47 protein-coding genes, 1 tRNA gene and 5 pseudogenes (1 of these 53 running past the window's edge) are annotated in these 57671 nt (G+C 70.7%); 21 read left to right on the top strand and 32 right to left on the bottom strand.

Annotated features, from left to right (window positions below; all coding sequences use genetic code 11):
* From prmC to OH735_RS25835, 11 genes are all read right to left on the bottom strand, one after another.
* Positions 1 to 122: the beginning of a peptide chain release factor N(5)-glutamine methyltransferase gene (prmC, locus tag OH735_RS25885; RefSeq protein ID WP_406383963.1), read on the bottom strand. The gene continues 724 nt to the left of window position 1, outside the view; only the first 122 of its 846 coding nucleotides appear in the window; the start codon lies at positions 120 to 122; its stop codon lies beyond the left edge, outside the window.
* A 40-nt stretch (positions 123 to 162) separates the two neighbouring features.
* Positions 163 to 1239 carry a peptide chain release factor 1 gene (gene prfA / locus OH735_RS25880; protein ID WP_406383961.1) on the bottom strand — a complete coding sequence of 359 codons (1077 nt, stop codon included), beginning with the start codon at positions 1237 to 1239 and terminating at the stop codon, positions 163 to 165.
* Between the two features lie 154 nt (positions 1240 to 1393).
* On the bottom strand, positions 1394 to 1618 hold the full coding sequence (gene rpmE, locus OH735_RS25875) for a 50S ribosomal protein L31 (RefSeq protein ID WP_351204959.1): 225 nt from the start codon (positions 1616 to 1618) through the stop codon (positions 1394 to 1396).
* 187 nt (positions 1619 to 1805) lie between these two features.
* Positions 1806 to 2909: an LCP family protein gene (locus OH735_RS25870; protein ID WP_406383959.1), complete on the bottom strand. Its 1104-nt coding sequence runs from the start codon at positions 2907 to 2909 to the stop codon at positions 1806 to 1808.
* Between the two features lie 417 nt (positions 2910 to 3326).
* Positions 3327 to 5375 (bottom strand): transcription termination factor Rho, encoded by a 2049-nt coding sequence (gene rho, locus OH735_RS25865; RefSeq protein ID WP_406383957.1) that lies wholly within the window; start codon positions 5373 to 5375, stop codon positions 3327 to 3329.
* A gap of 387 nt (positions 5376 to 5762) precedes the next feature.
* Positions 5763 to 6680: a homoserine kinase gene (thrB, locus tag OH735_RS25860; RefSeq protein ID WP_384448643.1), complete on the bottom strand. Its 918-nt coding sequence runs from the start codon at positions 6678 to 6680 to the stop codon at positions 5763 to 5765.
* Positions 6681 to 7083: 403 nt separating this feature from the next.
* On the bottom strand, positions 7084 to 8154 hold the full coding sequence (gene thrC / locus OH735_RS25855; RefSeq protein WP_406383954.1) for a threonine synthase: 1071 nt from the start codon (positions 8152 to 8154) through the stop codon (positions 7084 to 7086).
* A 6-nt stretch (positions 8155 to 8160) separates the two neighbouring features.
* A complete protein-coding gene (locus tag OH735_RS25850) occupies positions 8161 to 9510 on the bottom strand; it encodes a homoserine dehydrogenase (protein WP_406383952.1) in 1350 nt (449 codons plus the stop codon).
* Positions 9511 to 9636: 126 nt separating this feature from the next.
* A complete protein-coding gene (gene lysA / locus OH735_RS25845; protein ID WP_406383950.1) occupies positions 9637 to 11028 on the bottom strand; it encodes a diaminopimelate decarboxylase in 1392 nt (463 codons plus the stop codon).
* 26 nt (positions 11029 to 11054) lie between these two features.
* Complete coding sequence (nrtL, locus tag OH735_RS25840; protein ID WP_406383948.1) at positions 11055 to 12050, bottom strand: ArgS-related anticodon-binding protein NrtL; 996 nt, start codon at positions 12048 to 12050, stop codon at positions 11055 to 11057.
* A 55-nt stretch (positions 12051 to 12105) separates the two neighbouring features.
* Positions 12106 to 12588 (bottom strand): response regulator, encoded by a 483-nt coding sequence (locus OH735_RS25835; RefSeq protein WP_406383946.1) that lies wholly within the window; start codon positions 12586 to 12588, stop codon positions 12106 to 12108.
* Between the two features lie 173 nt (positions 12589 to 12761).
* Between OH735_RS25835 and OH735_RS25830 the strand changes: the two genes are divergently transcribed.
* A tRNA-Arg gene (locus OH735_RS25830) sits at positions 12762 to 12833 on the top strand.
* A gap of 199 nt (positions 12834 to 13032) precedes the next feature.
* Here the strand turns inward: OH735_RS25830 and OH735_RS25825 are convergent.
* From OH735_RS25825 to OH735_RS25815, 3 genes are read right to left on the bottom strand one after another with little or no spacing between them, the layout of a single operon-like run.
* Positions 13033 to 14106, bottom strand: coding sequence for an ABC transporter ATP-binding protein (locus OH735_RS25825; protein ID WP_406383944.1), 1074 nt, complete (start codon positions 14104 to 14106; stop codon positions 13033 to 13035).
* Positions 14103 to 15713: an ABC transporter permease gene (locus OH735_RS25820; protein ID WP_406383943.1), complete on the bottom strand. Its 1611-nt coding sequence runs from the start codon at positions 15711 to 15713 to the stop codon at positions 14103 to 14105. Before OH735_RS25820 ends, OH735_RS25825 begins: the two co-directional genes overlap by 4 nt.
* 5 nt (positions 15714 to 15718) lie before the next feature.
* On the bottom strand, positions 15719 to 16780 hold the full coding sequence (locus OH735_RS25815; RefSeq protein WP_406383941.1) for an iron ABC transporter substrate-binding protein: 1062 nt from the start codon (positions 16778 to 16780) through the stop codon (positions 15719 to 15721).
* Between the two features lie 207 nt (positions 16781 to 16987).
* On the opposite strand from OH735_RS25815, the pseudogene OH735_RS25810 reads away from it, so the two are divergent.
* Positions 16988 to 17185: pseudogene (locus tag OH735_RS25810) on the top strand (DNA-binding protein); the annotation flags it as partial.
* Positions 17186 to 17474: 289 nt separating this feature from the next.
* Here the strand turns inward: OH735_RS25810 and OH735_RS25805 are convergent.
* From OH735_RS25805 to OH735_RS25790, 4 genes and pseudogenes are all read right to left on the bottom strand, one after another.
* Positions 17475 to 17960 (bottom strand): phospholipase, encoded by a 486-nt coding sequence (locus tag OH735_RS25805; RefSeq protein WP_406383939.1) that lies wholly within the window; start codon positions 17958 to 17960, stop codon positions 17475 to 17477.
* Positions 17961 to 18138: 178 nt separating this feature from the next.
* Positions 18139 to 18288, bottom strand: a pseudogene (locus tag OH735_RS25800) (LuxR C-terminal-related transcriptional regulator); the annotation flags it as partial.
* Between the two features lie 255 nt (positions 18289 to 18543).
* Positions 18544 to 19905, bottom strand: a complete 1362-nt coding sequence (locus OH735_RS25795) for an MFS transporter (protein ID WP_406383937.1) — start codon at positions 19903 to 19905, stop codon at positions 18544 to 18546.
* Positions 19902 to 20546, bottom strand: a complete 645-nt coding sequence (locus OH735_RS25790) for a helix-turn-helix domain-containing protein (protein ID WP_406383935.1) — start codon at positions 20544 to 20546, stop codon at positions 19902 to 19904. Before OH735_RS25790 ends, OH735_RS25795 begins: the two co-directional genes overlap by 4 nt.
* A 79-nt stretch (positions 20547 to 20625) precedes the next feature.
* On the opposite strand from OH735_RS25790, the pseudogene OH735_RS25785 reads away from it, so the two are divergent.
* Both OH735_RS25785 and OH735_RS25780 read left to right on the top strand, forming a co-directional pair.
* Positions 20626 to 20769 (top strand): annotated as a pseudogene (locus tag OH735_RS25785) (CopG family transcriptional regulator); the annotation flags it as partial.
* Positions 20766 to 20918 (top strand): hypothetical protein, encoded by a 153-nt coding sequence (locus OH735_RS25780; RefSeq protein ID WP_406383934.1) that lies wholly within the window; start codon positions 20766 to 20768, stop codon positions 20916 to 20918. The pseudogene OH735_RS25785 and the gene OH735_RS25780, both read left to right, overlap by 4 nt.
* Positions 20919 to 20968: 50 nt before the next feature.
* Here OH735_RS25780 and OH735_RS25775 read toward each other — a convergent pair whose 3' ends face one another.
* Positions 20969 to 21346: a hypothetical protein gene (locus OH735_RS25775; RefSeq protein ID WP_406383932.1), complete on the bottom strand. Its 378-nt coding sequence runs from the start codon at positions 21344 to 21346 to the stop codon at positions 20969 to 20971.
* A 348-nt stretch (positions 21347 to 21694) separates the two neighbouring features.
* Here OH735_RS25775 and OH735_RS25770 point away from each other — a divergent pair, with 348 nt between their 5' ends.
* From OH735_RS25770 to OH735_RS25760, 3 genes and pseudogenes are all read left to right on the top strand, one after another.
* Positions 21695 to 21823: a DUF397 domain-containing protein gene (locus OH735_RS25770; RefSeq protein WP_406383930.1), complete on the top strand. Its 129-nt coding sequence runs from the start codon at positions 21695 to 21697 to the stop codon at positions 21821 to 21823.
* A 366-nt stretch (positions 21824 to 22189) separates the two neighbouring features.
* Positions 22190 to 22387: pseudogene (locus tag OH735_RS25765) on the top strand (IS200/IS605 family accessory protein TnpB-related protein); the annotation flags it as partial.
* Positions 22387 to 22893, top strand: a pseudogene (locus OH735_RS25760) (protease pro-enzyme activation domain-containing protein); the annotation flags it as partial. The pseudogenes OH735_RS25765 and OH735_RS25760, both read left to right, overlap by 1 nt.
* Positions 22894 to 23220: 327 nt before the next feature.
* On the opposite strand, the gene OH735_RS25755 reads toward OH735_RS25760, so the two are convergent.
* Together OH735_RS25755 and OH735_RS25750 are read right to left on the bottom strand one after the other, a co-directional pair.
* Complete coding sequence (locus tag OH735_RS25755) at positions 23221 to 23583, bottom strand: peptidase inhibitor family I36 protein (RefSeq protein ID WP_406383928.1); 363 nt, start codon at positions 23581 to 23583, stop codon at positions 23221 to 23223.
* A 195-nt stretch (positions 23584 to 23778) separates the two neighbouring features.
* Positions 23779 to 24951 carry a Ku protein gene (locus tag OH735_RS25750; protein WP_406383927.1) on the bottom strand — a complete coding sequence of 391 codons (1173 nt, stop codon included), beginning with the start codon at positions 24949 to 24951 and terminating at the stop codon, positions 23779 to 23781.
* Positions 24952 to 25012: 61 nt separating this feature from the next.
* Between OH735_RS25750 and ligD the strand changes: the two genes are divergently transcribed.
* From ligD to OH735_RS25705, 9 genes are all read left to right on the top strand, one after another.
* On the top strand, positions 25013 to 25909 hold the full coding sequence (gene ligD / locus OH735_RS25745) for a non-homologous end-joining DNA ligase (RefSeq protein WP_406383925.1): 897 nt from the start codon (positions 25013 to 25015) through the stop codon (positions 25907 to 25909).
* 490 nt (positions 25910 to 26399) lie between these two features.
* Positions 26400 to 28592 (top strand): HEAT repeat domain-containing protein, encoded by a 2193-nt coding sequence (locus tag OH735_RS25740; RefSeq protein WP_406383923.1) that lies wholly within the window; start codon positions 26400 to 26402, stop codon positions 28590 to 28592.
* Positions 28589 to 28936: a zinc-ribbon domain-containing protein gene (locus tag OH735_RS25735; RefSeq protein WP_406383922.1), complete on the top strand. Its 348-nt coding sequence runs from the start codon at positions 28589 to 28591 to the stop codon at positions 28934 to 28936. Before OH735_RS25740 ends, OH735_RS25735 begins: the two co-directional genes overlap by 4 nt.
* 230 nt (positions 28937 to 29166) lie before the next feature.
* A complete protein-coding gene (locus OH735_RS25730) occupies positions 29167 to 30477 on the top strand; it encodes an ATP-binding protein (RefSeq protein ID WP_406383921.1) in 1311 nt (436 codons plus the stop codon).
* Between the two features lie 243 nt (positions 30478 to 30720).
* The gene (locus OH735_RS25725) at positions 30721 to 32100 is read left to right on the top strand and encodes an FtsW/RodA/SpoVE family cell cycle protein (RefSeq protein ID WP_406383920.1); all 1380 of its coding nucleotides are present in this window, start codon (positions 30721 to 30723) and stop codon (positions 32098 to 32100) included.
* Positions 32097 to 32285 (top strand): hypothetical protein, encoded by a 189-nt coding sequence (locus OH735_RS25720; RefSeq protein WP_406383919.1) that lies wholly within the window; start codon positions 32097 to 32099, stop codon positions 32283 to 32285. Before OH735_RS25725 ends, OH735_RS25720 begins: the two co-directional genes overlap by 4 nt.
* A complete protein-coding gene (locus tag OH735_RS25715; protein WP_406383918.1) occupies positions 32282 to 33739 on the top strand; it encodes a peptidoglycan D,D-transpeptidase FtsI family protein in 1458 nt (485 codons plus the stop codon). The genes OH735_RS25720 and OH735_RS25715 overlap by 4 nt, the downstream gene beginning before the upstream one ends.
* Before the next feature lie 4 nt (positions 33740 to 33743).
* Positions 33744 to 34916 carry an amidase family protein gene (locus tag OH735_RS25710; RefSeq protein WP_406383917.1) on the top strand — a complete coding sequence of 391 codons (1173 nt, stop codon included), beginning with the start codon at positions 33744 to 33746 and terminating at the stop codon, positions 34914 to 34916.
* 126 nt (positions 34917 to 35042) lie between these two features.
* Positions 35043 to 35939, top strand: coding sequence for an alpha/beta fold hydrolase (locus OH735_RS25705; protein WP_406383915.1), 897 nt, complete (start codon positions 35043 to 35045; stop codon positions 35937 to 35939).
* A gap of 153 nt (positions 35940 to 36092) precedes the next feature.
* On the opposite strand, the gene OH735_RS25700 is transcribed toward OH735_RS25705, so the two are convergent.
* Positions 36093 to 37211, bottom strand: a complete 1119-nt coding sequence (locus OH735_RS25700) for a ferritin-like domain-containing protein (RefSeq protein WP_406383913.1) — start codon at positions 37209 to 37211, stop codon at positions 36093 to 36095.
* 180 nt (positions 37212 to 37391) lie between these two features.
* On the opposite strand from OH735_RS25700, the gene OH735_RS25695 reads away from it, so the two are divergent.
* The 4 genes from OH735_RS25695 (at position 37392) to OH735_RS25680 (ending at position 42080) form a co-directional block, all read left to right on the top strand.
* The gene (locus OH735_RS25695) at positions 37392 to 38327 is read left to right on the top strand and encodes a diiron oxygenase (protein WP_406383912.1); all 936 of its coding nucleotides are present in this window, start codon (positions 37392 to 37394) and stop codon (positions 38325 to 38327) included.
* 45 nt (positions 38328 to 38372) lie between these two features.
* Entirely contained in the window at positions 38373 to 39140 is a 768-nt protein-coding gene (locus tag OH735_RS25690) for a TetR/AcrR family transcriptional regulator (protein WP_406383911.1), read from the top strand.
* Positions 39141 to 39157: 17 nt separating this feature from the next.
* Complete coding sequence (locus tag OH735_RS25685; RefSeq protein ID WP_406383910.1) at positions 39158 to 39424, top strand: hypothetical protein; 267 nt, start codon at positions 39158 to 39160, stop codon at positions 39422 to 39424.
* A gap of 100 nt (positions 39425 to 39524) precedes the next feature.
* Positions 39525 to 42080: a PQQ-binding-like beta-propeller repeat protein gene (locus OH735_RS25680; protein WP_406383909.1), complete on the top strand. Its 2556-nt coding sequence runs from the start codon at positions 39525 to 39527 to the stop codon at positions 42078 to 42080.
* A gap of 825 nt (positions 42081 to 42905) precedes the next feature.
* Here the strand turns inward: OH735_RS25680 and kdpC are convergent.
* From kdpC to OH735_RS25655, 5 genes are all read right to left on the bottom strand, one after another.
* Entirely contained in the window at positions 42906 to 43535 is a 630-nt protein-coding gene (gene kdpC, locus OH735_RS25675; protein WP_406383907.1) for a potassium-transporting ATPase subunit KdpC, read from the bottom strand.
* Positions 43536 to 43570: 35 nt separating this feature from the next.
* Positions 43571 to 45700 (bottom strand): potassium-transporting ATPase subunit KdpB, encoded by a 2130-nt coding sequence (gene kdpB / locus OH735_RS25670; RefSeq protein ID WP_406383905.1) that lies wholly within the window; start codon positions 45698 to 45700, stop codon positions 43571 to 43573.
* Positions 45700 to 47364 (bottom strand): potassium-transporting ATPase subunit KdpA, encoded by a 1665-nt coding sequence (kdpA, locus tag OH735_RS25665; protein WP_406383903.1) that lies wholly within the window; start codon positions 47362 to 47364, stop codon positions 45700 to 45702. The genes kdpB and kdpA overlap by 1 nt, the downstream gene beginning before the upstream one ends.
* Positions 47365 to 47377: 13 nt before the next feature.
* Entirely contained in the window at positions 47378 to 47467 is a 90-nt protein-coding gene (gene kdpF, locus OH735_RS25660; RefSeq protein WP_406383901.1) for a K(+)-transporting ATPase subunit F, read from the bottom strand.
* 230 nt (positions 47468 to 47697) lie between these two features.
* Positions 47698 to 50220: a DUF4118 domain-containing protein gene (locus OH735_RS25655; protein ID WP_406383899.1), complete on the bottom strand. Its 2523-nt coding sequence runs from the start codon at positions 50218 to 50220 to the stop codon at positions 47698 to 47700.
* A 362-nt stretch (positions 50221 to 50582) separates the two neighbouring features.
* On the opposite strand from OH735_RS25655, the gene OH735_RS25650 reads away from it, so the two are divergent.
* Positions 50583 to 51782, top strand: coding sequence for an NlpC/P60 family protein (locus OH735_RS25650; protein WP_406383897.1), 1200 nt, complete (start codon positions 50583 to 50585; stop codon positions 51780 to 51782).
* 84 nt (positions 51783 to 51866) lie between these two features.
* Here the strand turns inward: OH735_RS25650 and OH735_RS25645 are convergent, their stop codons facing one another.
* From OH735_RS25645 to OH735_RS25625, 5 genes are all read right to left on the bottom strand, one after another.
* A complete protein-coding gene (locus tag OH735_RS25645) occupies positions 51867 to 53114 on the bottom strand; it encodes a styrene monooxygenase/indole monooxygenase family protein (protein ID WP_406383895.1) in 1248 nt (415 codons plus the stop codon).
* 79 nt (positions 53115 to 53193) lie between these two features.
* Positions 53194 to 53844 carry a GTP-binding protein gene (locus tag OH735_RS25640; RefSeq protein WP_406383894.1) on the bottom strand — a complete coding sequence of 217 codons (651 nt, stop codon included), beginning with the start codon at positions 53842 to 53844 and terminating at the stop codon, positions 53194 to 53196.
* A complete protein-coding gene (locus OH735_RS25635) occupies positions 53825 to 54238 on the bottom strand; it encodes a DUF742 domain-containing protein (protein ID WP_406383893.1) in 414 nt (137 codons plus the stop codon). The genes OH735_RS25640 and OH735_RS25635 overlap by 20 nt, the downstream gene beginning before the upstream one ends.
* Positions 54235 to 54717, bottom strand: coding sequence for a roadblock/LC7 domain-containing protein (locus OH735_RS25630; RefSeq protein WP_406383892.1), 483 nt, complete (start codon positions 54715 to 54717; stop codon positions 54235 to 54237). Before OH735_RS25630 ends, OH735_RS25635 begins: the two co-directional genes overlap by 4 nt.
* On the bottom strand, positions 54714 to 57629 hold the full coding sequence (locus OH735_RS25625) for a nitrate- and nitrite sensing domain-containing protein (RefSeq protein WP_406383891.1): 2916 nt from the start codon (positions 57627 to 57629) through the stop codon (positions 54714 to 54716). Before OH735_RS25625 ends, OH735_RS25630 begins: the two co-directional genes overlap by 4 nt.
* Positions 57630 to 57671: the final 42 nt, after the last annotated feature.

The following is a 57671-nucleotide window of genomic DNA, read 5'->3' as shown; positions in this document are numbered from 1 at the left end:
TCGCCCCGCTTGACGCCGTGCACGAACGCGGCGAGTTCCTCCGCGTCGAATCGCGGGGAGGGCACACCGGCGTCGGCCAGCCGCTGAGTGGCCTGGGCCACCTCGGCGAGCAGCAGGTTCATCGCGGTTCTCCGTACGGGTTACGGGCGGGGCGGGCTTTGCTTATGCGGCGGCGAGCTTGGCGGCGGAGTCGGCGTCGACACATGCCTGGATCACCGTGTCCAGGTCGCCGTCGAGCACCTGGTCCAAGTTGTACGCCTTGAAGCCGACGCGGTGGTCCGAGATCCGGTTTTCCGGGAAGTTGTATGTCCGGATCTTCTCGGATCGGTCGACCGTACGCACCTGACTGCGTCGTACGTCCGAGGCTTCCTGCTCCGCGGCCTCCTGGGCGGCGGCGAGCAGCCGCGAGCGCAGGATGCGCATGGCCTGCTCCTTGTTCTGGAGCTGGCTCTTCTCGTTCTGGCAGGAGGCGACGACGCCGGTCGGCAGGTGGGTGATGCGGACCGCCGAGTCCGTGGTGTTGACGGACTGGCCGCCGGGGCCCGAGGAGCGGTAGACATCGATACGGAGATCGTTGGCGTGGATCTCGACGTCGACCTCCTCGGCCTCGGGCGTGACGAGCACGCCGGCGGCGGAGGTGTGGATGCGGCCCTGGGACTCGGTGGACGGCACGCGCTGCACGCGGTGCACCCCGCCCTCGTACTTCAGCCGGGCCCACACGCCCTGGCCGGGCTCGGTGGCGCCGTTGCCGCCCTTGGTCTTCACGGCGACCTGGACGTCCTTGTAGCCGCCGAGCTCGGACTCGGTGGAGTCGATGATCTCGGTCTTCCAGCCGACGCGCTCGGCGTAGCGCAGATACATCCGCAGCAGATCTCCGGCGAACAGGGCGGACTCGTCGCCGCCCGCGCCCGCCTTGATCTCCAGGAGCACGTCCTTGTCGTCGCTGGGGTCGCGCGGGACCAGGAGGAGGCGGAGCTTCTCGGTGAGCTCTTCGCGCTGCTTCTCCAGGTCCTTGACCTCTGCGGCGAAGTCGGGGTCGTCGGCGGCCAGCTCGCGGGCCGTCTCGATGTCGTCCCCGGTCTGCTTCCAGGAGCGGTACGTGGCGACGATCGGGGTCAGCTCGGCGTAGCGCTTGTTGAGCTTACGCGCGTTGGCCTGGTCGGCGTGGACGGACGGGTCCGCGAGCTTCTTCTCAAGATCGGCCTGTTCACCGATCAGTTCCTCGACCGCCTCGAACATCTTCGGGCTCCTGGTTCCTTCATTCGAACGTGCCTGCTGGACGGCGTGATGCTGTCCGGGCTGGGACGGGGGACGGCCCCGTACCCCGGGCCGGAAAAAGCGCCGGTCTCGACGCCCCCTGGAAGAGGGCGCCGAGAACCGGCGCAGTGGCTCGCTACTTGCTGGCGGAGCCGGCAGCCTTGCCGAAGCGGGCCTCGAAGCGGGCCACACGGCCACCGGTGTCGAGGATCTTCTGCTTGCCCGTGTAGAACGGGTGGCACTCGGAGCAGACGTCGGCGCGGATGCTGCCGCCGCCGATGGTGCTCCGGGTCGTGAACGACGCGCCACAGGTGCAGCTGACCTGCGTTTCGACGTACTCGGGGTGGATGTCGCGCTTCAAGGGTTTCTCCTAGATTCGGGAGGGCACCGGGTCGTACGCGCGGATTGCGCGTCCGTGAACCGGGGCCGACGTACCAGTCTGCCAGGACCGGCCGTATCTCCCAAAACCGGGGGCGGGCCGCACGTATTCCCGGTCCGCGTTCCCGGTTCGCATTCCGGCCCGTGCTCCCGGCCTGCCCGACCCCCGGTCACTGGAGGATGCGGCCCGCAGTGCCCTTGTCGCCCGCCGACTTCTCGGTGGCGGAGGCGGGGATCACCTTGTCCTGCTTGAGCGCCGCCCAGACCTGCTGGGCGGACTTCTCCAGCGGCACGACGCGGTTCGGGTCGGCCGGGTCGTACTGGACGGGCAGCGTGACCATGTGGACGTTCTTCGGGCCGAGCCCCTTGAGGCCGTTCGCGAAGCCGGTGAGCTGCGTGACCGAACCCAGCTCGGAGTCGGTGGTGATGGCCCTGGTCGCCGTGTCCGCGAGGTCGAAGAGCGTCTTCGGGTTCGAGTACACGCCCACGCTCCTGGCCTGTTCCATCAGCGCCTTGACGAACGCCTGCTGGAGCTGGATGCGGCCGAGGTCGCTGCCGTCGCCGATGCTCTTGCGGGTGCGGACGAGGCCCAGCGACTGCTCGCCGTCGAGGGTGTGGGTGCCGGGCTCCAGATTCAGATGGCTCTTGGTGTCGTGGATCGCCTCGGTGGTGGTGATCTTCACGCCGCCCAGGTCGTCGATGAGCTTCTTGAAGCCGGTGAAGTCGACTTCGAGGTAGTGGTCCATGCGGATGCCGGACATCGACTCGACGGCCTTGACCGCACAGGCCGGTCCGCCGACCTCGTACGCCGTGTTGAACATGGCGCGCTGCCGGCCCGCGACGGTCTTGCCGGTGGTGTCGCTGGTGCAGTCGGGGCGGGTGATGAGGGTGTCGCGCGGGATGGAGACGACGGAGGCCGTCTTGTGGCCCTTGTTGAGGTGGACGACCATCGCGGTGTCGGAGCGGGCCGTGCCCTCGTCGGCTCCGTACGCGGAGTTCGCGCCGGAGCGGGAGTCCGAGCCGAGCACGAGGATGTCCTCGGAGCCGTTGTCGACGTTGTCGGGGCGGTTCTTGCCGAGCGCCGCGTTGATGTCGACGGCCTTGAGATTGCCGTTGAGCTCGAAGTAGGCGTATCCGAGCCCACCACCGCCGACGACCACGGCGCCGGCCAGGGTCCAGGCACCGATCACCGTCGCCCTGCGGCGACGGGAAGGCTTCTTCCGGCGTTTGCCGGTGGGGCGTATTCGGCCGCCGCTCCCGCTCTGCTCCGTCATCCGTCTCCTCCGGTCGTCAGCTGTTCCCGGACCGGCCCTCCCCGTATCGGTGTTCGGGCACTGGTTCCTCGGCTTTTCCACTGGCTTTGGCGACTTGTCGGTACTTCGTACGACGCCGCGGCCCGAAGAAGGGTTGCACAGCGACCTGTCACGTCCGGATGAGGACGGCAGGGGGACAAAGGGGATGCACGGCATGGGCGATCGGCCGGCGATCCGGCGCTCACCTGCGGTTTCTTGCCCGTTACAGCCGTTGCGGCGGTACCCGTCACGGTGGCCGGCATGTGGCGAAGGTCTCGGATCGACCGAAAGGACCGATTCGACTGCGTCACACCCGCGCGACCCGACGGCACAGGGCCGCCCCCGTCACCGAAGTGGCGGGGGCGGCCCTGTGTGCAATCGGCCGATCCGGTACGGCGGTCAGTCGTTGCCGTTGCCCGGAGCCGGCGTCGTCTTCTGGATCTGGAGCAGGAACTCCGCGTTGGACTGGGTCTTCTTCATCCGGTCCAGGAGGAGCTCGATCGCCTGCTGCTGGTCGAGCGCGTGCAGCACCCGGCGCAGCTTCCAGACAATCGCCAACTCGTCGCTGCCGAGCAGGATTTCTTCCTTACGGGTGCTGGACGCGTCGACGTCCACCGCCGGGAAGATGCGCTTGTCCGAGAGCTTCCGGTCGAGCTTGAGCTCCATGTTGCCGGTGCCCTTGAACTCCTCGAAGATCACCTCGTCCATGCGCGAGCCGGTCTCGACGAGCGCGGTGGCCAGGATGGTCAGCGAACCGCCGTCCTCGATGTTGCGCGCGGCACCGAAGAAGCGCTTCGGCGGGTAGAGCGCGGTCGAGTCGACACCACCGGACAGGATGCGGCCGGAGGCGGGGGCCGCGAGGTTGTACGCGCGGCCGAGGCGGGTGATGGAGTCCAGCAGGACGACCACGTCGTGACCCAGCTCGACGAGACGCTTCGCGCGCTCGATGGCCAGCTCGGCGACGGTGGTGTGGTCCTCGGCGGGGCGGTCGAAGGTCGAGGAGATGACCTCGCCCTTCACCGACCGCTGCATGTCGGTGACCTCTTCCGGACGCTCGTCGACCAGGACGACCATCAGGTGGCACTCGGGGCTGTTGACCGTGATCGCGTTGGCGATCGCCTGCAGGATCATGGTCTTGCCGGTCTTCGGCGGGGCCACGATCAGGCCTCGCTGGCCCTTGCCGATCGGGGCGACCAGGTCGATGATCCGCGTCGTCAGGACGTTGGAGTCGGTCTCCAGACGGAGCCGGTCCTGCGGGTAGAGCGGGGTCAGCTTCTGGAACTCCGGGCGGCCGCGGCCGGTTTCGGGCGCCATGCCGTTGACGGAGTCGAGGCGGACCAGCGCGTTGAACTTCTCGCGGCGCTCGCCGTCCTTGGGCTGGCGCACCGCACCCGTGACGTGGTCACCCTTGCGCAGGCCGTTCTTGCGGACCTGGGCGAGCGAGACGTACACGTCGTTCGGGCCCGGCAGGTAGCCGGAGGTCCGGATGAACGCGTAGTTGTCGAGGATGTCCAGGATGCCCGCGACGGGGATCAGGACGTCGTCGTCGGAGACGAAGACCTCGCTGGCGAAGTCCTCCCGGCCACGGCGGCCACGGCGGTCGCGGTAGCGGCCCCGGCGACCGCGACGGCCGCCCGCCTCGTCGTCGTAGCCGTCGTCCTGCGGGCCGCCGCCCTGCGGGCCGCCGCCCTGCGGGCCCTGGCGCTGCGGGCGCTGGCCGCCCTGCTGGCCCTGGCCACCGCCCTGCTCGTCGCCCTTGCCGCGGCGGTCGCGCTGCCGGTCGCGGCGCTCCCCGCGCTCGCCACGCTCCTGGCGGTCGCCCCGGTCACCGCGCTCTCCGCGCTGACCGCGGTCCTGGCGGTCGCCCCGGCGGCCCTCGGCCGTGTCGGCGGCGGCCTCGGCCTTGGCGTCGGCATGGTCGTCGCCCTTCGGCTCGGCCTGCGCCTCAGTCCTGGCCTCGGCGGCCGGCTTGCTCTCCGCCTTGGTCTCCGGGCTGCCCGCCTGGGCGGTGGCACGGCGCCGACGGCGCTCGCCCGCGGGCTGGTCGTCGCTGGCCGGCTGGCCGGGAATGTCGATCTGCTGCTGGGCAGCGGCCTTCTCGGCGGGCGCGGCGGCCGCGGACTCGTCCCCGGTGCGCGCCTTGGACGTGGCACGGCGCTTCGGCTTGGTCTCGGCATCCGCGGCGGGCGCGGCGGCCTTGGGCGCGGCGGTGTTACCTGCCTGCGCCTCCTTGATGACCTCGATCAGCTGGCCCTTGCGCATCCGCGCAGTGCCCTTGATGCCGAGGCCGGACGCGACCTGCTGCAGCTCGGCCAGGACCATGCCGTCAAGGCCGGTGCCGGAGCGGCGGCGCCGTGCGGTGGTGCCAGTGGCAGCACCTTCGGCGGGCGCGGCGCTGTCGACGGTCTTGTCGGCAGTCACGCCCATCAGATCGGTGGTGTCGCTCACGAAGGGTCCTTCCCTGGAGCGGACGTCGGCCTTCTGGCTCGGCGACCGGTTGTGCTGTCCGACTGCGGTCTTTTTCTTGCGGACCGGGCCGGGGCGGTGGTCCGCCGCGGGTACGGCGGAAAGATGAAAGTGTGCAAGGGTCCGGCGCGAGCATCCCCCTGCTCGGCCCACTCCTGGACTAGCGAGGGGTGTCGTGCCGGTTCCGGAGCGTGCACGAAACTGCTCAGGCAGGCTGCTCAGGCAGTTGGGGAGGCTCCCGGAAGAATTGGTGGTCCCGGAAAGGGACACGGAGCAACGCGCCACGTAGACGTCGGCTGCTGACTTGAGGTTAACACTACCGGCTCCGACAAACATTCCCCCTCTCACTTACCGGCAATCACTTCTCGGCTACGGGGCGAGCGGCAGCACACTCGCGCCCGGGGCGTCGAGAGCGAGCCGGTTGGCCGCCCATCCCTCGCCCGCCAGCCGTGCGACCTTGTCGGCCGCACCGTCCTCGGCCAGTGCGAGCACGGTCGGCCCGGCACCGGAGATGACCGCGGGTACGCCGTCGGCGCGCAGTCGGTTCACGAGTTCCACGCTCTGCGGCATCGCCGGGGCGCGGTACTCCTGGTGCAGCCGGTCCTCGGTGGCGGTGAGCAGCAGCTCGGGCCGGCTGGTCAGGGCCTCGACGAGGAGTGCGGCGCGGCCGGCGTTGAAGGCCGCGTCGACATGCGGGACCGTGCGCGGCAGCAGCCCGCGGGCTGTCTCGGTCAGGACCGGCTTACTGGGGACGAAAACCACCGGAACGATGGAATCCGCGGGATCCATCCTGATCGCACGGGCGGATCCGCCGTCCATCCAGGCAAGGGTGAAACCGCCGAGCAGGCAGGCTGCGACGTTGTCGGGGTGGCCCTCGATCTCGGTGGCGAGCTCCAGCAGTGCGGCGTCATCGAGCCGGGCGTCACCGCCGGTCGTCACGGCGCGGGCGGCGACGATGCCGGCGCAGATGGCGGCGGAGGACGAGCCGAGACCGCGCCCGTGCGGGATGCGGTTGGCGCAGACGATCTCCAGGCCGCGGGGCTGTCCGCCGAGCAGGTCGAAGGCGGTGCGCAGGGAACGTACGAGAAGGTGGCTCTCATCGCGGGGCAGCGTGTCCGCACCCTCACCCGCGATGTCGATGTGCAGTCCGGAGTCGGCTACGCGGACGACGACGTCGTCGTACAGCCCCAATGAGAGGCCGAAGGCGTCGAAACCCGGACCCAGGTTGGCGCTGGTCGCAGGGACGCGCACCCGGACTGCGGCGGCTCGGAAGGCGGGACCGGCCATCGGTTGGACGACTCTCCTTGTGAGGCGGCGGGGGTGGTGAAGCGTTTTTCTCGACGGTGGCGGGACGTCGTGACGGCGGGGAGTGGGATTCCGGGGAAACCGACGGCCACAACGACCCGTGCGCCGCAGCAGATGCGGCGGAGTCGGTTGGGTACAGCTTATCGAAGGAAGGTTCTGTCGCGACATAGGGCGCACAGGAGGCGCACGATGCGTGTCGCCCGCCTCCTATGCGCTCTCCGCCCCGAAAAAGGACGGTTGAGCTGGTTTCTTGCCGACGGACGACCGGGCTTCCCGCGGCAGTGGGCCGGGGCGTCGGGGGCGTGGAGTCGGAGTCGTACGGGCGAGCGGTGACGCCGCCCGCGTTCCCGTCCCACGCCCCTGCCCGGGGCCGGTGTCCCGGTGGTTACGCGAGGCCCAGCTTCTGAGCGGCGGTGGCCGCGTCGACCGGGACCGTGACCGGCTGCGGGGCGCCCGCGACGGCCCAGTCGGGGTCCTTGAGGCCGTTGCCGGTGACCGTGCAGACGATCTTCTGGCCCGGGTCGACCTTGCCCTGTTCCGCGGCCTTCAGCAGACCGGCGACGGAAGCGGCCGAAGCGGGCTCCACGAAGACGCCCTCCTGGGAGGCCAACAGCCGGTAGGCGGACAGAATCTGACGATCCGTCACCTCATCGATGAATCCGCCCGACTCGTCTCGCGCGTCCAACGCGTACTGCCAGGACGCCGGGTTGCCGATCCGGATCGCGGTGGCGACGGTCGACGGGTCCTTGACGATCTCGCCGCGGACGATGGGCGCGGAGCCGGAGGCCTGGAAGCCCCACATGCGCGGGGTGTGCGTGGACATACTGTCCGCCGCGTACTCCTTGTAACCCTTCCAGTACGCGGTGATGTTGCCCGCGTTGCCGACCGGGAGGACATGGATGTCGGGGGCGTCGCCGAGCGCGTCGACGATCTCGAACGCCGCGGTCTTCTGGCCCTCGATGCGGACCGGGTTGACCGAATTGACCAGCGCCACCGGGTAGTTGTCCGACAGCGAGCGGGCCAGCGTCAGACAGTCGTCGAAATTGCCGTCGACCTGGAGGATCCTGGCGCCGTGCACGAGCGCCTGGCCCATCTTGCCGAGCGCGATCTTGCCCTGCGGCACGAGGACGGCGCAGACCATGCCGGCCCGCACCGCGTACGCGGCGGCGGAGGCGGAGGTGTTGCCGGTGGAGGCGCAGATGACGGCCTGCGCACCCTCCTCCTTGGCCCGGGTGATGGCCATCGTCATGCCGCGGTCCTTGAAGGACCCGGTCGGGTTGGCGCCCTCGACCTTGAGTTGCACCTCGCAGCCCGTGCGCTCGGAGAGGACCTGAGCGGGGACGAGCGGCGTACCGCCCTCACGGAGCGTGACGACGGGCGTCGTGCTCGTGACCGGAAGGCGGTCCCGGTACTCCTCGATGATGCCGCGCCACTGGTGGGTGCCCTTGCTGGTCATGGGTCCTTACTCCCCTTCAACACGCATGATGCTGGCGACACCGCGCACGGTGTCGAGCTTGCGCAGCGCCTCGACGGTCGCCGAGAGGGCGGCGTCGGGCGCGCGGTGGGTGACGACGACGAGAGATGCCTCGCCGCTCTCCCGTCGCCCGCCGCCGCCCTCGGCGGAGGCGACCGCGTCGCCGCTGATTACATTTCTACTCTGCTGACGGACGGTATCGATCGATACGCCCTGTTCGGCGAAGACCGTCGCGACCTGGGCGAGTACGCCAGGCTTGTCGGCCACGTCGAGGCTGATGTGGTAGCGCGTGACGACCTCGCCCATGGGGCTGACCGGCAGGCGCGTGTACGCGGACTCGCCGGGGCCGGTGGCCTCGTTGAGTTTGTTACGGCAGACCGCGACCAGGTCGCCGAGGACCGCGGACGCGGTCGGCGAACCGCCGGCGCCGGGGCCGTAGAACATGAGCTGCCCGGCCGCCTCGGCCTCGACGAAGACCGCGTTGTACGCCTCGCGGACGGAGGCCAGCGGGTGGCTCAGCGGGATCATCGCGGGGTGCACCCGCGCGGTGACGGACTGCCCGTCGGCGGCGCGCTCGCAGATGGCGAGGAGCTTGACGGTGCAGCCCATGCGGCGGGCGGAGGCGATGTCGGCGGCGGTGACCTCGGTGATGCCCTCGCGGTGCACGTCACCGATCCTGACCCGGGTGTGGAAGGCGATGCCGGCGAGGATCGCGGCCTTCGCGGCGGCATCGAAGCCCTCGACGTCGGCGGTCGGGTCGGCCTCCGCGTAGCCGAGTGCGGTGGCCTCGTCGAGCGCCTCGGAGTAGCCGGCTCCGCTCGTGTCCATCCGGTCGAGGATGAAGTTGGTGGTGCCGTTCACGATGCCGAGGACCCGGTTGACCTTGTCACCGGCGAGGGACTCGCGCAGCGGCCGTACGAGCGGGATGGCACCGGCCACGGCGGCCTCGTAGTAGAGGTCCCGACCGTGCTGCTCGGCGACGGCGTGCAGTGCGGCGCCGTCCTCGGCCAGCAGTGCCTTGTTGGCGGAGACGACGCTCGCGCCGTGCTCGAAGGCGGTGGTGATGAGAGTACGGGCGGGCTCGATGCCCCCGATGACCTCGATGGCGACGTCGATGTCACCCCGTTTGACCAGGGCTGTCGCATCGGTGGTGATCAGCGCCGGATCGATGCCTTCGCGCACCTTGGAGGGCCTGCGCACGGCGACACCGGCCAGCTCGACCGGGGCGCCGATGCGCGCGGCGAGGTCGTCGGCGTGCGTCGTCATGATGCGCGCCACCTCTGAGCCGACCACTCCACAGCCCAGCAGCGCCACCTTCAGCGGACGCGTACGCATCATCCGACCTCGTTTCCTCTACCTCTTGATGTGTGGTCCAGTCTCACTCACCGGACGGGCGTTCCTGCCACCCGTCCGGATCCTGAGACATCTATGGGTTCCTGGGGGCATACCCCGGGAAAAACGGCATCAGCCGACGTCCAGACGCAGGAGATCTTCCTCCGTCTCGCGCCGCACGATCACGCGCGCCTCCCCGTCGCGCACGGCGACGACGGGCGGGCGCAGCGCGTGGTTGTAGTTGCTCGCCATGGAGCGGCAGTACGCACCGGTGGCGGGCACGGCGATCAGGTCGCCGGGCGCCAGGTCGGACGGCAGGAACGCGTCCTTGACCACGATGTCGCCGCTCTCGCAGTGCTTGCCGACGACCCGGACGAGCATCGGCTCGGCGTCGGAGGTCCGCGAGGCGAGCACGACGCTGTACTCGGCGTCGTACAGCGCCGTGCGGATGTTGTCCGACATCCCGCCGTCGACGCTGACGTACGTACGCAGCCCCTCCAGGGGCTTGATGGTGCCGACCTCGTACAGCGTGAAGGCGGTGGGGCCGACGATGGCGCGCCCCGGCTCGACGGAGATCCGGGGGGTGGCGAGGCCGGCCGCCTCGCACTCACGGGTGACGATGTCGCCGAGCGCCTTGGCGATCTCGTGCGGCTCGCGCGGGTCGTCCTCGGAGGTGTAGGCGATGCCGAGACCGCCGCCGAGGTCGATCTCGGGCAGCTCGACGCCGTGCTCGTCACGCACCTCGGCGAGCAGCTGCACCACGCGCCGGGCGGAGACCTCGAAGCCGGCCATGTCGAAGATCTGCGAGCCGATGTGCGAGTGGATGCCGATGAGTTCCAGGCCGTCGAGGGTGAGGGCCCGGCGTACGGCCTCGGCGGCCTGTCCGCCGGCCAGCGCGATCCCGAACTTCTGGTCCTCGTGGGCGGTGGCGATGAACTCGTGGGTGTGTGCCTCGACGCCGACGGTCACCCGGATCTGTACGCGCTGCCGCTTGCCGAGCTGCTGCGCGATGTGCGCGACCCGGGCGATCTCCTGGAAGGAGTCGAGCACGATCCGCCCGACGCCGACGGTGACCGCCCGCTCGATCTCCTCGACGGTCTTGTTGTTGCCGTGGAAGGCGATGCGCTCGGCGGGCATTCCGGCGTCCAGCGCGCAGGTCAGCTCGCCCCCGGAGCAGACGTCGAGGTTGAGTCCCTCCTCCTTGAGCCAGCGCACGACGGCGCGCGACAGGAACGCCTTTCCGGCGTAGAACACATCGGCGTCCCGCCCGAAGGCGTCGGCCCAGGCGCGGCAGCGGGCCCGGAAGTCGCTCTCGTCGAGGAAGTAGGCGGGGGTGCCGAACTCCTCGGCCAGCCGCGTCACTTCGATCCCGCCGACGGTGACGGCACCGTCCTCGTCGCGGGTGACGGTACGGGCCCAGACCTTCGCGTCCAGGGCGTTGAGGTCGGCGGGCGGGGCGGTGTAGTGCCCTTCCGTCATGACGTCGGCGTGACGGGGCCCGGCGGGGTGTGCGGATCGGCTCATCGTGTTGCTCTGCTCTCTCGGGTCTCTCAGAGGACTTCTGGTGCGCTGATGCCGAGCAGGGACAGGCCGCCTGCCAGCACCGTCCCGGCGGCTTCGGCGAGGGCGAGCCGGGAACGGTGGGCGGCCGAGGGTTTCTCGTCACCGACGGGGAGCGGGCGGGCGCGGTCGTGGAAGTCGAAGAATGCCTGCGCGACCGCTTCCAGCTGCCGGGCGACCCGGTCGGGCTCGCGGTGGAGGGCGGCGACGGCGAGCACCTCGGGGTGATCGGCGAGGAGCGTTCCGAGCGCGGGCGCGTCCACGCTCTCCTCGTACGCGGCACGGAAGCCGAGCTGCTCGGCGTTCCGGCTCAGGGCACGGGTCCGGGCGTAGGCGTACCGCACCCGGAACAGTGGGTTGCTCTCCTGCTGTACGAGGAGCTCGTCGCTTCCCGTGCACCGGGCGCGGTCGTGCGGGGCGGCCCGCAACAGCGCCCAGCGCGCGGCGTCGCTCCCGAGCCGCTCGAAGAGATCGCGGTCGGCGGCGGGCACGGGCACCACATGCAGCGCTTCCCCGCCGGCCGTCCGCTCCCCGATCTCGGCCCCCTGGGCCCGGAGCAGCCGCTCGACGGTCCCGGTGACGACCCGGGCGCGCAGCTCATCGGCGGGTGCGAACGAGGCGGTCACGCCGAGGAGGCCGTCCCCGTGCCCGTAGCGCGTACCGCCCGCTTCGACGGCCCGGACGACCGCGTCGACGGGGTCGGGGCCGCGGAGGGTGAAGTTCAGGAACCCCGGCCCGGTGACTTCGACGCCACCGATTCCCGGCGCCCCCTGGACCCGGGCCCGAAGGATCTCGGCCACTTCCCGGGCCGGCAGCGCGGCGGGCCCGGCCAGCTGGAGGGCAACGGCGCAGGCGTACTCCCCACGCCCGCCGGGTCGTGTCCGCTCCACCCGCACGCGCGCGGGCACCTGCGCGCGCAGGGCGTCCTCGTCGACCGCGCGGCGCACGGCGTGCAGCACGGTCCTGGAGAGATCGGCGGGGGTCACAGGACAAGCGTATGGGAGGACGGGGGCTGCCTCGCGACCCGGTTTCGCCATCCGGTCACCCGGCGGCGCTCTCCGCCCTCCCGGCGCCCTGCCTGCCGTCGAGCGCCGGCGGGTCCTCCCGGGCCAGCAACTGCCGTACGAGCCGCACCAGCTCGCTCGGCTCGAACGGCTTCGCCAGGAACGCGTCGACCCCCGCGGCGGCCCCGCTGTCCACCTCGCAGGGAGTGCAGGCGCTGATGACCGCCACGGGCACATGGCTTGTCCGCGGATCCGATCGCAATCTGGTGGCGGTCTGCACACCGTCCAGCCGGGGCATGACGACATCGAGCGTGATCACGTCGGGGCGGACCTGATGCACCAGATCCAGACACTCGACACCATCGGCCGCGGTCACGACCTCGAAGCCCTCAAGCTCGAGATTGACCCTGATCAACTGCCGGATGACCTTGTTGTCGTCTACAACAAGCACGCGGCCACATGCCCCTGACACCCTTCGAGGGTAGGCGGGGTGTAGGGGCTGCGTCCGGGTTTTGCCCATTTCCGACCCGGGACGAGTGGTGCGGGAAGGTGGCCGGATGTACGCAGGACGTTCCCGCCCTCGCACTCCCCGGCGGCCCGCGCAGGCACCCCCGGCAGCGCCGAAATACCTGTTCACGGACACCCGGCGGAAGCTGGTAGTGTTTCTCCCGTCGCCGAGCAACACAGCGATACGCCCCCGTAGCTCAGGGGATAGAGCATCGGCCTCCGGAGCCGTGTGCGCAGGTTCGAATCCTGCCGGGGGCACTTCGGTTGAAGTGCCTGAGGACCCCGCGATCAGCGCCTGCGCTGATCGCGGGGTCCTCACGTATGTGGAGTTCCCGTTGCAAAGACCTCGCTCAATTTTCAGAGTGACGGCCTGTCAGGTCGGCCCCTCGTACGGGTAGCGCCCGGTCGCGGCGAACAGCAGCACCGCACCCAGCGCGCTCACAACACGGCGCCGGGCTCACACCCCCGCCGCGGCACCCGCCGCGGGGTCCGCACCCGCGACGTGCAGAACGGCCGTGCCGGTCACGGCGAGGCCGGTCGGGTCGCCGGGGCGGTGGGTGAACGTGCCCGGGGCACGCACCTCCACCGGGGCCTCCAGGCCGGGTACCGCCACCGCCACCACCGTGTCGGGGCCGCGGAAGGAGATGTCCACCACGACACCGCGCGGGCTGCCGTCGCAGGGCGCCGTCAGCGCGAGCTGCTCGGGCCGCAGGATGACCGTTCCGCCCGCGCCGTGCACCGGGGTGTCCAGCGGTACGGGACCGAGCGCGGTCTCCGCCAGGTCCCCCTGCCCGGTGCCCGGCAGGAGCACCGCGTCACCGACGAAGCCGGCCACCCACGGATCGGCCGGGGTGCGGTAGACCTCCTGCGGGGTTCCGCACTGGGCGAGGCGGCCCGCGCGGACCACCGCGACCAGGTCCGCGGTGGACAGCGCCTCCTGCTGGTCGTGGGTGACCAGCAGCCCGGTGGCACCCGCGGCCCGGAGCGCGGCGCGGACATCGGCGCGGACTCCCGCGCGCAGGGCGCTGTCCAGCGCGTTGAAGGGCTCGTCGAGCAGCACGATCGCGGGGGCGGGGGCCAGCGCCCGGGCGAGCGCGACGCGCTGCTGCTGGCCGCCGGAGAGCTCATGGGGCATCCGCTCGCCGTAGCCGGGGAGGCCGACGATGTCGAGCATCTCCTCGGTGCGCCTGCGACGTTCGGCGCGGGGCCCGTCCGTCAGGCCGAAGCCCACGTTGCGGGCCACGCTCAGATGCGGGAAGAGGGCGCCCTCCTGCGGCACGATCCCGATCCGCCGCCGTTCCGGCGGGAGCTGGACACCGGGGCCGGCGACGGTCCGCCCGCCGACCTCGACCGTCCCGGCGTCCGCCCGCAGGAACCCGGCGACGATCCGCAGCATGGTGGTCTTGCCGCAGCCGGAGGGCCCGAGGACGGCGGCCAGCTGCCCGGCGGGCACGGTGAGGTCGAGCCCGTCGAGGACCCGCGCGCCGCAGACGTACGCGTGGGTGAGTCCGGTGATGCGCAGGCCGGTCATGTCCGGTGCCTTCCGAGGAGGTACGCGGGCACGGCCGCGATCAGGATGAGGACGGCCGCGTACGGTGCGGCGGCCGCGTACGAGCCGGTCCCGGTCTCCGTCCACAGCCGGGTGGCGAGGGTGTCCATCCCGGTGGGGCGCAGCAGCAGGGTGGCGGGGAGTTCCTTCATGCAGACGACGAAGGTCAGCGCGGCTGAGGCGGTGACCCCGGGTGCTGCCAGCGGCACGGTGACCTCCCGCAGGACACGGAGCGGGCCGCGGCCCAGCGAGCGGGCGACGTCCTCCAGCACAGCCGGCGACTGCAGGACCGCCGCCCGGGTCGCGCCGACGGCGACGGGCAGGAAGAGCACCGCGTACGCGACGACGAGCAGCGGCAGTTCCTGGTAGAGCGGGTAGGCGTAGCGCACGGCGAGGAAGACCACCGCCAGGGCGACGGTGATCCCGGGTACGGCGTGGCCCGCGTACGCCGCCTGCTCCAGCAGCCGGGCGGCGCGCCCCCGGTGACGGGCGGCCAGCACCCCGACCGGGAGGGCCAGGGCCGTGGTGAGGGTGGCGCCCAGGACCGCGACCAGCAGGGTGGTGCCGGCGACCGTCAGAAGCCGTTCCGGTTCCCAGATGCCGGAGCGGCCCACGGCCAGCCAGTACACCAGGGTGCCCAGCGGGAAGAGGACCCCGGCGGCGGCGACGGCGGAGCACCAGCCGAGCGCGGGAACCGTCAGCCTGCCGAGCGGGAGCGGGACGGACGGCCTGGCGGTGCCGGTGCCGGTCCGGGCGTGGCCGGCGCGGCCGCGGGTGCGGCTCTCGGCGGCGACGAGCAGCACCGTCATCAGCACCAGCACCACGCTGAGCGCGGCGGCCGGGGTCCGGTCGAAACTCGCCTTGTACGAGGTGTGGATGGCCAGCGTGAACGTCTCGTACCGCATGATCGAGACGGCCCCGAAGTCGGAGAGCACATAGAGCGCCACCAGCAGTCCGCCGCCTGCCGCGGCGGGCCGCAGCTGCGGCAGGGTGACCCGCCGGAAAGTGCGCCACGGCCCGTGGCCGAGGGACCGGGCCGCCTCCTCCTGGGCCGGGTCGATACCGCGCAGGGCGGCGGTGACCGGGAGGTAGACGTACGGGTAGCTGACCAGGGTGAGCACCAGCGCGGCCCCGCCGAACCCGGCGAGTTCGGCACGCGCGGACACCCAGGCGAAGGCCGCGACATAGCTGGGCACGGCGAGCGGCAGGGTGGCCAGCACCGACCAGGTGCGGGCGGCCGGCAGCGCGGTGCGGACCGTCAGCCAGGCCAGCGAGACGCCGAGTACCAGGCAGGCGGCGACGACCACGACGGCCAGCCCCACGCTGCGGCCGAGCAACTGCGCCGTACGGTCGGTGGCCACGATGCCCCAGGCGTACGCGGGGCCGCGCTCCAAGGCCCGTACCCCCAGGTAGATCAGGGGCAGCAGGGCCAGGACCGCCGCTACCGAGGCGAGGGCGATGAGTACGAGGGGCTGCCTGCGCCCGGCACGCCTGCGCCCGGACCGCGCGGGGGCGGCGTCCGGGCGGGGGATGTGACGGGCGGCCGCCGGCGGGGTCTCCTGGCGACCCCGGGTGCCTGCGACGGTCATGCCGGTCAGACCATCCCGGCTTCCCGCAGCATCTCCAGAGTCGCCTCCAGCGACTCCAGCTTGCTGAGGTCGATCGCGGGCGTGTCCAGCGAGCCGAGCGCCGGCAGGTCGTCCTTGCTGGTGACGCCGGCGGCCAGCGGGTACTCGTGGGTCTCGTCGGCGAAGTAGGTCTGGGCCTCCTTCGAGAGGAGGAAGTCCACTGCCTTCTGCGCGGCGGCGCTGCGGTCGTTGCCCTTGAGGACACCGACACCGGCGACGTTGACGAGGGCGCCGGGGTCGCCCTTCTTCGGGAAGTTCAGCGCGGCCTTGAGCTTCTCCGCGCCCTCCTCGGCGGCCTTCTCGTACCAGTAGTAGTGGTTGATCAGGCCGAGTTCGGCCTTGCCGCCGTCGACCGCGTCGAGGACCGCGCCGTTCTTCTCGTACACCTGAGGGCTGTTGGCCTTGAAGTCCTTGAGCCAGGTGCGGGTCGCGTCCTCACCCTCCAGGACGCGCATCCCGGTCACGAACGCCTGGAAGGAGGCGTTGGTGGGGGCGTAGGCGACCTTGCCCTTCCACTCCGCCTTGGTCAGGTCGTGCACGCTGTCGGGCGCCTTCGCGACCTTGTCGCTGTTGTACGCGATCACCCGGACGCGGCCGGAGACGCCGACCCAGCTGCCGTCCTCGGCGCGGAAGCGCTGGTCGACCCGGTCCAGCGACTCCTTGGACAGCGGGGCGAGCCGGCCTGCCTTGCCGAGCGCCCCCAGGGCGCCCGCGTCCTGCGAGAAGAAGAGGTCGGCCTTGGTCCGGTCCCCCTCCTCCAGGAGCTGGGCGGCGAGCTCGGCGCTGTCGCCGTAACGGACCTCGACCTGGGTGCCGGTGGCCTTCTCCAGCTGGGTGAGGAGCGGGGCGACCAACTCCTCGCTGCGACCGGAGTAGACGACGAGCGGCCCAGCCGCCTTCTTGGGCTTCGTGGCGGCGGAGCCGGCCCCCGAGTCGTCCGCGCTGTCCGTACCGCAGGCTGCGGCGAGCGGCACGAGCAGGGCCGCCACGGCCAGGGTGGAGATACGACGGGGGAGCACGCGTCTCATGGCAAAGCCTTCCTAAAGGGTGAGTCAAGAATAAATATCTAAGGCATGCCTTACCTAAGTGTCAACTTCGGGCGATCTCCGATATCGAACCGGGATCAAACCGCGGGCACCCCTCAGGCCACACCGCCTACCACCTACCGCCTACCGCCTACCGCCATAGCCTCGCGGGCACGGGCACGGGCCTGCAGGACGGCGGCCTCGGCTCGCGAGCCGGTCACCGAATCCATCGCCCGCCACGCTGCGGCCCTGCTGGCCGGAACCGGGCCGCACGGGCACAAGTACGCCATCGACGCCATGCTCGGCGCGACCGCCCTGGCCTCACCCGGCCCCGTCACCGCGCTCACCTCCGATCCGGAAGACCTCACCGCGCTGCGCGGCAGTCGAATTACCGCCATCAAGGTCTGATATTTCACATTTCAGTGCATTTCCAAGTCGCGGGATATGCGCGGGACGAGATGCCTGACGACTCGTCAACCAATCCGTTGAACTGCGAAACCGCGCGGGACACCCACGGCCTCCGGAGCCGTGTGCGCAGGTTCGAATCCTGCCGGGGGCACCACTCGGATCTATGTCCGGTCGACCATCGAACCGGCCGTGACGCCGCCTCTGGCGAGCCCCGGTCCGTAGAGCACCGCGGACCGGGGCACCGGCGATGTCCGTGCCCCGGTCGTCCGCGGGCCGTACTCACGCAGGTTCAGCGCGTGACCGCGGCGGGAAAAGCGGCGGTGCCGAAATCGTCGACGGCCTTGTGGTAGGTCCAGGCAGCGGCGGCGCAGGAGGTCTTCTTCAGGCCTCTGAAGTTGGCGCAGACGCGCTTGAGGTCGGCGTAGAAGGCGCTGTCCAGGCGGGCCTTGTTGGCGGTGAAGGTGCCGGCGGCCTTGTAGTTCCGGTAGCCGAAGTCGTGCCGGGCGCAGGAGTTCTGGAAGGGGATGCCGAAGGGGTTGTCGGGGGAAGCAGTGCAGTAGTCGGTGGACCAGTCGAAGCCGTACGCCCTCCATGCGGACTGGTTCCGGCGGGCGGCCAGCCAGGTGTGGTAGCTGCTCGCGCCGGTCTGCGTGAACCTGCTCAGGACCTGGGGCTTGTCCGCGGGGGCGGCCGAGGCCGGGGAGGCGGCCATGCCGAGCGCGAGGGGCAGGGCGAGAGCGGCGGCGGTCAGGGGGGTGGTGGGACGACGGTGCATCGAGCTCCTCCGTACGGGCTGCTGAAAGGTGCCCGGCGGGAGGGACCCGCAGGGCTGTCCCAGCCTTGCGGAGGGTGCTGCGCCGCGGCCGTATCGGCGGCGTGTCCGAGGAGTTGGGCCAGCTGTCCGGAGTAAAGGTGCGCGCGCCGACGTTCGCCGGCCGTGGACGCGTCGGGCCTCACGAGCGCAGGAACGCCAGCACCGCCAGCACCCGTCGGTGCGTGTCGTCCGCCGGGGGAAGGTCCAGTTTCATGAGGATCGAGCCGATGTGCTTGCCCACCGCCGCCTCGGAGACGACCAGTTGGCGTGCGATCGCCGCGTTGGACTTGCGCGGGCGGCGGCCACCAGGCCGAGCACGTATCCGCACACCCCGAGCATCGGCAGCCCCACGAGCGCGACGCCGATCGCTTCCGGCCAGGCCAGGTATCCGAGGATGTGACGGAAACCGCCCACCCGCCACGGATCACGCCCCCAGAGACGTGCCACCGAACGGGACGAGAAAGCGACAACCCAGTGCATCCAACACCGTTCGGGATGCGCCCAGTACACAGCAGTGGGTCCAAGCCCCACTCCTGCACACTGGCTAAGAACGGTCGGAGTCGACGGTGCTCGGGGAGGACGACACAGTGTGTGGGTGTGGCTGAGGCGTTGCCGCCGGAGTCGGGGGTGTGGGCCCGCTGCGGTGAATCCACAGGAGAGCTCCTGCGAGCAACGCGGCGCCTCCCAGCAGCCACGGCAGCGGGCCTGACGGAAGGACACCAATAACCAAGCCCGTGAGCGCTGCCACCAGTTGCAGCGCGAGAGACTGGACGGACAGCGCGGTGGCCCGGCCCGAACTTGCGACACGGCGGTGCAAGAGCTCGTTCTCACTCGGCCCGGCTGCGCCGAGCCCGAGGTAGACCAGGCCGTAGCCGATGGCCGCGAGGACCACGGAGCCCACGCCTGTGAACGCCACGGTGGCGCCGAGCAGAAGCAGGCCGCTCGCGCTCGCGCCGAGGCTCACCATGACCGCACGCTCGCCACTGCCCGCAAGCCGGGCGGTCAACGGTGAGAGGTGGCTGCCGATACCCGAGCAGATGAATCCGGCGCAGGCGAGTGCGGCAAAGAGCACCGCCCCCGACTCCGATGCGCCCGTGAGGGCCGCGGCACGGCCCGGCGTGAGCAGTTCGATCGCGGCCAGGGCGCTGCCGGCGGCCCCAGCGCTGAGGAGCACCCGGCGGACCAGCGCATCGTGGCCCCCCAGCCGCAGTCCGCCCACGACGGTGGACGGGATGCCTCGGAGTACCACGCGCAAGGTGGCCGCCGGTCGGGGCGGCTCCCGCAGAGCGGTCAGGACATACAACACGAAGGCGATCTCTACTGCTGCACCGAGCAGCATCGGAACGGAAAGGGGCAGCACCAGCTCGGACGTTGCCTCGCTCAGTCGGGCGCCGAGATCGGGGCCGAGTCCGAGCAGCCAGGGAAGGGCACCGCCGAGCAGGGTGCCCGTGGCGAGCGCGGCGGATGTCGCGGAGCCGCCGCGGGCCAGCCCGGTGCGCAGTTCGGCGTCGGGGCCGGAGTGCGCCTGGACGGTGTCGACGTACCAGGCTTCGGCCGGTCCGCTGGACAGGGCACGGCCCGCGCCCACCAGGGCCATACCGAGGCCGAGCAGCCAGGGGGCAGTGCCCAGGCCCACGAGGATTAAGGCGGCCAGGTTCAGCAGGCCGGCCGAAGCCAGAACAGCGCGGCGTCCGAGGACGTCGGACAGTCCTCCGGTGGGCAGTTCCAGCGCGGCAGCGGTGAGCGAGTGCGCGGCGAAGAAGCCCGCGATGGCCGCCATGGTCATGCCGCGCTCGGTGAACAGCAGGATCTGGGGAGCGATGCTCAGTCCCAGTGGCAGCCAGAACAGGACGCAGACCGTGATGTAGCGGCGGCGTGCGGTGCGTATGTCCAGCGGTCCGGTCATGACGCGCCCTCGGCCTCTGTCCCCGCAGGGGCAGAGGTGTCCGCCGCGGCGCCGTGGCCGCGCGGTGCCAAAGGCAATCCGGCGGTGAGGAGTACGACCTGCGCTGCGCGCGGATCTTCTGCATCGCGGCTGGTCAGTTCATCCAGCTTCCGGTCGAGCACGTCCCAGAGTTCGGTGAGCGACTCGGGGGTCAGGCGGGGCATCAGGTCGTTGATTCCGGACGGCTCCACCCACTCCTGTCCCAGCCGCCCATCGGCGATGTCGGCCTCGTACCGGTCGAGAGAAGCCTCCAGGTGCTGGATCTGGGCCCGGCGCGACAAGCTGACGTAGGCGCGGCTGCCCGGCGAGTCCTCCATTGCCTTGTTGCTCCAGGAGGTCACGGAGTGCACCGCCTGCCAGCGGCGCTCCCGCCCGTCACGGTGCTCGGCCTCGGCGACGAACGCGTACTTCGCCAGAACCCGCAGGTGATAGCTGGTGGAAGCGGATGACTCCCCGGTCCTGACCGCGAGCTCACTCGCGGTGGCTGGGCCGTCCTGCCGCAGCAACCCGAGCAACCGGATACGTAGCGGGTGTGTGAGGGCCTTCAGGGCTGCCGCATCCTGCTCGGGATCGAGTACGCGTCTCTGCTCGTCGCTGACCATGACGGGAGAGTAGAACCATCAGAGGTTTTCCAAAAGTATTTTTGCAGAACTTCTTTTGGAAAGTTGGCCGCCGGTGTGGATCGAACGGGACAACCTGAACGAGCTCATCGCGGTCGCCGAGGCCGACCACGGCCCGGTCAGCGAAAAGGAGATCCAGGCCAAGCGCGATCAGCTGCAACGTGCCCGCGAGCAGCAGCAGGCCGACGCGGCGAGTGCCTCGTGACGCGTTCGCCTGCCGCGCCGGGTGGCACGCCGGCCCTGGAGGCACTGGCCAAGGCCGTGCCGCGCGATCGCGAGGTGACCGGCCGGCCTCCCGATCCCGAGGACCTCACCGTTCTGTGCGGCGGGCTCGTCACCGTCATCAAGGTCTGACCGTCGCCGGTCGACGAGCCTGCGCGCGACCGCCGGTTCGGTGGCACGGCCTACGAGTCCGGGTCGTCCGGTCCGCCGGAACCGATCTGTTCCGCTCGCAGCGCCAGATCCTGCAGTACGTCGGCGGAGGACACGTCCGTCTGTCCGGAGTCGTGCACCTGGGCCAGCATCGCGAAGGCCAGCGTGAACGCGCCGACCAGTTGCTCCACCGCACCGCCGACCTCCCGGCCGACCAGGACCGCGACCTCTTCGATCGAGGCGTCCTCGGGGATCGTGATCCGGGGCATCGTCTCGTTCAGGAGCGCGGTCACCACGCTCGAATCGGTTTCCACGTCGTCACGGTCGATGTTCTCTTCAAGGAGCCGACGGATCTCCCCCGCCTCCGTGAGGATTCCCACCACACGCTTCACCACTTCGCTCTGCTCCATCCAGCGAGCATAGGCGCGGAGACGTGCGGTCGGTGATCAGTCGGCGTTTCCCGCAGCCGTCGATCCGAGATGACGAGGGCCGACTCGACCGGGCAAGCGAGGCAACGGTGCCGATCCGGCCATGGCGTGTCCGCACCGGCCGCCCGGCCGGTTCAGACCGGCATGGCGCACGCGGATGCCGCCCCGCAGTGACCCACGGCCCGGTCGTCGCACCCTCGGCGGCGCGGATGGCGGTGCATCGGGCCGACGGGGTGCCTTGTCGACCGTCGGCCCACCTCTCTCACCGATCACCATCAGCTCCCCGACGGCCGGCAGGTACAGCGTGCCGGTGAAGCGCGGCCCTGAGCGGTGAGCCCGGGTCGAGATCGCCGCCAACCTCCCCCACCTCGTCCCGTCCGCGACAGCAAGCGCCCCGCCGGGCCCGTGATCGGTTTCGGGCGGGGCGCCTGGCAGGCGTTCGTGAGGGATCTCGGGTGACCCTCGCCCTCGCCCTCGGCACCGGCAGGCACCGACAGGCACCGACAGGCACCGGTGCCGGGTTCCCCGGGTCGGTAGCGCACAGGAGTGCGATACGCCTCGTGCGTGATCTCGGAGAATTCACGCCAAGTACCCCATCGTCACGCTCACTTGGTCGATTCTTGGTGAATGCATGCCCCTTACATGAGGGGTTGTGAGCTGCTGTCGGTTTGCTGAGCTGAAGTGCGTTGTGGTGAGCAGGAGTGGGTCCTGTCGGCGGCTTCATGGGGTGGGAACGGGGGTTCTGGGGCCGAATGGGTGACCTTGGCGGCTGGTGCTCCTTGGGCTGGGTAGCAGGTGTCCGGTCTCGTGGGAGGGGGTGTTGTGGTGGGTGGTGTACGGGAGCTGGCGGCGCCGTTCGTGGTGCCCGGGCCTTGCAGGGTGGCGGTCCGGGACCGTCTCAAGCACCTCACGCCCCAGGGCGAGAAGGTTCTGCGCGAGGTCGGCGCGTATCAGGGCGCGCTCGCTTCCCGTGACCTCAGGGCCCGTTGTACGGATGGCCTGGAGCACAGCGCGGACACCTTCTGGCCGGGCGGGACGCGAAGGGGCTGGCCACCTGCGCCGCCGCCGTGTCCGACCCGCAGTCCGCTTCGTACGGGCAGTATCTGAGCGCCGAGCAGGCGCAGGCCCGGTTCGGGGCCACGCAGCAGCAGATCGACCAGGTCAGCCGGTGGCTGAAGTCGAACGGGCTGACCGTCACCGGAGCCAACCAGCACTACGTGTCGGCCACCGGTGATGTCGCCGCCACCGAGCGGGCGTTCGGCACTCAGCTGCGCAACTACCGTAAGGACGGGCACACTTACTGCGCCCCGGCCTCCACCGCCTCCGCGCCCGCCGCGCTGAGCGATGCCGTTCTCGCCGTCTCCGGCCTGGACAACGCGCCGCACAAGTCGACCCACGACGAGACGCTGCCGCCGCCGGACGCGGTGTTCCGCAACTCCGGCCCCTTCTCCTCGTACTTCGGCTCCAAGACCGCGTCGTCGCTGCCGAGCGCCTACGGATCGAAGGTGCCGTACGCCGTCAAGGGGTACGAGGACGTGACGGGGGTCGGGACACCGGCGCCCGGATATGTGAACTCGTACCGTCTGCGCTGACGTACGGGTTTGCACCCCGGCTGCCCCGGAGCCGCTGCTCCGGGGCAGCCGTTCGTACCGGGCGGAGCCGACCGGCCCCTCTCCCGGGAATCAGGCGTGTGCCGCGGCACGTGATCGCCAGGGTGACCGAAGGGCCAGTTGTTCCGCGAGATCTACGGCGCGAGTGCCAGGGCGTGTCCGACGACATCGTGTGCTTGATCTGTCGTCGGTGCAGGTAATCATCGCCGCACCGGCCCCGGCCGTCACCGACCCGTCAGACAGGTCCTAGCAGGCTCGCCATGAGGTGATTCGGTCGTTGGCTGTCCGTCCGATATTGCCGCGCGATTCGCCCGGGCTCACGATCGCCAGGACCGATCCGCCGTAGTTGTCGTTGTCGTAGAAACAGACCCGGGAACCGGTGCGGTTCCAGAGGGAGGTGGTCAGATCGTTCATCGTGCTGCCGACGTTGGCACGGTTCGTTCCCGGCACGAAGAGGAAACGTCCCTCGTAGTTGCTGTCGCCCCACACGCATACGTAACCATTGGGGCAATCATTGGGGTTGGCGCTCGCCGGCGCCGCTCCTGTGACAACCGAGGCTGCCATCATGCATGCCCCGGCGATAACACCGGAAATCAGAGTCCTATTCACAGGCCTCCGCCTTTCTCTCACGGTCTCCGTACCACCCGCACACGAAACCCCTGTTTCGCAATGGCGGCGTATTCGTCAAATTACCCTGCTGACAGGGCTGTCAGAGTTTTTCCGTGGCCCGGAAATACGTGCGGCGGATGAGCGGTTTCAGGCCGACCGGATTCGCGCCGTTCCGCACTCCCTCTGTGAACCTCGTCAGGCCGAGGCGCGCTTGCGGGGGGATGCCTTCTTCGCCGTCGGCTTCGGCTTCGGCGTCGGCTTCGGCTTCGCATCCGACTTGGCGCCCGACTTCGCGGTGGACTTCTTCGCCGAGGAAACCGAGGACGCGGAGGATGCGGCGGATGCGGAAATCCCCGAAGTCCCCGGGACAGCCGAGGACTTGGCGGCCGACTTCTTCGTCGTCGACCGCGCGGCGGATTTCTTGGCGGGCGCCCTGCTCGGCGTCGAATTCTTCGCGGCCGTCTTCTTGGCTGACCCGGTGGCCTTCTTCTTCGCTCCCGTTCCGCCCGACTTCTTGCGGCCGGCGAGCGAAGTGACCCTGGCCACGGGGGCGTTCGCCGGTGCTTCCTCGGACTGGGCCGTCGGCTCCTCGCCCCGAGCCGCCTTCGCCGCCCGGACGCTGCTCTCCAGCGCCGCGACCAGGTCGATGACCTTGCCGCCGGCTTCCGCCGTCTGGGCCGGTGCCACGCTCCGGCCCTCCGCCTTCGCCGCGATGAGTTCCTCGACCGCCTCGCGGTAGTCGTCGCGGAGCGAGTCCATGTCGACCTCGCCGAGTGTGTTCATCAGCGCGTCGGCCAGGTCGAGTTCGGCGTCGCGGACCTTGACCTCGGCGTCCGGGGCGACGCCCTCCGGGCTGCGGATCTCGTCCGGCCACAGGAGGCCGTGCATGGCGATCACATCGTCGACCACCCGCAGCATGCCGAGCCGTTCGCGGCCGCGGAGCGCGTACTTCGCCAGGGCGACCTTCTCGCTCCGCTTCAGCGCCTCACGCAGCAGGATGTACGGCTTGGCCGCCGGTACTCCGTTGGCGGAGAGGTAGTACGCCGCGTCCATCTGGAGCGGGTCGATCGAGGCAGCCGGCACGAAGGCGACGATCTCGATCGTCTTGGCCGTGGGGAGCGGCAGCGCGCTGAGGTCCTCGTCGGTGATCGGGATCACCGAGCCGTCGGCGTCCTCGTACGCCTTGCCGATCTCGGCCGCGGTGACCTCCTCCTCGTCGATCTCGCAGACCTTCCGGTAGCGAATCCGGCCGCCGTCGGCGAGGTGGATCTGACGGAAGGAGATCGAGTGGTTCTCGGTGGCGTTGACCAGTTTGATCGGGATGCTGACCAGCCCGAAGGAGATGGCGCCGTTCCAAATGGACCTCACCGTTCACCCCTTGCGTCCGCATAGATACCTATAGATCCATGAAACATGTGATTCTTATCGTATGACGCCGATCACGGAGGTGGAGGGGCGGCGGCTGGCGCTCAGCAACCTCGACAAGGTGCTGTATCCGGCCACGGGAACCACCAAGGGAGAGGTGCTCCACTACTACGCGACCACCGCCGCACAAGCCCTGCTGGCGCAGCTGCGCGGCCGGCCCGTGTCCTTCCTGCGCTACCCGGACGGGCCGGACGGGCAGCTCTTCTTCACCAAGAATCCGCCGCCGGGTACGCCGTCCTGGGTACGGACCACCCCGGTGCCGCACCAGGAGGACAAGCAGGCCAGGCAGGTGGTCGTGGAGGATCTGGCCTCGCTGATGTGGGCGGCCAACCTGGTGGTGGAATTCCACACTCCGCAGTGGCGGGCCGAAGCGCCCGGGATCGCCGACCGGATGGTGTTCGACCTGGACCCCGGTGCGCCCGCGACCGTCGTGGAGTGCTGTGCGGTGGCGTTGTGGCTGCGCGAGCGGCTGGCGGCGGACGGGTTGTCCGCGTACGGGAAGACCTCCGGGTCGAAGGGGCTGCACCTGCTCGTACCACTGGAGCCGACCCCCGCCGATCGGGTGTCCGCGTACGCGAAACACCTGGCCGTCGAGGCGGAACGGGAGCTTCCGGAGCAGGTCGTGCACCGGATGACGCGGGCGTTGCGGCCGGGGAAGGTGTTCGTCGACTTCAGCCAGAACGCGGCGGCGAAGACGACCGCGACCCCCTACACGCTGCGCGCCCGGCCCGAACCGACCGTCTCGGCGCCCGTCACCTGGGCGGAGATCGAGGCGTGCCGGACGCCGGGGACGCTGGTCTTCCTGGCCGGTGACATGGCGGCGCGGCTGGAGCGGCATGGGGATCTGCTCGGGCCGCTCAACGATCCGGACCAGGCGCAACCGCTGCCGACCGCGCGGTAGCGGTAGTGGTGCTCCGCGGCAGGCGCGGGTGGTCTGCCACGGGAGTCGGGGCTGGAGCGGCACGGTGGTCTGCCACGAAGTTCGGGGCCGGAGCAGCACGGTGGTCTGCCACGAAGTTCGGGGCCGGAGCAGCACGGTGGTCTGCCACGAAGTTCGGGGCCGGAGCAGCACGGTGGTCTGCCACGAAGTTCGGGGCCGGAGCAGCACGGTGGTCTGCCACGAGGTTGGGGCCGGAGCAGCACGGTGGTCTGCCACGAGGTTGGGGCCGGAGCAGCACGGTGGTCTGCCACGAAGTTCGGGGCCGGAGCGCGAGGCGTGTCGTACGGGCCGTCGAGGCGGCCGGAATTCGCCCCTGCGGCCACATACCGCATGGCGGACGATCTTGTCATGTCCGTAAGGAAAAGACCGCATGCGCAGGGCGGAGCGTCCGAACCGTGGTGCACACTCCTCGCAGACACTGCTTCGTGGAGTTGCGTGGGGAGGCGATGGCGTGTTCGCAGGGATCGACGAGGTCGACTGGGCCTCGATGGAGCATGCCTACGGGCCTGCCGATGATGTGCCGGAGATGCTGCGGGGCCTCGCGTCCGACGATCCGGCAGAGCGCGAGGCGGCGCTGGACGGTATGTACGGGGCCGTTCACCACCAGGGCGATGTGTACGCCTGCACGCTGGCCTCCATTCCTTTTCTGTTCGAGCTGGTCGTGGATCCGGGGATTCAGGACCGGGGCAGCATCGTCGAGCTGCTGACCAGCATCGGCGGCATCGATCTGGACGGGGACGACGAGGACGAGATCGACGAGGAGGAGATCGAGGGCGCGGCGAACTACGCGATGGCGGCGACGGCCGTCACCGCGGGCGCCGGGGTGTTCTGCGAGCTGATGGCCGACGAGGACCCGGGGGTACGGCTCTCCGCTCCCCTGGCGCTCGCCACCCTCCACAACCGCCCGGCGCGGGTGCTCGCGCTGCTGCGGGAACGGCTGCCGGTGGAGATGGACGAGGAGGTGCGGCTCGCCCTGGTCGAGGCCGCCGGGCGGGTCGCTCTGCGCCACCGTGGGCTGGCCGGGCAGACGGCCGGCTGGCTGTCCCGGCTCGCCGGTGAGGGGTTCCCGCCGGGGCTGCGGCTGGCCGCCCTGGCCCAGTTGGCGCGGTGCGCGCCCGACGCGCTGCCGGGTGATGTCGTACGGGTGGTGACGGGGCTGCTGCGGCAGCTGCGCTCCGCGCCCGCGCGGAGGTCCGGGGCGGCCACCACGGCCGACGACCGGACCGGCGCGGCCGCCACCCAGGCCGAGGCGGTCGCGGCCCTCGACGCGCACACCGAGTCGGCCGGGGCCGGGGAGCCGCCCGCCGAGGAGCGGGCCGCGCCGGTGACGCTGGTGGGGCAGTTGCGGGCGCTGTCCGACGAGGAGACCTCGGGGCGCACCGCCCCCTGGACGGCGGATCTGCTGCGGACGCTGCACGTCGGGCTGGACGACCGGGTCGCCGAGCGGACGGCGCTGCTGTCGGACCAGCTGCGCAGCCCCGACCGGCGGCAGCGCATCGACGCGCTGCGGATGAGCAGCGGGCTGATCCGGGTCTGGCGCGGCTCGTACGAGGAGCTGGTCCGGCTCGTCGGTGAGCAGCTCGCCACGCCGGAGCCTTGGCTGGCCGGAGCGGCCGCGCATGTGCTGGAGGATCTCTTCGGGCTGGCCGCGCCCGCCGCCGACGCGCTGGCCGCGCGGGTGGCGGCGGACCCCGATGCCTGGGTGCAGGACTGGCCGAGCGGCCCCGCGGGGCTCGGCAGTGCGGTGAAGGCGCTGGCCCGGCTGGGTGACGCGCGAGCCGTGCCCGCGCTGGCCGCGGCGCTGGAACGGCCCGAAGTGCCGCACGACGTGGGGTTCGCCATCGGCCACCTGGGCGCGGCGGCGGCCCCGCTGGCCACGGCGCTGCGCCGCAGGCTCGGCGAGGTCCGTCTCGACGAGGCGGCGCACGACCTGGCGGGCCCGCTCCTCGCGGGGCTGACCGCGCTGCGGGCGGGCGAGGCGACGCCGGAGGTGCTGCGGGTGCTGCGCGGCGCGCCGGAGTACCGGGGCGAGTGGCTGCGTACGGCGGCGCTGCGGGCGCTCGGCTCGTTCGGGCCCGCCGCGCACAGTGCCGTACCGGAGTTGCGTACGCTGCTGCGCCGTCCCGGGTCCACCTCGGCGACCGAGGCGGCGGAGGCGTTGTGGGCGGTCGACGGGGATGCCGACGCCGTGCTGCCGGTACTGATCGAGGGCCTCCAGGCGGAGCGCGTCCACGAGCGGCGCTCCGCGGTGAACGCGCTGGGCAGGCTCGGGACGTGGGCGGCGGTGACCGCGCCCCGGCTGCGCGCGCTGCTCCGACACGAGGAGCCGTGGCTGCGGGTGGACGCGGCGGTCGCGCTGTGGGACGTGTCCGGGCGGGCCGACGAGTCCGTGCCGGTGCTCCTGACGGCCTGGGAGCAGCATCGTCATGTTCGGGTCCGGGTGGCGGAAGCCCTGGCGCGGACGGGGGTCGCTGGTGCAGGGTCGGACATGGCGCACGCGCTGCGCGCCGAACTCGCCTCCGTACGCCGTCACAACGCGATGGACGGCGGATACGGCAGCCACGACACATACGAGGACGAAAAGCTGCTGGCGCTCTGTCGGCAGGCTCTTCTGGGTGATACGGGGAAGGGACCCACAACGTGATCATTTTCGGTACGCGGGGTTATCTGTACCAACTGGCCATCCTGACGATTGTCTGCGGCTGGTGCGGCAATCCGGCCGCCCACACGCTGCGCAAGCGGGTCACCAAGTTCACGCTGTTCTTCGTGCCGTTGTTCCCGTTCTCGACGAAGTTCGCGACGCAGTGCACGTTCTGCGGCGGGGAGCAGCAGATCCCGAAGGAGCAGGCCGAACAGCTGCTGGCGCAGCATGCCGCCTCGCAGAACGGCAACCCGTTCGGGCAGGCGCAGGGGCAGGGACAGGCACCGGCGCAGGGGCAGCCGGGATACGCGCCGGGCGGACAGGGCCAGAATCCGTACCAGCACTGACCAGCACCAAATGGGCATAACAGACTTCCTTCCGAATAAGGTCTATGAGGCATGGGCCATGGGAAGGAGGCTGTCATGCGTCCGCAGTGCCAAATGCGGTGCCGCACGGCGGCGGCCCTCGGGGCCGTCGGTGTGTCCGCGGAGCGCCGATGAGACGGCACCGGACCGGGCGACACGGGGCCGATCGGGGCGGGCCCGGACAGCGGAGCAGGGAGCGGCGCGGACCGCGGATGCCTTCCTGGACCGCGACGCTCACCTGGAAGGCGGCCGTCTTCATCACCGTGATGTGCTGCGCCCTCGCCGCACTGCTGAGCGTGCTGGTCCACACCGACGTGACGCGTGCGACCGTCGGGCAGGCGCGCGAGGAGGCGTTGTCGCGGCTGGCGGACGTCAGCACCGCGTACGAGGCGGGCGAGGAGCTCCCGCCGGGTTCCGGCATCGATCCGCCGGGGCTGCCCGCCTCCCTGCGCGCGCTGGCCGCGCACGGCCGGCGCGGCACGCTCGTCGCCGATCACAACGGGCGTCCTGCCATGTGGGCGGCGGCTCCGGTCAACGGCCGCGCACTGGCCACGCAGGTGGACTACAGCCAGAGCGCCCGCACGATCAACGACCTCGACGGGGCGATCATCGGCTCTTCCCTGCTGGCCACCGGCGCCACCGTCCTCGTCGGCGCGTTCGCCGTCACCCGGGTCACCCGGCGGCTGCACCAGACGGCCCGGGTGGCGCGCCGGATCAGTGCCGGCGACCTCGACGCCCGCGTCGGCGACCCGCGTACGGCGGACCCTTCGCGCCCGCAGGACGAGGTGGCGATCGTCGCCGGGGCGCTGGACACGATGGCGTCCACGCTCCAGCGCAAGCTGCTGACCGAGCAGCGGTTCACCGCGGACGTGGCACACGAGCTCCGCACTCCGCTGACCGGACTGTCGGCCGCCGCCGAACTGCTGCCGCCGGGGCGCCCGTCCGAGATGGTGCGGGACCGGGTCCGGGCGATGCGGGCGCTGACGGAGGATCTGCTGGAGATCTCCCGGCTGGACGCCCGTACCGAACAGGTCGAACTCGATGTGCACGAACTGGCGCCGCTCGTCGAACGCGTGGTGCGCGCGTCCGGAACGGACACCGGGATCCGTTTCGTGGACACCGGCCCGGGGCGGCCCCGGGCGCCGGTGCGCGTCGAGACCGACAAGCGGCGCCTGGAACGGGTGCTGGGCAACCTGATCACCAACGCGCACAAGCACGGCCGCCCCCCGGTGGTGCTGACGGTCGACGGGCCGACGGTCACCGTGCGCGATCACGGACCGGGCTTTCCGGACTATCTGCTGGAGGACGGTCCGCAGCGGTTCCGTACCGAGGGCAGCGGCAAGGGACACGGTCTCGGGCTGACCATCGCCGTCGGGCAGGCCGCGGCCATCGGCGCCGACCTCGTCCTCCGCAACGCCCCGGACGGTGGCGCGGTGGCCCGGCTGACGCTTCCCGCGTACGCACGACCGGACGACGAGTCGGCGGAGCGCCGGGACGATCCGGGATCCGGGCGGCAGCGCTGAGGTGACGGTGCTTCAGCGTCCCGTGACCGCCGACGCCCGCCGCCGGACAGACCGCACGAACACATCGGCCGGGCACATCAGCCTGGCGCATCGGCCTGGCGCATCGGCCTGGCGCATCGGCCTGGCACGTCTGCCGGGCACGCCGGCCGGCACGCCTGCATCGGTTGTCGGCCCCTCATCCCGACGGACATACCCGCTATGACATAAGGGAAATAGACACCACCTCTTGCTACGTTGCGTGGCATGACCGCAACGACGGCGGACGCACCCCCGCCCGATCTACGTCTGCCCAAGCGGCGCGGAGTCGAGCTGCTGCTCCTCATCGGGGCCGTCCTCATCCCCGTCTACGGCTACGCCGCAGTCGGCCTGGCCCGGAACGGCGCGGTCCCGCCCGATGTGGCCGGTTACGGCGCGGGCCTGGGGCTGCTCGCCCTCGTCGCTCATCTCGCGGTCCGGTTACGTGCCCCGTACGCCGATCCGCTGCTGCTGCCCATCGCCGTACTGCTCAACGGTCTCGGCCTGGTGCTGATCTACCGGCTCGACCTGGAGACCCCGAAGGACCAAGCGGCCCCCACCCAGCTGATCTGGTCGACGCTCGGCGTGGCGCTCTTCATCGCGGTGGTCGTCTTCCTGCGCGACCACCGGGTGCTCCAGCGGTACGGCTATCTCTCGGTCGCCACCGCCCTGGCCCTGATGATCGTGCCGATCTTCTTCCCGGCGGTGAACGGCGCCAAGATCTGGATCCGGGTCGGCGGATTCTCTTTCCAGCCCGGCGAGTTCGCCAAGATCCTGCTCGCGGTGTTCTTCGCCGCTTACCTCGCCGCGAACCGCAACGCCCTCGCCTACACCGGCCGTACCTTCTGGAAACTCCAGCTCCCCACCGGCCGGGTGCTCGGCCCGATCGTGGCGATCTGGCTGCTCAGCGTCGGCGTACTGGTCCTGGAACGCGATCTGGGTACGTCCCTGCTCTTCTTCGGCCTCTTCGTGATCATGCTGTACGTGGCGACCGGCCGGACCGGCTGGATCGCGGTGGGTCTGCTGCTCGCCGCCGTCGGCGCGTTCGCCGTCGGCTCCGTCGAACCGCATGTGCACAGCCGGGTCCAGGACTGGCTCGATCCGTTCGCCTCCATCAATGCCGGTCAGGGTCCCAGCCAGCTGGCCCAGTCGCTGTTCGCGTTCGCCGCGGGCGGGATGCTCGGCACCGGGCTGGGGCTCGGCCACTCGATCCTCATCGGTTTCGCCGCCAAGTCCGACTTCATTCTGGCGACGGCGGGCGAGGAGCTCGGCCTGACCGGGCTGACCGCGGTCTTCCTGCTGTACACGCTGCTCGTCGCCCGCGGCTACCGCGCCGGGCTCGCCCTGCGCGACCCCTTCGGGCGGCTGCTGTCGATCGGTCTCGCCTCGATCCTGGCGCTCCAGGTGTTCGTGATCGCGGGCGGGGTGATGGGGCTGATCCCGCTGACGGGCATGGCGATGCCGTTCCTCGCGCAGGGCGGTTCGTCCGTCGTCACCAACTGGATCATCGTGGCGCTGCTGATCCGGGTGAGCGACCAGGCCCGCAGACCGCACCCCGGCCAGGTGGAGACCGGGATCATCGCGCCGGTGACGGAGGACGAACTGTGATCCCGTACCCGCGCACCGCGATCCCGTACCCGCGCACCGCGATCCTGTACCCGCGCACCGCGATCCCGTACCCGCGCACCGCGATCCCGTACCCGCGCACCGCGATCCCGTACCCGCGCACCGCGATCCCGTACCCGCGCACCGCGATCCCGTACCCGTCACGAGCCCCGGAGGTCAGGGCGTGATCCGCTACATCCGCCGGGCCGCCGCGCTCCTGCTTCTGCTGCTCGTTGCGCTGCTGCTGAATGCCGCCCGCATCCAAGTCCTCGACGCCGACAGCCTGGACAACAACCCCGCCAACCGCCGCCTCACGATCGCCCGCTACCACCAGCCGCGCGGCAACATCCTGGTCGGCGGCAAGTCCGTCACCGGCTCCCGGAACACCGGCGAGCAGCTCACGTACGAGCGCACCTACAGATACGGCCCGCTGTACGCGCCGGTGACCGGCTACGCCTCGCAGACGTACGGCACGACCCTGATCGAGCACGCCGAGGACGGCATCCTGTCCGGCACCGACTCGATGCTCGCCCCGTTCCCGCTGTGGAACGAGATCACCCGCAGCCAGCAGCCCGGCGGGAATGTCGTCACGACCATCAAGGACTCGATGCAGCGCGCCGCCTACGACGGACTCGGCGGGCGGCGGGGCGCGGTCGCCGCCGTCGAACCGTCGACCGGCAGGATCCTGGCGCTGGTCTCCACCCCCTCGTACGATCCCGGCCGGCTCTCCGGAACCGGTTCGTCCGTCACCGACGCCTGGCAGCGGCTGAACGCGGCAAAGAGCCAGCCGATGCTCAACCGGGCGCTCCGGCAGACGTATCCGCCGGGCTCCACCTTCAAGATCGTGACGGCGGCTGCGGCGCTCGACGCGGGCGTCGTCACCGATCCCGACGCCGAGACCGACACCCCGTCCCCCTATGTGCTGCCCGGTACGACGACCACGCTCCCCAACGAGGCGCAGGGCTGCGAGAACGCCCCGCTCGCCGAGGCGATCCGGGTCTCCTGCAACACCGTGATGGCGGAACTCGGGGTGCGCGTCGGGCTGAAGGGCATGGTGGACTCCGTGCAGAAGTTCGGCTTCAACGACACCGGGCTGAAGATCCCGTCGGGGGTCGCGAAGAGCAACTTCGACACGAAGATGAGCGACGACCAGCTGGCGCTCTCGTCGATCGGGCAGTTCGACACGTCGGCAACACCGCTCCAGATGGCGATGGTGGCCTCCGCCGTGGCGAACGGCGGCGACCTCAAGTACCCGCATCTGGTGGACCGTACGACCACGAAGAGCGGTTCGACCGTCCACCGCAACGGCTCGCGCACCTACCACCGGGCCATGAACCCGCGCACGGCCACGCAGCTGCGGCGGATGATGGTCGACGTCGTGGAGCAGGGCACCGGGTCCAATGCCGCGATCGACGGGGTGACGGTCGGCGGCAAGACCGGCACCGCCCAGCACGGCATCGACAACTCGGGCAGGCCCTACGCCTGGTTCATCTCCTGGGCGCAGGCGCCGAACGCGGGGCAGCCGGCCGTCGCGGTCGCCGTCGTCGTCGAGGACGCCGCCGCGAACCGGGCCGACATCAGCGGCGGCGGCAGCGCGGCCCCGATCGCCCGTTCCGTCATGGAGGCGGCCCTGCGAGACTGACCGCGTGGCGGATGCGGGCGAGGCGGGCCGGGCGCTGGAGCGGATCGGGCGGGAGGATCCGCGCCTGTGCGCGTTCATCGAGGTGTGGCCCGCAAGGGCGCTCGCCGACGCGGAACGGGCCCGTCAACTCCCCTTGGAGGGGATGCCGTTCGCCGTCAAGGGGCGGACCGGTATCCGTTCGTACGCGGCCCGGCGGCTGATCGCGGCCGGTGGTGTCCCGGTCGGCGCGACCTCGGTGCCGGGCCCCGGTACGCCCTGGCAGACCTGGGGGCTGGGCGCCCACGGCCGTACGGTCAACCCGTGGCGCCCCGACCGCACGCCGGGCGGCTCCTCGGCCGGCTCGGCGGTGGCGGTCGCGGCGGACCTGGTGGAGCTGGCGACCGGCAGCGACGGGGCGGGATCGGTACGGATTCCGGCGGCGTGGTGCGGGGTGTTCGGGCTGAAGACCACGAACGGCCTGCTGCCCTCCCCCGACCGCTCCGGTCTCGCGTCGGCCGGGGTGCTGACCCGTTCGGCGGCTCATGCCGAGACGTACCTGCGCTACGTTCTGGGCGGCTGCGAACCGACGACGGCGGCGGGCGTCCCGGCGGCGGCGAACCTTCCGCACCTTCCGCGCCTTCCGAACCTTCCTCGCCTTCCTCGTCTTCCGAACCTTCCGATCCTTCCGCTCCCTGCTGTGTTCAGCCCCCGTCTGGGGTACGCGGAGGTCGACCCGGAAGTCGAGTCGGTCGTCCGGCACGCGGTGCAGCGGCTCGTTGCCGCCGGGGTGGTGCGGCTCGTGGACCGTACGTGCGAGCTGCTCGACCCCCGGGAGGCGTGGCAGGCGGTCCGGAGCGGGGAGCCGTCCCTGGCCGCCGCGGAGATCCGGCGCGAGAACGACCTCCGGCTCGACGCCCTGTTCGCCCGTACTCCGCTGCTGCTCACCCCGACCACCCCCAACCGCCCGCACGGCCACGACGGCCCGGGCGAGCTCTACTCGACCGCCCTGACCTGGGCGTTCAACCTCAGCGGCCATCCCGCCGCGAGTGTGCCCGCCGGATTCACGGCGGACGGCTGCCCGGTCGGGCTCCATCTGGTGGCGGAGCGCGGGGCGGACGTCCCGCTGCTCGGGATGGCCCGTGCGGTGGAGAACGCGTTGATCACCGTGCGGCCGGGCCGGCCGGGCGGGGCGGGCTGACCCGTCCTACGTGCCGGCCTTGCGGGGCCGGTAGGTGGCGTACATCCATCATGGCCGTCGCGAGGGCCCCGTTCCATCGTGCTGTCGAACGATCTCGGGCCGCTTTTCGCGTCCTACCGTGGCTCCATGACCGTTCTTCACGTACGCGACCACGGCGGCCCCGACGACGGCGGCCCCGACGACGGCCGGCCCGCCCTTCTACTGCTGCACGCGGCTTCGCGTTCCCTCGCCGACTGGGACGCCGTCGCCCCGCACCTCACCACCGGTCACCGGGTGCTCGCCGTGGACCTGCCGGGGCACGGCCGCAGTGCCGCCGCGTCGTGGTCGTTCGACGCGGTGCTGCGCGACCTGGACGAGACCCTCGCCGCCCTGGGAGTCGCCGGTGGCGTGGTTCCCGTCGGACATTCGCTGGGCGGGATGGTCGCCGCGCTGTACGCCGCCGAGCGGCCGGACCGGGTGCCGGGGGCGGTGAACCTGGACGGATTCTGGTGGGGCACACCCACGCAGTACCCGGGGCTGGACCCCGACGAGGTGACGCGGCGGCTGGCCGACATCGGGGACATGGCCCGGGCGTCGGCGGGGCAGCGGATGCCCGCGGAGTACGTCGAGCAGCAGGCCGCGTACAGCACGGGGCTGGGCATCCCGTACGAACGGGCCGAGGCGTCGTTCCGCGCGAGCGTGCGGGAACTCCCGGACGGCGGCTGGCAGTTGCTGCCGGAGCGGGAGTGCGCCCTGGAGATGCTGGACGCCCTGGACGCCCTCGACCTGTTCGCGCTGTTCCGCCGCGTCCCCTGTCCGTTGCTGCTGGTCCGGGCGCTGCACCGGGTGCCACCGACGCCCGGCCTGGAGTGGCTGGACGAGCTGATGGGAGCGTACGGCCACGGCCTGGCCCGGGATCTGGCGGTACTGGTGGCGGAGCGGGAAGGTGTCACGGCCGAGGGCATCGGGGCGACGCACGCGATGCTGCTGGAGGTGCCGGAGCAGGTGGCAGAGCTGGTGCGGGAATTCGTCTCGCGCCTCTGAGACCCGCGACTCCAAGACCCGGGGCTCTGAAACCCGGGGCTCTGAGGCCCGTGACTCCGAGACCCGTGACTCTGAGACCCGTGACTCTGAGACCCGTGACTCCGAGACCCAGGGCTCTGAGCCCCGCGGCTCCGCCGGCCGGCCGCTTCGCCCTCAGTCCCCCGACGGGCTCGTTCCGCCCTGGGCTATCGCCTCCTCGACCTCGGCGACCCTGGCCTCTTCCTCCGCCGCGAAACGCTCCCGGTCCAACTGCTCGGCCAGCAACTCGTCCTGGTTCATCAACAGGTCCAGGTTGGAGTCGCCGAGTTCGAGGACGCCCATGTCGACGTACGCCTTCTGAAGCCGTTCGCCCCACAGGCCGATGTCCTTGACGCACGGCACTATCCGGCTGAACAGCAGCTTGCGGAAGAGCTGCAGGAACGACGACTGCTCGGAGAGTTCCTCGGCCTCGCGCTTGCCGATGCCGAAGTTCTCCAGCACCTCGACGCCCCTGAGCCGGTCGCGCATCAGATAGCAGCCCTCGATGACGAACTCCTCGCGTTCGCGCAGTTCGGCGTCGCTCAGCTGCTTGTAGTAGTCGCGCAGCGCCATCCGCCCGAAGGCGACGTGCCGGGCCTCGTCCTGCATGACATACGCGAGGATCTGCTTGGGCAGCGGCTTGGTCGTCGTGTCGCGGATCATGCCGAACGCGGCCAGGGCGAGGCCCTCGATGAGGACCTGCATGCCGAGGTACGGCATGTCCCAGCGGGAGTCGCGCAGGGTGTCGCCGAGCAGCCCCTGGAGGTTGTCGTTGACCGGGTAGAGCATGCCGATCTTCTCGTGCAGGAACCGGCTGTAGATCTCCGCGTGCCGGGCCTCGTCCATGGTCTGGGTCGCGGAGTAGAACTTCGCGTCCAGGTCGGGGACGGACTCCACGATCCTGGCCGCGCAGACCATGGCGCCCTGTTCACCGTGGAGGAACTGGCTGAACTGCCAGGCGGTGTAGTGCGTACGCAGATCGCCCCGGTCCTTCTCGGTCATCTTCGCCCAGTACGGCGTGCCGTACAGGGTGAGGACGTCGTCCGGGGTGCCGAGCGGGTCGGCGGGGTCGACCTCCAGGGACCAGTCGATGCGCTTGTTGCCGTCCCACTGCTTGTCCTTGCCCTTCTGGTAGAGGGCAAGCAGGCGTTCGCGGCCGTCGTCGTAATCCCAGCTGAAGCGGGCCGCGCCGGAGGCGGGCACCTGCCAGAGCGGTGTGTCCGGGGCGGTGGTGTAGAGGTCGTGTGTCGACACGGACGGCTCCTATTCGCCTTGCAGGCTCCGACAAGTTCCATGGCGCTTACGTCAGTTGGCAGGTTCACACGTTGGTAGACACCGGGTCAACAAGTCGCACAGAAGGGATTGACGACATTGCTGACAGGGAGTCTCATAATGAGTGACCGCCGGTAACCCCTGGGTGAGGTGCCTCCAGCCATGACGACAGTGACCGAACGCGACGTGCAGTTGCTCCGCGACGCACTCGGCCCGCTCCGGGACCGCGAAGAGACCGCCGAGCGGCTGCTCGCCTCCTCGGCCAAGCACTCCTTCGACCCGGACAAGGAACTCGACTGGGACGCGGCGATCGAGGACGGCAAGTGGTTCTGGCCGCCCGAGCTCGTCTCGCTCTACGACACGCCGCTGTGGCGGCGGATGTCCGAGGAACAGCGGATGGACCTGTCCAGGCACGAGGCGGCGTCGCTGGCCTCCTTGGGCATCTGGTTCGAGATCATCCTCATGCAGCTGCTGGTCCGCCACATCTACGACAAGCGGGTGACCAGCAACCACGTCCGCTACGCGCTCACCGAGATAGCCGACGAGTGCCGGCATTCGATGATGTTCGCCCGCATGATCACGTGGGGCGGCTCGCCCGACTACCCCGTACCGCGCGTCTATCACAACCTCGCACGCGTGCTGAAGACCGTCTCCACCACGCCCGGTTCGTTCGCCGCGACGCTGCTCGGCGAGGAGATCCTCGACTGGATGCAGCGGCTGACGTTCCCGGACGAACGCGTCCAGACGCTGGTGCGCGGCGTGACCCGCATCCATGTCGTCGAGGAGGCGCGGCACGTCCGGTACGCCCGCGAGGAGCTGCGCCGCCAGATGGTGACGGCCCCGCGCTGGGAGCGCGAGCTCACCCGGGTGAGCTGCGGCGAGGCGGCCCGGGTCTTCTCCGTCTGCTTCGTCAACCCGCAGGTGTACGAGAACGTCGGCCTGGACCGCCGCGAGGCCGTCGCCCAGGTGAAGGCGAGCGGCCACCGGGCGGAGGTCATGCAGAGCGGCGCGAAGCGGCTGACGGACTTCTTCGACGACATCGGGGTACTCAACGGGGTGGGGCGCAGGTTGTGGAAGAGTTCGGGCCTGCTCGCCTGAGCCGATGCCGCCCCCCATTTGCGTGTTGGTCTTAGGCTTCATGGCATGACCACTGCCGCGCCGCCGACCCGTGCGTACCGAAGGCTCAGCGTCGAGGAGCGCCGCACCCAGCTCCTGGGCGCCGCCCTCAGCCTGTTCGCGCACCGGGCCCCCGACGAGGTCTCGCTCGACGAGGTGGCGGCGGTCGCGGGGGTCTCCCGCCCGCTCGTGTACCGCTACTTCCCGGGCGGGCGGCAGCAGTTGTACGAGGCGGCGCTGAGGTCCGCCGCCGAGGAGCTGATCCTGTGCTTCAGCGAGCCGCCCGTGGGCCCGCCCACGGAGCGGGTGCTGCGCGTGCTCGACCGTTATCTCGCGTTCGTCGACGAGCACGACACCGGTTTCAGCGCGCTGCTGCGCGGCGGGAGCGTCGTCGAGACCTCCCGTACGACGGCGATCGTCGACGAGGTACGGCGGGCGGCGGCCGAGCAGATCCTGCTGCACCTGGGCCGGGGCGACGCCGGTGCGGGGGACGGGGCCGGGCCCCGGCTGCGGATGATGGTGCGCACGTGGATCGCGGCCGTCGAGGCGGCGTCCCTGATGTGGCTGGACGAGGGGAAGCAGCCTGCCGCGGCCGATCTGCGCGACTGGCTCGTCGACCAGCTGATCGCGCTGCTGGCCGCGACGGCGGCGACGGACCCTGATACCGCGTCGGCGGTGGCGGAGCTGCTGCCGCTGGAGACCGCGGCGGGTCCGGCCGGACGGCTGGCAAAGCGGCTGATCCCGGTCGTCGGCGCAGCGGCCCATCTGCTGCCTTCGGACAGGTCCGAGGACTGATCGGTCAGACTGGCACGGTGAGAAGCGAGAACACCCCTTTCAGCGGCGGCCCTCTCGACGGGCGGGTACTGCCCGTCCTCGTCGGCCCGACCGGCCATCCGCCCAAGTGGTACGAGGTCCCGGTACCGGCCGCCGACGGCGGGCCCGCCACCGTGTACGCGTACCGCCGCGTACCGGCCGGCCACTCCAAGCGGCTGGGAATTCCGCGCGGCTGGGTGTACGAGTACGCCCCGGAGGGCCGGGTGCGACACAGCCCCAAGTGGCCCTGGTCCAAGCCGGGCTGAGGGTACGGGGCCCGGTGCGGCCGGGTTGGACCGACCGGCAATCGGGGGCGGTCTAAGATCGACGCTCTGGTGCCGGGCACGGTCAGCAAGGGGGTGCGCCATGGAGGCGCTGCGTCAGGACGATCCACGCCGCATCGGTCCGTACACCGCGCTGGCGCGGTTCCGCGAGACCGCGAGCACTGTGCAGTACATCGCACACGGCGTGGCCGCCGGCCGGGACGGGGGCGCCACCGGCGGGCCCGTCCTGCTCACCGTCGCCCGTCCCGAACTCGCCGCGCTGCCCGCCTTCCGGCGCCGTTTCCAGGCGGAGGCCCGCACGGCGGACCGGCTGGCCGGCGGCTGGGTCCAGCACCTCGACGCCCCGGCGGACGACACGGACGACGGCCTGCTGTGGACGGCCGGCCCCTACCTGCCCGCGCTGACGCTCTCCGAGGCGATCGAGGTCACGGGCCCGCTTCCCGAGCGTGCCGTGCGGATACTGGGCGCGGGCATCGCCGAGACCCTCTCCCGCGTGCACGCCACCGGAGCCGTACTCCAGGGCCTGGCCCCCGGGACGGTGCTGCTCGCCGAGGACGGGCCGCGGCTCACCGCGTTCGGCCCGCTGGCCGCCGCGGCAGCCGCCGAGGCGCGCCCCGGCGGGCAGTTGTCCGTACGGCTCGCCTACCTCACCCCGGAACAGGTCGAGGGCGAGCAGCCCGGACCGACCTCCGACCTCTTCGTGCTGGGCCTGCTGCTGGCGTACGCGGCGACCGGTACGACCCCGCTCGCCGATGGCCCGGCCGCCGAGGGTGCCGAAAGGATCGCCCGCACGGACCCCGAACTCGGCGCGGTCCCGACGGAGTTGCGCGAACTGATCGCCCGCTGCCTGGCGAAGGACCCGGCCGACCGGCCGACCGCGGGAACGGTGGCGACGGAGCTGGCCCTGGAAGGGGCGGCGGGCCTGGCGAAGGGCGGCTGGCTGCCGGAGCGACTGCTGGCCGAGTTGGCGGAACAGGGCGTACGCGTACGGGAGTTGGTCGAGGCGGGGCAGCCGGCGGATGCGCCCGTCGTCACCCCGGAACCCGCGGCCACCACCTCCCCCGCGCCTGCCGGGGACACCCGCACCACGCAGCTCGGGGACATCGGGCGCCACGTACCGACGACCGACCGGCCGACGACCCAGCTGTCCGTCCCGCGTCAACTCGCCGGCCCGCCTGCCGGACCCTCCACCGGCCCCTCCGTCGGGTCCGCCGCCGGGCTCCCTGCCGTGCTCCCGCCCGTCGCGCCGATGCCGCCCCACCCGCTTCCGGTCCCGGTAACTCCCGCACCGTCCCCCGCCTCCGCCTCCGCCTCCCCCACGCTCGGTCGGCGCGGCCTCTTCGTCGGGCTCGCCGCCGGGGCCGCCGGGCTGGTGGTCGGCGGAGGCGGGGTGCTCGCGTTCGGGTCCGGGGACGGAGGCACGACCGACGGCCCCGAGCCCGCACCGAGCCACAGCGGTGCCACCGTCGCGGGGCTGCCGCCGCAGCCGCGTTGGGTGTACCGGCACCCGGCGGCCGAACCGCCGCCGCTCACCGCCACCCTCTGGAACGACCGGCTGCTGGTCGTGACCGGCGAGCAGGGCGCGGCCGGCATCGATCTGCGTACCGGCCGCCGGGTCTGGGAGAGCGCGGACGCCGCCAAGGGGCGCGCCGCCCTGCCCGCGGGGAAGGACCTCTGCTTCGTCGCGGGTCCGACCGAGTTCCTGTGGCTGTCGCCGAAGGACGGCAAGGTCGTGCACCGGGCGGGCTACGTGGACCAGTTCACCGACACGCCGGGGCTCGTGGTGTCGCACATCGTCGGCACGTCCGGTCCGGTGGTCTGGTTCACCGGGGCCCACAAGGTCACGGTCAAGGCCCCGCCCCCGAAGAAGGGCAAGAAGCGCGGCAAGGACACCCAGGTCGTCAGGTCGTACCTCTTCGCGTACGACGTACTCCAGCGCAAGGAACTGTGGCGGACCCCCGTATCCACCGGGCGCGGACCCGCCGCCCCCGTGTACCGGCTGATCGCGACCGGGCAGGACGACTTCGTCGTACGCCAGAGCCCGGCCACGCTCACCCCCGGCGACGTGAAGGCCGCGAAGGGGAAGGCCGTCTTCCGGAGCTTCGACCAGAAGACCGGGAAGCAGCTGTGGAGCCGGTCGTTCGGCCTGATCACACCGGACGCGGCGGCTCTGGGCGACGACCGGGACGTGCTGTACGCGGCGGTGGGCGACGACCTCCAGGCGTTCGAACTCCCCGCGGGCAAGCCGAAGTGGGTGCTGAACGGCACCACGGGTACCCCGTACGGAACCCCCGTGGCCACCGGCACGCTGCTGCACACCACCAACCGCAACCAGGAAGTCGGCGCGGTGGAACGGGAGACGGGCCGACTGCGCTGGCGACGGTCCACCGAGGCCGCCCCCGGCGCCGCCGCCCCCGCGGTGACCCTCAGCACGACCGGCAGGACACTGCTGGCCGCGGACGCGTCCCAGGTCACCGCGTTCACGGCAAAGGACGGCCGCCGGCTGTGGAAGTTCCAGGACATCGGCGCCCAGGACCCGAAGGGCCCCACGGTCACCGCCCCGTACCGGGTCCTGGTGTCCGGTACGAGCGCCGTCATCCAACGCGACCGGATCTTCTACGCGTTCCCGGTTGCCTAGGGTCTGCACGAGGTCAGGACCGGTGGCGTTCGTCCTGGCTGCCACGAGGCGCTTCCATGCCCAGGTGGTGAACTGGGCACAGATGCACGACTGCTACGGGGATATCGATCGCGTCCCCGACACATCCGCCAACCTCCCCGTCCTGCGGTAGGTCCCGGTAAGTCGGAAGCCATCGGCTAGGGCCCGGTATCGGAGCCACAGCCGGATCGCGGCGACAGTGACCGTGTCGGTCGCAGCATGGACGGGCGCCTTGCAGTGCACGGGAATCTGCCTGAAGGGGCAATCCGCCTGATCCACTGGACCACTTCGGCGCCGCCTCCGCCTCCGCCACCCGCGGGCTCCGTGCCCCCGGAATCCACCGTGCAATCTGGGTCGGCTGCAGGGCCGGAGTGCGTCGAGTGCCGAATGTCCGGGGAAGTGGTGGGCCGGGAGGGCGGATGAGGGCGGTCCCGGAGAAGGACCCCGCATCCGTGTCGGGCCGTGGGGGTACCCCCGTCGCGAGAACGTGACACTCACGCCCGAAGTGTCACGTTCGCAAGCACCCCCACCCCACCGCCCACCGGGCGACCGCCCCGCCCCCGACCCCCGCAGCCTGCAACGCCTGCAGCGCGCGGCGGGCAACGCAGCTGTCTCCCGCCTGGTCGCGCAGCGCTACACGGCCCCGGTGAAGCCGTCCCCGGCTCAGGCTGCCGGTTTCCGCAAGGTGAAGTCGGGGCGGCACTCGACACGTTCGGCCGTGCCCACGCTTGACAGCGCGGGCCCGTCGGATGAGCCGGTGTCCGGCTCCGGTTCAACCCGCGCCACTGACGACCCCCTGCATGGTGGTCACACCAGCTTGGCCAGATCGTGGTTGAGTTCGACTACATTGACGTGTTCCTGCCCCAGGAAGCCCAGAACACGTCCCCGGACGTGCTGGGCGACCAGCATTCTGACCTTGGCCGGCGGGAGGTGGCGGGCCTTCGCGACACGGTCGACCTGTTCGTAGGCGTAGGTCGGGGAGATCGCCGGGTCGAGGCCGGAGCCGCTGGCGGTGACGGCGTCCGGGGGGACGGACGAGAACGGAACTCCGTCAAAGGCGGCGACGGCGGCAAGGCGGTCCTGGACGGTCTCGATCAGATCGGTGTTGTTCGGTCCAAGGTTGGAGGCGCCTGAGTTCATGGGGTCGTAGCCGCCCGTGGACGGGCGGGGCTGGAACCACGTGGGGTCGGGGCGCAGCGGCTCCTGCGCGGCCCGGGGATTCTTCTTCGGCAGTGTGAAGTTCTGGCCGATCATTGAGGAGGCCACCGGCTTGCCGTTCGTCGTCAGTAGGGAGCCGTTGGCCTGGTGGGAGAGACCGGTCTGGGCGATGGCGGTGACGAGCAGCGGATAGGCGATGCCGGTGAGCAGGGTGAACACCAGCAGTATCCGCAAGGCGGTCAGATGGTGCCGGAGTACGGGGGGAAGGTGGGTGCGCACCGTGGGATCGCCTTCTTCTTTCGTCGGGACGTCTGTCAGCGCAGTCCGGGGATGAACTGGATGAGGAGGTCGATCAGTTTGATGCCTACGAAGGGCAGTACCAGCCCGCCGAGCCCGTACATCCAAATGTTGCGACTGAGCAGTTTCGCGGCGAAGGACGGCCGGTAGCGCACACCGCGCAGCGCGAGCGGGATCAGCGCGATGATGATCAGCGCATTGAACACGATCGCGGAGGCGATCGCCGAGGTCGGGCTGTGCAGGCGCATGATGTTGAGCTTGTCCAGGCCCGGGTAGACCATCGCGAACATCGCCGGGATGATCGCGAAGTACTTCGCGACGTCGTTGGCGATCGAGAAGGTCGTCAGCGCGCCGCGGGTCATCAGCAGTTGCTTGCCGATCTCGACGATCTCGATCAGCTTCGTCGGGTTGGAGTCCAGGTCCACCATGTTCCCGGCCTCCTTGGCGGCCGAGGTACCGGTGTTCATCGCCACGCCGACATCGGCCTGGGCGAGAGCGGGCGCGTCGTTCGTACCGTCGCCGGTCATCGCGACCAGCTTGCCGCCCTCTTGTTCGCGCCGAATCAGGGCCATCTTGTCCTCGGGCGCGGCCTCGGCGAGGAAGTCGTCCACCCCCGCCTCCTGGGCGATGGCGCGCGCGGTCAGCGGGTTGTCGCCGGTGATCATGACGGTTCTGATGCCCATGCGGCGCAGTTCGTCGAAGCGTTCGCGCATGCCTTCCTTGACGACGTCCTTCAGGTGGATGACGCCGAGGACCCGGGCGCCGCGAGCTTCGCCATGCCGAGTCACTTCGCCGACGACCAGCGGGGTGCCGCCGCTCGCGGCGATTCCGTCGACGATGGCTCCGACCTCTGCCGTGGGGTGGCCGCCATTGTCACGGACCCAGCGCATCACTGCCGTCGCGGCTCCCTTGCGCAGTGACCGACTGTCCTGAGGATCACTGATGTCGACACCGCTCATCCGGCTCTGAGCGGTGAAGGGGACGAACTGTGCCTGGGCCAGTTCGCCCTCGCTACGGCCGCGCAGCGCGTATTGCTCCTTGGCGAGGACGACGATCGAGCGGCCCTCGGGCGTCTCGTCGGCGATCGACGACAGTTGGGCGGCATCCGCGAGTTCTTCGGTGGTCACCCCGTCCACCGGCAGGAACTCGGCGGCCTGACGGTTGCCGAGGGTGATGGTGCCGGTCTTGTCGAGCAGCAGGGTGTTGATGTCGCCGGCGGCCTCCACCGCGCGCCCGGACATCGCCAGCACGTTGCGCTGCACGAGCCGGTCCATGCCCGCGATGCCGATCGCCGAAAGCAGCGCGCCGATCGTCGTGGGGATCAAGGCAACGACGAGGGCGACGAGGACGACGATGGTCTGTTCGGCCCCTGCGAAGACGGCGAAGGGTTGCAGGGTCGCCACCGCGATCAGGAAAACGATCGTGAGGGACGCGAGCAGGATGTTGAGCGCGATCTCGTTCGGTGTCTTCTGCCGGGCGGCCCCCTCCACGAGTGCGATCATCCGGTCGATGAAGGTCTCCCCCGGCTTCGAGGTGATCTTCACCACGATCCGGTCCGAGAGCACCTTGGTTCCGCCCGTGACCGCCGACCGGTCACCGCCGGACTCGCGGATCACCGGTGCCGATTCGCCGGTGATGGCCGACTCGTCGACGCTCGCGATGCCCTCGACCACATCGCCGTCGCCCGGGATGACCTGCCCGGCCTCCACGACCACGTGATCGTCCGGACGGAGGTCGACGCCCGGAACCTCCTCCTCTGCTGCGTCCATCGCGCCGGGCCGCCGGCCGGTGAGACGGCGGGCCGTCGTCGTCGTCCTGGTGCGGCGCAGAGTCTCCGCCTGGGCTTTGCCGCGTCCTTCGGCCACGGCTTCGGCGAGGTTGGCGAAGACGGACGTCAGCCAGAGCCATGCCGTGATCACCCAAGCGAAGACACCGGGTGTCCTGATGGCTGACAGAGTGGTCAGGACTGCGCCGACCTCCACCACGAACATGACGGGTTTGTGGACCATCGAGCGCGGATCCAGCTTGCGCAGGGCTTCGGGGAAGGACGTCAGAAGCCGCTTGGGATCGAGCAGTCCGCCCGAGACCCGGTGCTGCCGGCGCCCGCCGCCGGGCGGGGTGGGAGCCGAAGTGGCGGTCGTGGACATCAGTGCAGACCCTCCGCAAGGGGGCCGAGTGCGAGCGCGGGGAAGTACGTCAGACCGACGACGATGAGGATCACTCCGGTCAGCAGACCGACGAACTGGGGCCGGTGAGTGGGCAGGGTGCCCGCGGTGACCGGAACGGGCTGCTGCCCGGCGAGCGAGCCGGCGAGCGCCAGGACGAACACCATCGGCAGGAACCGGCCGACGAGCATGACCACACCGAGCGCGGTGTTGTACCAGACGGTGTTCGCGCTCAGCCCCGCGAACGCCGAGCCGTTGTTGTTCGCCGCCGACACGAAGGCGTACAGGACCTCGGAGAAGCCGTGCGGTCCGGAGTTGAGCATGGCGGCCCTCTCCCCCGGTAGCGCCATGGCCAGCCCTGCACCGACCAGGGCGAGCGCCGGTGTGGTCAGGATGTAGAGCGAGGCCAGCTTCATCTCCCGGCCCCGGAGCTTCTTGCCCAGGTACTCGGGCGTACGGCCGACCATCAGTCCGGCGACGAAGACCGTGACGATCGCCAGGATCAGGATTCCGTAGAGCCCGGATCCGGTGCCGCCGGGCGCGATCTCCCCCAGCATCATGTTGAAGATCGTCATTCCGCCGCCGCCCGGCGTGTACGAGTCGTGGGAGGAGTTGACCGCTCCGCACGATGTAAGGGTGGTCGATGCGGCGAACAGGGCGGAGGCCCAGATCCCGAACCGCGTCTCCTTGCCCTCCATCATTCCGCCGGCCGCGTGACCGGCCGTGCTGCTGACGCTGTGCAGCTCGTTGGCGGTCACGACGGCGACCGAGGCACCCCAGATCAGTACCATCACGGCAACGATCGCGTAGCCCTGTCGGTTGTCGCCGACCATCGTCCCGAAAGTCCGCGGCAGCGAGAACGCGATGACCAGCATGAGGTAGATCTCGATCAGGTTGGTGAAGGCGTTGGGGTTCTCGAAGGGGTGCGCGGAGTTCGCGTTGTAGAAACCACCGCCGTTGGTGCCCAGTTCCTTGATGGACTCCTGGGAGGCGACGGGGCCCCCGGTGATGCTCTGGTGTCCGCCTGCGATCGTGGTGATGTCGTGGATTCCATGGAAATTCTGAACGGTACCGGCGGCCACCAGAACGATCGCGAAGACGAACGCCAGGGGCAGCAGAACGCGAAGCACGATCCGAGTCAGGTCGACCCAGAAATTTCCGACGCGATCGGTCTTCTTCCTGACGAAGCCCCGGATCAGTGCGGCGACGACGGCGATACCCACAGCCGCCGAGACGAAATTCTGCACCGCGAGGCCCGCCATCTGGACCAGGTGTCCCATGGTCGATTCGCCGGAATACGACTGCCAGTTGGTATTGGTGACGAAGGATGCCGCGGTGTTGAACGACTGGTCCGTGCTGACCGGCTTCATTCCCAGAGACAGCAGGAGATGGTTCTGCAGGCGGAGGAATGCGTACAGGAACACTACCGACACTGCGGAGAAGGCCAGGATGCTGCGCAGGTAGACCGGCCACGTCTGGTCGGCGTCGCCGTTCACTCCGCCTGCCCGGTAGATCAGACGTTCCGCCCGCCCATGGTGATCGGTGGTCAGGACGCGGGCCATGTAGCCGCCCAACGGTCGAAAGGAGAGTCCCAGCGCGACCGCCAGGGCGAGCACGTGGAGCCATCCCGCGAGAGTGTCGTTCATCCGGCCTCTCCGCCTAGAACTTCTCGGGGAGGAGCAGGCAGACGACCAGGTAGATCACAAGGCATACGGCAATGATCAAGCCCACGATGTTTTCCGCGCTCACAGACGTCCGACCCCCTTTGCGATCAGACCAATGAGTGCGAACACCACGACCGTGAGGCCGATGAACGCTACGTCCGGCATACGCGAATCACCTCACAGAGGTATCAGAGGCGGGACTGTTCACCCTGGCCGGAACATGGCGCGAAGGCTCGTTTTTGACGCTATATCAGTCTCCTTCGAGAGTGGCCTGATGCTCCGCAGGCCGATCAGGTGAACGTGGAGCGTGGGGATTCACCCGGCATGGCCGAACGTCACGCTGCCGCCGGGCGCGGCGCTCGGAAGAGTGAGCGCCACCGAGAAGGCGGCTCCGCCGTCCTCGATGGTCGTCTCCAGGGTGCCGTTCATGGCTTCGGTGAGGTCGCGCGACAGCCGCAGAGCCAGACTGTCGCCCCTGGTACTCGATGCCCGGGGGGCGGCTGTGCCCGGTTCCGGGCCCGGGCCGTGCGTCCCGTCCTTCACCTGGATCACCAGGCGGTCGCCCCGGGCCTCGGCGGTGAAGACGGGGGGCCGGTCCGGCGGGCTGTGCCGCAGTGCGTCGGCCCCGAGCGCGGTCAGGGCGCGGGTGAGGAGTGCGGCGTCGGCGATCACGTCAGGCAGCTGTTCCGGCAGGCGCAGAACGATCGAGTGCCCACCGGGCCCGAGGTCGTCCAAGGCGGCGCCCAGTGCCTCGTCGAGGTCGACCGGGCGAAGGTAGAGGTCGAGGGCCCCGGCATGCAGACGGCTCAGATCGTCGAGATCGGTGACCAACTGCGCCGCCCGGTACACGGCCGCCCGGGCCGCGTCCAGAAGCTGCGCTTCCTCGGGACCCAGCTCGTCGGCACGCTGCCGCAAGCGCTGGAGCGCCTCTTCGGCGGTGCGCAAGGGAGCACGCAGATCGCGGCCTGCTGCCAGGAGCAGAGATGCCCGGGTACGTTCGGCGGCTGCGAGAGCGTCGGTGGCACCGCCGCTCCCGACGATACGCCCCCGTTCGTGGACCAGCCCCAGTTCGGCTGCGCACGCTGCGAGGACACGCTGGTCCTCGGTACTCAGTCCTTTGCCGCGGGCGGCCAGCGTGAGGTTGTCGTCGACCGGGCTTTCCACATCCCCCTCGTAGGGCTTTTCCGGCGGCCGTTCCCCGGCGCTGGCGACCACGTACCAGCGAGGCACGGGGGATGCCTCGGGATCCCTTTCGAGCAGGCTGATCGCTCTGAGGCCGAAGTTCTCCCGGATCTGCTCAACCAGTGCCGGCAGCTCCTGGCCCCGCATCATGGCGGTGGCCAGGCGGCTCAACGCCTTCGCCTCCGATGTCGCGCGTACGGCCTGATGCGTACGCTGTGCGGCTGTTCCGGCTGCCGTGCCGACGAGAGCGGCCGTGGCGATGAAGACCACGAGTGCGGCGATCTCGTCGGCACGCTCGACGGCCAGCGAGTGCACCGGTGCCGTGAAGTAGTAGTCGACGAGCAGCGCCGCGGCGACCGCGGCGAACAGCGCGGGGTAGAGACCACCGACCAGGGCCGCCCCGACCACGGCAAGCAGATAGATCACCAGGTCGCCGGCGAGGCCGAGGTGGCCACGGAGCGCGGTCAGCAGGAGCGTCAGTACGGGCAGGAGCACCACGGCGCCGGCCAGCGCGGTCCAGTACCTCCGTGGGCCCGTGCCACGACTCGGACGCGGAAGCGTCGGCACAGCGGTCCCTGCTGCCTCCTCATGGGTGACGATGTGCACGTCGATGGGGCCGGACCGCTTGACCGTCCGCTCTCCCACGCCTGCTCTCAGAAAGGAGGCGACACGGCCGCGCCGGCTCGCGCCCAGCACGATCTGAGTGACGTTCTCCGCCTCGGCGAACTGGAGCAAGGCGTCGGCAACCTCCTCGCCCGTGGTCTGGTGGTAGATGCCGCCGAGCGACTCCAGAAGGGTGCGCTGCGCGTTCAGTGCAGCCGGGTCAATGCCGGTGAGCCCGTCCTCCGGGACCACGTGGAGAGCCAGCAACTCGGTGCCGGGCGTACGAGCGCAGATCCGCGCGGCGCGGCGGATGAGCGTCTCGCCCTCCGGGCCACCGCTCAGGGCCACCAGAATCCGTTCCCGGGTCTCCCAAGGAACGGAGATGCCGTGTTCGGCCCGGTAGCGCTGCAATCCCTCCTCCACCCGGTCGGCGAGCCACAGCAGGGCAAGCTCCCGCAGCGCGGTCAGGTTGCCGACCCGGAAGTAGTGCGTGAGGGCGGATTCGATGCGGTCCGGTGGGTAGATGTCGCCGTGCACCATACGGCGGCGCAGCACCTCGGGCGGCAGATCGACCAGCTCGATCTGATCGGCGCGACGCGCCACCTCGTCGGGCAGAGTCTCGCGCTGCCTGACCCCGGTGATCTGCCGGACCACGTCGTTGAGGGATTCGAGGTGCTGGACGTTGAGCGTGGTGACGACGTCGATGCCGATGTCGAGCAGCTCCTCGACGTCCTGCCACCTCTTGGCATTGCGGGCCCCCGGAACATTGGAGTGGGCCAGCTCGTCCACCAGCGCGACCTGAGGACGGCGGGCCAGCACCGCATCCAGATCCATCTCGGAGAACGCCGCACCACGATGGGCCAAGGTACGCCGGGGAATCGTCTCCAGACCGTCGGCCATGGCCGCGGTCGGGCGACGCCCATGCGGCTCGACGAAGCCCACGACGACATCCGCGCCCAGTGAACGCAGCCGCTGCCCCTCCGCGAGCATGGCGTACGTCTTCCCGACCCCGGGGGCCGCCCCGAGATAGATCCGCAACTGTCCACGTGCCACCGGCGAACTCCTGGCAGGTACTCCATGTCGTACTCGCGCCCTACCATGGTGCGCCTTTCCGCGCTGCTCCACTCGACAGCACCGGCCCCCGAGCCCGCAAGGACACGCTCGAGGTCCATCGAGTCCGAAGCAGCGGGGCTGTCTCGCCACCCGTTACGAGAGAACCGCAGCCCGTCCCTGATCCACCCGCCAGGCCGCAGCCGAAGCACCCGGCTTCCGCACCCGCTCACCGCCTTCCGGGCGAATCCACCGGTCGCCACACCGCGGGGTCCTTGAATCTCCTGACACCGGGTGACCGTATTGATTCGTTGTGCTCACTTATGGGGCATGCCGTGATTCGCCCCGTCACCGGAGGTGATGCCATGCCAGGCGGAGTTCTGCGCGTGGTCTGCACCGCGGCGCTGGCCACGCTCGTCGTAGCCTCGCCGGCAGCCGCCACACCCACGGAGCCGGGACCGGAGGCGAGAGGTGCCGCGAAACCGTCCGTCGCGCCCACGGCCGTTCCCGCTCCGGCGCCCGCGGCAGCGGGCAAGGGCGCCGCACAGCTGCTGACCGAGTTGCAGAAGTTGTACCGGCAGGCCGAGGAGGCCACCGAGTCGTACAACGGGACCGCGGCGGAGCTGAAGAAGCGTACGGCGCAGGCGAAGAAGCTAAGTGCCTCGCTCGCCGCCGCCCGCGTCGCGCTGGCCGGCAGCCGGGACGCGGCGGGGCAGCTGGCCCGGGAGCAGTACCAGGGGCAGTCGGACTTCTCGACGTACGTGCGGTTGCTGCTGGCCCCCGATCCCGAGCACCTCCTCGACCAGGAGCACGTGATGCGGCGGGCGGCGGCCGGTCGGGCGGCGACCGTGAAGCGGCTCGCCGGGGCGGAGAAGCGCGCGGACGAGCTGGCGACCAAGTCGCGCAAGGTGCTGGACCAGCAGCAGGTGCTGGTCGCGAAGCGGAAGAAGCAGCGGGACGCGGTGCAGTCGCGGCTCAAGGCCGTCGAGGCAAAGCTGGCCAAGCTCTCCGCCGCTCAGCTCGCCGACCTGTCCCGGCTGGAGCAGCAGGGCACGGCGAAGGCCCAGGGCGCGCTGGTCGCCGCGGGCGCGCTGTCCTCGGTCAGGCCGCCGTCACGGGCGGGCGACGAGGCGGTGAAGTACGCGATCGAGCAGGTCGGCAAGCCGTACGTGTGGGGCGCGGAGGGGCCGGACTCGTTCGACTGCTCGGGGCTCACCTCGCAGGCGTGGGCGAAGGCGGGCCGGGTCATTCCGCGGACCTCGCAGGAGCAGTGGCGGCAGCTGCCGAAGGTGCCGGTGAACGCGCTGCGCCCGGGTGACCTGGTGATCTACTTCCCGAAGGCCACCCATGTGGCGATGTACGTCGGCAACGGTCTGGTGGTGCAGGCGCCCCGGCCGGGCGCGCAGGTGAAGGTCTCACCGGTGGCGTCGAACCCGCTGCTGGGCGCCGTACGGCCGGACCCGCAGGGCGTGCCGCTGTCCGCGTACGAGGCGCCGCGGCTTCCGCAGGGCGCGTCCGCGGGGTCGGACGCGGGGTACGGCTCGTCCTCGGCGCCCGGGAAGTAGGCCCCGGGCCGCGAGGGCCGCACATGACGACCGGGCCGGGTCCCGTCGGGGGGAACCCGACGGGACCCGGCCCGTTTGCCGCGGTCAGGCGGCCGACGCGGCGCCGGACACCTCGGCGAGGTAGGCGTTCGTCTTCTCCGGGTCGAAGAAGAAGTTCTCGAAGTCCGCCGGGTTGTTGAAGCCGTTGGCGAAGCGGTCGGCGACCGGCTGGAGCTGGCCGGCGGCGCCGATCAGGTTCAGTACGTGCTCCGGCGGTACGCCGAGCATCGCGTTGGTCCACTTCACGACGTGCTGCGTGGTCTCCCAGTGCCGGTCGAACGTGGCCTGCATCCACTCCGCGTCGAACTCGCGGTCGCCGTGCTCGAGGATCGAGTTCAGGTAGGAGTTCGCGCACTTGGAGGCCGTGTTGGAGCCCTGGCCGGTGATCGGGTCGTTGGCGACGACCACGTCCCCCACGCCGAGGACCAGACCGCCGCTGGGCAGCCGGCCGATCGGCTTGCGGACGGTCGGGGCGTAACGGCCCGCCAGGGTGCCGTTGGCGTCGGTCAGTTCGACCTTGGTGGCGCGGGCGTACTCCCACGGCAGGAACCGCTCCAGGAGCTCCAGCGTCTTGGCGAGGTGCTCGGAGGGGTCCTTGATGCCCTGGAACGCGTCGAGCGGGCCGCCCGGGACGCCCTCCCAGAACAGGATGTCGGCACGGCCCGACGTGGTCAGGGTCGGCATCACGAAGAGCTCGCCGACGCCGGGGACCAGGTTGCAGCGGACCGCGTCGAACTCGGGGTGCTCGGGGCGCGGGCCCATGCCGTGGACGTACGCGACGGCCAGGGCGCGCTGCGGGGCGTCGAACGGCGAACGGGACGCGTCCCGGCCGAACATGGAGACCAGCTCGCCCTTGCCCGCGGAGACCATCACCAGGTCGTACGTACGGGAGAAGTAGTCCAGGTCGGAGACGGCGGCACCGTGGATGACGAGCTGTCCGCCGCGCTGGGCGAAAGTCTCCATCCAGCCGGCCATCTTCACGCGCTGGTCGATGGACTGGGCGAAGCCGTCCAGCTTGCCGACCCAGTCGACGGCGCGCGAGGAGTCGGGCGCGGCGACCGAGAGTCCGAGACCCTCGATGCGCGGGGCCTGGGACTCCCAGAAGTTGAGCTGGTAGTCGCGTTCGTACTCGAGCGCGGTGTGGAACATGCACTGGGTCGACATGACCCGGCCGGACCGGATCTCGTCGGCGGTGCGGTTGGACATCAGGGTGACTTCGTAGCCCTTGGACTGCAGTCCGAGGGCGAGCTGGAGACCGGACTGGCCGGCTCCGACTATGAGTATCTTCCGCATCGCGGTTCTCCGTTACGTGTTGCGTGCGAGCTGGGAGGGTGTTGGAGTTCTCGGCCCGGCCAAGAACTTCAACACCCTCCTATGCCGGGGTGGCGTCGAGGGCGTGGCCCACGAGGGCCAGCAGCGACTCGACGACAGTGATCTTGTTACGCGCGTCCATGATCACAACAGGCACGTGCGGCGGGACAGTCAGGGCCTCCCGGACGTCCTCCGCCTCGAACCCAGGCGTTCCCTCGAAGTGGTTGACGGCGACGATGTACGGCAGGTCGCAGCTCTCGAAGTAGTCGAGTGCGGGGAAGCAGTCGGCGAGCCGCCGGGTGTCGGCGAGCACGACCGCGCCGATCGCGCCGCGCACCAGGTCGTCCCACATGAACCAGAAGCGCTGCTGGCCCGGTGTGCCGAACACGTACAGGACGAGGTCGTCGTCGAGCGTGAGCCGGCCGAAGTCCATCGCGACGGTCGTGGTGAGTTTGTCGGGCGTCGCGGTGAGATCGTCGGTCTCCTCGCTGGCCTGGGTCATCATCGCTTCGGTCTGCAGCGGGGTGATCTCGGAGACGGCCCCCACGAAGGTCGTCTTGCCCACGCCGAACCCGCCCGCGACCACGATCTTCGTGGCGATGGGGGCCCTGGTGTGGTCCAACTGCCAGGCTTGCAGCGATTCTTCGGCCTGGTCCCTGGCTCCCGGCTGGCGCGGAGCGAAGAGCGGCGACTCAGAGACGGCGGAGTCCATTGAGCACCCTTTCGAGCAGTGCGCGGTCGGGCTGGCCGGTGCCGTGACCGGTCCCGTACACGCGGATCTTTCCCTGGTCGGCCAAGTCGCTGATCAGCACCCGGACCACACCGAGCGGCATCTTCAGCAGGGCGGAGATCTCCGCGACCGTACGCATCCGGCGGCAGATCTCGACGATGGCCTGGAGCTCCGGCATGACCCGGGTGGCCAGGTTGCCGTTGGTCAGCTCGCGGCGCTCCTCGGGCGCTTCGAGCGCGGCGACGAACGTCTCGACGAGCAGGACGTGGCCGAAACGGGTGCGACCGCGGGTGAGGGAGTACGGGCGGACCCGTGCGGGCCTTCGGTCGGACCCGCGGACGGGCAGCCTGCGGGCGGGTTCAGCAGCGGGCGTCACTGGGTGCTCTCCATCGATTTGCGCAATTCACTGCGGAGTTCGGGGGTGAGTACGTGTCCGGCTCGGCCGACGAAGAGCGCCATGTGGTACGCGATGACGCTCATGTCGCAGTCCGGGGTGGCGTGCACACCGAGCAGCGAGCCGTCGCTGATCGACATGACGAAGACGCTGCCCTCGTCCATGGCGACCATGGTCTGCTTGACGCCGCCGCCGTCCATCAGTTTGGCGGCGCCGACGGTGAGGCTGCCGATGCCGGAGACGATGGTGGCCAGGTCGGCGCTGGAGCCCCGGGGGCCGTCCTGCCGGCCGGTGGGCTCCTGGGTGAGCAGATGGCCGGGGTCGGAGGAGAGCAGCATCAGTCCGTCGGACGAGACGACGGTGACCGAGTGGACCCCTGGCACCTCCTCCACCAGATTGCTCAGCAACCAGTGAAGGTTCCGGGCTTCGGTACTCAGCCCGAATGTGCTGGGCGCAGTCAACTGCGTGCCTCCTCGACTGTGTCCCCCGCCTCATCGGTTCGGCCGTCGTTACGGTCGGCCGGGTCACTGTGCTCGGTATGCGCGGGGCGGCCTGCGTGTGCCGCGGCCCCGGGGAACGGCTGGGTCGCCGTGATCTCGGCGATCTCCGCCTCGACGTCCCGGCGGCCGTTCTTCGCGCCCTGGTGGAAGCCGCCGAGCCGACGGCGCAGCGCCTCCTTGTCCAGGCTGCCCTTGCGCTCCGAGCTGGATGCCGTGGTCGGCTTGACGACCTTGGGGGTGCGCTTGGGCAGCCCCTTGTCCGTGATGCGCTCCTGCGGCGCCGCCGTGCGGGGGCCGGGCAGGGCGTCAGCGACGGGCGTGGGGGCCGGGACCGGGGCCGGGAACTCGTCGGCGGCGCGCTCGTGGCGGTCGGGGCCGATGGCGTACGGGTCGGGGGCCCTGAACTCGGGGACGTCGTCGAACTCCGGCACCGCCGGGAGCCGGACCTGCATCGTGGTCTCGGCCTCGGCCTCGGCGGCCGGGGCGTTGTCCATCGCGTACCCGGGCTCGGGAAGAGGCGCGGAAACGGGCTCGGAGACGGGCGCGGAGACGGCCGCGGAAAGAGGCTCGGAAACGGCCGCCCCGGACTCGCGGATCGTCTGCTCGGCCGCGGCGATCAGCGGGTCGCCGGGCAGGGCGAGCGTGCGCGTCGGCAGTGCGTTGGAGTTGGCCTCGGCGACCGACCCCGGAAGGTTCAGCGCGGGTGCGTCGCCGGGGACCTTCAGCGGCGGTGGCGTGGCGGCGGGCGGCGCCTTCGGCAGCAGGGCCTGGGGCAGGACGACGACCGCCGTGACCCCGTTGCCCTTGTTGTCGCGCAGCTGGACGCGTACGCCGTGGCGGGCGGCCAGCAGCGAGGTGACCTGGAGGCCGAGTCCGGCGTCGGGCATCCCCTTGTCGTCCCGCTCCCCCGCGTCGAACAGGGTGGGGTCGCCGAGCCGGGTGTTGAGCTCGCTCATCCGTGCGGCCGACATCCCGATGCCCTCGTCCTGAACGGAGAGCATCACCTCGCCGGTCTCCAGCAGCCAGCCGGAGAGCTGGACATGGGAGTCCGGCGGGGAGAAGGAGGTCGCGTTCTCCAGGAGTTCGGCGACGAGGTGGCTGAGGTCGTCGGCGGCGAAACCGGCGATCTGGGCGTGCGGTGGCAGGGACTGGATGGTGACCCGCTCGTACCGCTCGATCTCGGAGACGGCCGCGCGCAACACGTCGACCAGCGGGATCGGGCCCGCGTGCCCGTGCCCGTGCTCGGCGCCCGCGAGGACCAGCATGTTCTCGCTGTGCCGGCGCATGACGGTGGCCATGTGGTCGAGCTTGAAGAGGGTGGCCAGCCGCTCCGGGTCGTGCTCGCGCTCCTCCAGGTTCTCGATGACACCGAGCTGGCGCTCGACGAGGCCGAGGGTGCGCAGCGAGAGGTTGACGAAGGTGTGGTGGACCGTGTTCCTCAGCCGCTCCAGCTGGGCGGTGAGGTCGGCCGTCATGACCTGGAGCTCGGCGCGCTGGAGGGTGAGCGCCTCGCGGCCGGCGATCAGCTCGCCGTGCTCGGTCTGCAGGCTCTCGAAGCGGCCGTTGAACTCGTGGAGCAGTCCGTGCAGCTGGCCGTGCAGGGCGTTGATGGACCGTACGACCTGGGCGAACTCGTCGTTGCGGCCGGTGTAGCGGACCGGTTCGGCGTTGTCGGGGTCCGCGGCGAGGCGTGCGGCGCCGATCCGCAGGACGGCGAGCGGCTGGGTGAGGGTACGGGCCACGGCGGTGGAGACGCCGACGGCGATCAGCAGGCAGCCGCCGAGCAGCGCGATCCGCAGTTCGAGCGCGGTGACGTCGTCGTCGCGGAGCTGCTCCAGGTGCTGGACCTGCGCGGTGCCGAGGGCGGACTCGACGCCCCGCATCCGGTCGATCCGGGCGGAGAGGGCCGCTTCGACCTTCTTGCTGCTGGTCCGCTGGTCGGACTCGGACAGCTCGGGACGATCGGTGAGGGAGTTGAGGTACTTCTCCGCGCTGTTGACCTCGGGCCCGGTGACGGTGGACGACAGCTTGTCGCGGGCGGTGGAGCCCGCGGCCTGGTCGAAGTCGGCGAGCGAGGCGAGTTCGCGGACCCGGGCCTGCTGGGCGGCGGCGCTCAGCTCGTCACGGGTGCGGTCGTCCTTGCTGCTGCCCTGGTCCTGGGTCGGGACGGGCAGTCCGGTGACCGGGTCGAGCTGCGGGGTCGTGGAGGTACGGGGCACGGCGAGCGCGGCGAGGAGCAGCCCGCGGGTGGCGGAGGCCTGCTCGGTGGCCCGGCCGAGGGCGAGCGGGGCGCGGGTGGCCTCGGCGGCGCGCGGCGGGGTCTTCTCGGCGAGTTCGTCGGCCAGGTCGAGGAGCTTGGCGATGACCTCGGAGTACGTCTCATGGGCGGCCAGCGCCGTGCCCTTGCCGCTGAGCGCGGCGCGGCGCAGGGAGGGGATGGTGGAGAGGTCGCGGCGCAGTGCGGCCGGGGCCGCGTCCCTGATCTCGTCCACCCGCTGGTCGACGCGGGCGCTCCGGCTGCCGGTGTCGCCCTTGCCGTCGCCCGCCGGGCCGGACGCCTCGTCGCGGCCGGCGGCGATGTAGGTGGTGACCTCGTCCCGTTCGTCGGCGAGGGCGTGGGCCAGCGCGATGGCCTGCTGGTTCAGCTCGGCGAGGGTGACCAGCCGCTGGGAGTCGTTCAGGTCGGCGGAGGCGCTGAGGGCCGCGGGCGCGCCCGCGGCGATGACGGTGATACCGACGACCGCGACACCGGCGACCAGCCGGCTGCGTACGCGCACTGCGCGCCGGGTGCCCTCGCTCTCGGCGGGTGCCGGAGACGTCACCCCGGAACCGCTGTGCCTACTGCCCTTGCTCCGAGGCCGCTTCTTCTGCACCGGTGCTCGCAATCTTGACTCGTCCGCCCTTGAAGCAGAGGT

The sequence above is a fragment of the Streptomyces sp. NBC_01618 genome (assembly GCF_045209435.1).
In the GTDB taxonomy this organism is placed as follows: Bacteria; Actinomycetota; Actinomycetes; order Streptomycetales; family Streptomycetaceae; genus Streptomyces.
The sequence above is the reverse complement of the archived record's forward strand: the minus strand, read 5'-3'. Positions and strand labels throughout refer to the sequence as shown.

Excerpts from the sequence above, each read along its gene's own strand:
- OH735_RS25820 (WP_406383943.1), bottom strand. The coding sequence starts at position 15,713 with ATGACCGTCGCAGGCACCCGGGGTCGCCAGGAGACCCCGCCGGCGGCC.
- OH735_RS25815 (WP_406383941.1), bottom strand. The coding sequence starts at position 16,780 with ATGAGACGCGTGCTCCCCCGTCGTATCTCCACCCTGGCCGTGGCGGCC.
- OH735_RS25640 (WP_406383894.1), bottom strand. The coding sequence starts at position 53,844 with ATGGACTCCGCCGTCTCTGAGTCGCCGCTCTTCGCTCCGCGCCAGCCG.
- OH735_RS25835 (WP_406383946.1), bottom strand. The coding sequence starts at position 12,588 with ATGGGCAAAACCCGGACGCAGCCCCTACACCCCGCCTACCCTCGAAGG.
- OH735_RS25795 (WP_406383937.1), bottom strand. The coding sequence starts at position 19,905 with ATGACCGGACCGCTGGACATACGCACCGCACGCCGCCGCTACATCACG.
- OH735_RS25870 (WP_406383959.1), bottom strand. The coding sequence starts at position 2,909 with ATGACGGAGCAGAGCGGGAGCGGCGGCCGAATACGCCCCACCGGCAAA.
- OH735_RS25730 (WP_406383921.1), top strand. The coding sequence starts at position 29,167 with ATGCCTTCCTGGACCGCGACGCTCACCTGGAAGGCGGCCGTCTTCATC.
- kdpB (WP_406383905.1), bottom strand. The coding sequence starts at position 45,700 with ATGTCCACGACCGCCACTTCGGCTCCCACCCCGCCCGGCGGCGGGCGC.
- lysA (WP_406383950.1), bottom strand. The coding sequence starts at position 11,028 with ATGAGCCGATCCGCACACCCCGCCGGGCCCCGTCACGCCGACGTCATG.
- OH735_RS25775 (WP_406383932.1), bottom strand. The coding sequence starts at position 21,346 with ATGGAGCAGAGCGAAGTGGTGAAGCGTGTGGTGGGAATCCTCACGGAG.
- OH735_RS25680 (WP_406383909.1), top strand. The coding sequence starts at position 39,525 with ATGGAGGCGCTGCGTCAGGACGATCCACGCCGCATCGGTCCGTACACC.
- OH735_RS25850 (WP_406383952.1), bottom strand. The coding sequence starts at position 9,510 with ATGATGCGTACGCGTCCGCTGAAGGTGGCGCTGCTGGGCTGTGGAGTG.
- OH735_RS25805 (WP_406383939.1), bottom strand. The coding sequence starts at position 17,960 with ATGCACCGTCGTCCCACCACCCCCCTGACCGCCGCCGCTCTCGCCCTG.
- OH735_RS25650 (WP_406383897.1), top strand. The coding sequence starts at position 50,583 with ATGCCAGGCGGAGTTCTGCGCGTGGTCTGCACCGCGGCGCTGGCCACG.
- thrC (WP_406383954.1), bottom strand. The coding sequence starts at position 8,154 with ATGACCAGCAAGGGCACCCACCAGTGGCGCGGCATCATCGAGGAGTAC.
- OH735_RS25690 (WP_406383911.1), top strand. The coding sequence starts at position 38,373 with ATGACCACTGCCGCGCCGCCGACCCGTGCGTACCGAAGGCTCAGCGTC.
- OH735_RS25695 (WP_406383912.1), top strand. The coding sequence starts at position 37,392 with ATGACGACAGTGACCGAACGCGACGTGCAGTTGCTCCGCGACGCACTC.
- OH735_RS25705 (WP_406383915.1), top strand. The coding sequence starts at position 35,043 with ATGACCGTTCTTCACGTACGCGACCACGGCGGCCCCGACGACGGCGGC.
- OH735_RS25825 (WP_406383944.1), bottom strand. The coding sequence starts at position 14,106 with ATGACCGGCCTGCGCATCACCGGACTCACCCACGCGTACGTCTGCGGC.
- ligD (WP_406383925.1), top strand. The coding sequence starts at position 25,013 with ATGACGCCGATCACGGAGGTGGAGGGGCGGCGGCTGGCGCTCAGCAAC.
- thrB (WP_384448643.1), bottom strand. The coding sequence starts at position 6,680 with ATGGCCGGTCCCGCCTTCCGAGCCGCCGCAGTCCGGGTGCGCGTCCCT.
- OH735_RS25725 (WP_406383920.1), top strand. The coding sequence starts at position 30,721 with ATGACCGCAACGACGGCGGACGCACCCCCGCCCGATCTACGTCTGCCC.
- prfA (WP_406383961.1), bottom strand. The coding sequence starts at position 1,239 with ATGTTCGAGGCGGTCGAGGAACTGATCGGTGAACAGGCCGATCTTGAG.
- kdpA (WP_406383903.1), bottom strand. The coding sequence starts at position 47,364 with ATGAACGACACTCTCGCGGGATGGCTCCACGTGCTCGCCCTGGCGGTC.
- OH735_RS25645 (WP_406383895.1), bottom strand. The coding sequence starts at position 53,114 with ATGCGGAAGATACTCATAGTCGGAGCCGGCCAGTCCGGTCTCCAGCTC.
- OH735_RS25790 (WP_406383935.1), bottom strand. The coding sequence starts at position 20,546 with ATGGTCAGCGACGAGCAGAGACGCGTACTCGATCCCGAGCAGGATGCG.